Source organism: Sphingomonas sp. GW821-FHT10F09 (genome assembly GCF_058809195.1).
In genome coordinates this window covers 57672-111459 of the sequence record NZ_JBXASI010000002.1, presented here as the reverse complement: position 1 = coordinate 111459, position 53788 = coordinate 57672, and the positions used below count along the sequence as shown (strand labels likewise).

General features: G+C 66.8%; 64 protein-coding genes and 1 tRNA gene (2 of these 65 only partly in view). 31 read left to right on the top strand and 34 right to left on the bottom strand.

Annotated elements, in window-relative coordinates:
• The 4 genes from AC1RTO_RS08560 to AC1RTO_RS08545 all read right to left on the bottom strand — a co-directional run.
• Positions 1-237 carry the 5' portion of a hypothetical protein gene (locus AC1RTO_RS08560; protein WP_493160456.1) on the bottom strand. 66 nt of this gene lie to the left of the window's left edge, so 237 of the gene's 303 nt are visible here — the first part of the coding sequence; the start codon lies at positions 235-237; the stop codon falls past the left edge of the window.
• Between the two features lie 230 nt (positions 238-467).
• The gene (locus AC1RTO_RS08555; protein WP_493160455.1) at positions 468-2072 is read right to left on the bottom strand and encodes a methyl-accepting chemotaxis protein; all 1605 of its coding nucleotides are present in this window, start codon (positions 2070-2072) and stop codon (positions 468-470) included.
• Positions 2069-2419 (bottom strand): hypothetical protein, encoded by a 351-nt coding sequence (locus AC1RTO_RS08550; protein WP_493160454.1) that lies wholly within the window; start codon positions 2417-2419, stop codon positions 2069-2071. Before AC1RTO_RS08550 ends, AC1RTO_RS08555 begins: the two co-directional genes overlap by 4 nt.
• 80 nt (positions 2420-2499) lie before the next feature.
• Positions 2500-3144 carry a hypothetical protein gene (locus AC1RTO_RS08545; protein WP_493160453.1) on the bottom strand — a complete coding sequence of 215 codons (645 nt, stop codon included), beginning with the start codon at positions 3142-3144 and terminating at the stop codon, positions 2500-2502.
• Between the two features lie 119 nt (positions 3145-3263).
• On the opposite strand from AC1RTO_RS08545, the gene AC1RTO_RS08540 reads away from it, so the two are divergent.
• On the top strand, positions 3264-3518 hold the full coding sequence (locus AC1RTO_RS08540) for a hypothetical protein (protein ID WP_493160452.1): 255 nt from the start codon (positions 3264-3266) through the stop codon (positions 3516-3518).
• Between the two features lie 159 nt (positions 3519-3677).
• Positions 3678-3818, top strand: coding sequence for a hypothetical protein (locus tag AC1RTO_RS08535; RefSeq protein ID WP_493160451.1), 141 nt, complete (start codon positions 3678-3680; stop codon positions 3816-3818).
• 265 nt (positions 3819-4083) lie between these two features.
• Here the strand turns inward: AC1RTO_RS08535 and AC1RTO_RS08530 are convergent, their stop codons facing one another.
• Genes AC1RTO_RS08530 through AC1RTO_RS08515 form a run of 4 tightly spaced genes read right to left on the bottom strand, consistent with a single transcriptional unit; the run spans position 4084 to position 7842 of the window.
• The gene (locus AC1RTO_RS08530; protein ID WP_493160450.1) at positions 4084-4944 is read right to left on the bottom strand and encodes a hypothetical protein; all 861 of its coding nucleotides are present in this window, start codon (positions 4942-4944) and stop codon (positions 4084-4086) included.
• A complete protein-coding gene (locus AC1RTO_RS08525) occupies positions 4944-6371 on the bottom strand; it encodes a replicative DNA helicase (protein ID WP_493160449.1) in 1428 nt (475 codons plus the stop codon). The genes AC1RTO_RS08530 and AC1RTO_RS08525 overlap by 1 nt, the downstream gene beginning before the upstream one ends.
• A complete protein-coding gene (locus AC1RTO_RS08520) occupies positions 6368-7375 on the bottom strand; it encodes a DUF7146 domain-containing protein (RefSeq protein WP_493160448.1) in 1008 nt (335 codons plus the stop codon). The genes AC1RTO_RS08525 and AC1RTO_RS08520 overlap by 4 nt, the downstream gene beginning before the upstream one ends.
• Complete coding sequence (locus tag AC1RTO_RS08515) at positions 7372-7842, bottom strand: hypothetical protein (protein ID WP_493160447.1); 471 nt, start codon at positions 7840-7842, stop codon at positions 7372-7374. Before AC1RTO_RS08515 ends, AC1RTO_RS08520 begins: the two co-directional genes overlap by 4 nt.
• A 62-nt stretch (positions 7843-7904) precedes the next feature.
• On the opposite strand from AC1RTO_RS08515, the gene AC1RTO_RS08510 reads away from it, so the two are divergent.
• The 4 genes from AC1RTO_RS08510 (at position 7905) to AC1RTO_RS08495 (ending at position 11365) form a co-directional block, all read left to right on the top strand.
• Positions 7905-8093, top strand: coding sequence for a hypothetical protein (locus AC1RTO_RS08510; RefSeq protein WP_493160446.1), 189 nt, complete (start codon positions 7905-7907; stop codon positions 8091-8093).
• A 279-nt stretch (positions 8094-8372) separates the two neighbouring features.
• Positions 8373-8585: a hypothetical protein gene (locus AC1RTO_RS08505; protein WP_493160445.1), complete on the top strand. Its 213-nt coding sequence runs from the start codon at positions 8373-8375 to the stop codon at positions 8583-8585.
• Positions 8586-8941: 356 nt separating this feature from the next.
• On the top strand, positions 8942-9691 hold the full coding sequence (locus AC1RTO_RS08500) for a helix-turn-helix domain-containing protein (RefSeq protein WP_493160444.1): 750 nt from the start codon (positions 8942-8944) through the stop codon (positions 9689-9691).
• A gap of 186 nt (positions 9692-9877) precedes the next feature.
• Complete coding sequence (locus AC1RTO_RS08495) at positions 9878-11365, top strand: hypothetical protein (protein ID WP_493160443.1); 1488 nt, start codon at positions 9878-9880, stop codon at positions 11363-11365.
• Positions 11366-11388: 23 nt separating this feature from the next.
• On the opposite strand, the gene AC1RTO_RS08490 is transcribed toward AC1RTO_RS08495, so the two are convergent.
• Together AC1RTO_RS08490 and AC1RTO_RS08485 are read right to left on the bottom strand one after the other, a co-directional pair.
• Positions 11389-11610: a hypothetical protein gene (locus AC1RTO_RS08490; RefSeq protein ID WP_493160442.1), complete on the bottom strand. Its 222-nt coding sequence runs from the start codon at positions 11608-11610 to the stop codon at positions 11389-11391.
• Positions 11611-11613: 3 nt separating this feature from the next.
• Positions 11614-11838, bottom strand: a complete 225-nt coding sequence (locus AC1RTO_RS08485) for a hypothetical protein (RefSeq protein ID WP_493160441.1) — start codon at positions 11836-11838, stop codon at positions 11614-11616.
• A 68-nt stretch (positions 11839-11906) separates the two neighbouring features.
• Here AC1RTO_RS08485 and AC1RTO_RS08480 point away from each other — a divergent pair, with 68 nt between their 5' ends.
• From AC1RTO_RS08480 to AC1RTO_RS08465, 4 genes are all read left to right on the top strand, one after another.
• The gene (locus AC1RTO_RS08480) at positions 11907-12410 is read left to right on the top strand and encodes a hypothetical protein (RefSeq protein WP_493160440.1); all 504 of its coding nucleotides are present in this window, start codon (positions 11907-11909) and stop codon (positions 12408-12410) included.
• Positions 12407-12907 (top strand): hypothetical protein, encoded by a 501-nt coding sequence (locus tag AC1RTO_RS08475; protein WP_493160439.1) that lies wholly within the window; start codon positions 12407-12409, stop codon positions 12905-12907. The genes AC1RTO_RS08480 and AC1RTO_RS08475 overlap by 4 nt, the downstream gene beginning before the upstream one ends.
• Positions 12904-13116 carry a hypothetical protein gene (locus tag AC1RTO_RS08470; protein WP_493160438.1) on the top strand — a complete coding sequence of 71 codons (213 nt, stop codon included), beginning with the start codon at positions 12904-12906 and terminating at the stop codon, positions 13114-13116. The genes AC1RTO_RS08475 and AC1RTO_RS08470 overlap by 4 nt, the downstream gene beginning before the upstream one ends.
• A gap of 277 nt (positions 13117-13393) precedes the next feature.
• Positions 13394-13597, top strand: coding sequence for a helix-turn-helix transcriptional regulator (locus tag AC1RTO_RS08465; protein ID WP_493160437.1), 204 nt, complete (start codon positions 13394-13396; stop codon positions 13595-13597).
• A 328-nt stretch (positions 13598-13925) separates the two neighbouring features.
• Here the strand turns inward: AC1RTO_RS08465 and AC1RTO_RS08460 are convergent, their stop codons facing one another.
• The 3 genes from AC1RTO_RS08460 to AC1RTO_RS08450 all read right to left on the bottom strand — a co-directional run bounded on the left by AC1RTO_RS08460 (position 13926) and on the right by AC1RTO_RS08450 (position 14728).
• The gene (locus tag AC1RTO_RS08460; RefSeq protein ID WP_493160436.1) at positions 13926-14126 is read right to left on the bottom strand and encodes a hypothetical protein; all 201 of its coding nucleotides are present in this window, start codon (positions 14124-14126) and stop codon (positions 13926-13928) included.
• A gap of 35 nt (positions 14127-14161) precedes the next feature.
• Positions 14162-14413 carry a hypothetical protein gene (locus AC1RTO_RS08455; protein ID WP_493160435.1) on the bottom strand — a complete coding sequence of 84 codons (252 nt, stop codon included), beginning with the start codon at positions 14411-14413 and terminating at the stop codon, positions 14162-14164.
• Between the two features lie 108 nt (positions 14414-14521).
• The gene (locus tag AC1RTO_RS08450) at positions 14522-14728 is read right to left on the bottom strand and encodes a hypothetical protein (RefSeq protein WP_493160434.1); all 207 of its coding nucleotides are present in this window, start codon (positions 14726-14728) and stop codon (positions 14522-14524) included.
• A gap of 138 nt (positions 14729-14866) precedes the next feature.
• Here AC1RTO_RS08450 and AC1RTO_RS08445 point away from each other — a divergent pair, with 138 nt between their 5' ends.
• Genes AC1RTO_RS08445 through AC1RTO_RS08435 form a run of 3 tightly spaced genes read left to right on the top strand, consistent with a single transcriptional unit; the run spans position 14867 to position 16909 of the window.
• Positions 14867-15700: a hypothetical protein gene (locus tag AC1RTO_RS08445; protein WP_493160433.1), complete on the top strand. Its 834-nt coding sequence runs from the start codon at positions 14867-14869 to the stop codon at positions 15698-15700.
• The gene (locus tag AC1RTO_RS08440; RefSeq protein ID WP_493160432.1) at positions 15684-16136 is read left to right on the top strand and encodes a hypothetical protein; all 453 of its coding nucleotides are present in this window, start codon (positions 15684-15686) and stop codon (positions 16134-16136) included. The genes AC1RTO_RS08445 and AC1RTO_RS08440 overlap by 17 nt, the downstream gene beginning before the upstream one ends.
• A complete protein-coding gene (locus tag AC1RTO_RS08435) occupies positions 16133-16909 on the top strand; it encodes an HNH endonuclease (protein WP_493160431.1) in 777 nt (258 codons plus the stop codon). Before AC1RTO_RS08440 ends, AC1RTO_RS08435 begins: the two co-directional genes overlap by 4 nt.
• Positions 16910-16971: 62 nt before the next feature.
• Here the strand turns inward: AC1RTO_RS08435 and AC1RTO_RS08430 are convergent, their stop codons facing one another.
• The 3 genes from AC1RTO_RS08430 to folK all read right to left on the bottom strand — a co-directional run bounded on the left by AC1RTO_RS08430 (position 16972) and on the right by folK (position 18978).
• The gene (locus AC1RTO_RS08430; RefSeq protein WP_493160430.1) at positions 16972-18249 is read right to left on the bottom strand and encodes a tyrosine-type recombinase/integrase; all 1278 of its coding nucleotides are present in this window, start codon (positions 18247-18249) and stop codon (positions 16972-16974) included.
• A 156-nt stretch (positions 18250-18405) separates the two neighbouring features.
• Positions 18406-18481, bottom strand: a tRNA-Lys gene (locus AC1RTO_RS08425).
• Between the two features lie 20 nt (positions 18482-18501).
• Positions 18502-18978 carry a 2-amino-4-hydroxy-6-hydroxymethyldihydropteridine diphosphokinase gene (gene folK, locus AC1RTO_RS08420; protein WP_493160429.1) on the bottom strand — a complete coding sequence of 159 codons (477 nt, stop codon included), beginning with the start codon at positions 18976-18978 and terminating at the stop codon, positions 18502-18504.
• Between the two features lie 22 nt (positions 18979-19000).
• Between folK and AC1RTO_RS08415 the strand changes: the two genes are divergently transcribed.
• Positions 19001-19678, top strand: a complete 678-nt coding sequence (locus AC1RTO_RS08415) for a uracil-DNA glycosylase (protein WP_493160428.1) — start codon at positions 19001-19003, stop codon at positions 19676-19678.
• On the opposite strand, the gene aguB is transcribed toward AC1RTO_RS08415, so the two are convergent.
• The 4 genes from aguB to rpsD all read right to left on the bottom strand — a co-directional run bounded on the left by aguB (position 19666) and on the right by rpsD (position 24095).
• On the bottom strand, positions 19666-20526 hold the full coding sequence (aguB, locus tag AC1RTO_RS08410) for an N-carbamoylputrescine amidase (protein WP_493160427.1): 861 nt from the start codon (positions 20524-20526) through the stop codon (positions 19666-19668). The genes AC1RTO_RS08415 and aguB overlap by 13 nt on opposite strands.
• 31 nt (positions 20527-20557) lie before the next feature.
• Positions 20558-21535 carry an agmatine deiminase family protein gene (locus AC1RTO_RS08405; RefSeq protein ID WP_493160426.1) on the bottom strand — a complete coding sequence of 326 codons (978 nt, stop codon included), beginning with the start codon at positions 21533-21535 and terminating at the stop codon, positions 20558-20560.
• Positions 21532-23175, bottom strand: a complete 1644-nt coding sequence (locus AC1RTO_RS08400) for a M28 family metallopeptidase (RefSeq protein ID WP_493160425.1) — start codon at positions 23173-23175, stop codon at positions 21532-21534. The genes AC1RTO_RS08405 and AC1RTO_RS08400 overlap by 4 nt, the downstream gene beginning before the upstream one ends.
• A 305-nt stretch (positions 23176-23480) precedes the next feature.
• Complete coding sequence (gene rpsD, locus AC1RTO_RS08395) at positions 23481-24095, bottom strand: 30S ribosomal protein S4 (RefSeq protein WP_293874593.1); 615 nt, start codon at positions 24093-24095, stop codon at positions 23481-23483.
• Between the two features lie 209 nt (positions 24096-24304).
• Between rpsD and AC1RTO_RS08390 the strand changes: the two genes are divergently transcribed.
• Positions 24305-24619, top strand: coding sequence for a chorismate mutase (locus tag AC1RTO_RS08390; protein WP_493160424.1), 315 nt, complete (start codon positions 24305-24307; stop codon positions 24617-24619).
• Between the two features lie 40 nt (positions 24620-24659).
• Here AC1RTO_RS08390 and AC1RTO_RS08385 read toward each other — a convergent pair whose 3' ends face one another.
• From AC1RTO_RS08385 to rpiB, 5 genes are read right to left on the bottom strand one after another with little or no spacing between them, the layout of a single operon-like run.
• Complete coding sequence (locus AC1RTO_RS08385; protein WP_493160423.1) at positions 24660-25391, bottom strand: RNA methyltransferase; 732 nt, start codon at positions 25389-25391, stop codon at positions 24660-24662.
• Entirely contained in the window at positions 25388-25864 is a 477-nt protein-coding gene (nrdR, locus tag AC1RTO_RS08380) for a transcriptional regulator NrdR (RefSeq protein WP_493160422.1), read from the bottom strand. The genes AC1RTO_RS08385 and nrdR overlap by 4 nt, the downstream gene beginning before the upstream one ends.
• Before the next feature lie 8 nt (positions 25865-25872).
• Positions 25873-26046 carry a small multi-drug export protein gene (locus AC1RTO_RS08375; protein ID WP_166753199.1) on the bottom strand — a complete coding sequence of 58 codons (174 nt, stop codon included), beginning with the start codon at positions 26044-26046 and terminating at the stop codon, positions 25873-25875.
• Between the two features lie 3 nt (positions 26047-26049).
• On the bottom strand, positions 26050-27360 hold the full coding sequence (glyA, locus tag AC1RTO_RS08370) for a serine hydroxymethyltransferase (RefSeq protein WP_493160421.1): 1311 nt from the start codon (positions 27358-27360) through the stop codon (positions 26050-26052).
• A 4-nt stretch (positions 27361-27364) separates the two neighbouring features.
• Entirely contained in the window at positions 27365-27799 is a 435-nt protein-coding gene (gene rpiB / locus AC1RTO_RS08365) for a ribose 5-phosphate isomerase B (RefSeq protein ID WP_493160420.1), read from the bottom strand.
• Between the two features lie 176 nt (positions 27800-27975).
• On the opposite strand from rpiB, the gene AC1RTO_RS08360 reads away from it, so the two are divergent.
• On the top strand, positions 27976-28470 hold the full coding sequence (locus AC1RTO_RS08360) for a DUF3429 domain-containing protein (protein ID WP_493160419.1): 495 nt from the start codon (positions 27976-27978) through the stop codon (positions 28468-28470).
• Between the two features lie 31 nt (positions 28471-28501).
• Here AC1RTO_RS08360 and hemA read toward each other — a convergent pair whose 3' ends face one another.
• Together hemA and murI are read right to left on the bottom strand one after the other, a co-directional pair.
• A complete protein-coding gene (gene hemA, locus AC1RTO_RS08355) occupies positions 28502-29743 on the bottom strand; it encodes a 5-aminolevulinate synthase (protein ID WP_493160418.1) in 1242 nt (413 codons plus the stop codon).
• 116 nt (positions 29744-29859) lie between these two features.
• Positions 29860-30654 (bottom strand): glutamate racemase, encoded by a 795-nt coding sequence (gene murI, locus AC1RTO_RS08350; protein WP_493160417.1) that lies wholly within the window; start codon positions 30652-30654, stop codon positions 29860-29862.
• Positions 30655-30783: 129 nt separating this feature from the next.
• On the opposite strand from murI, the gene plsY reads away from it, so the two are divergent.
• Positions 30784-31428 (top strand): glycerol-3-phosphate 1-O-acyltransferase PlsY, encoded by a 645-nt coding sequence (plsY, locus tag AC1RTO_RS08345; RefSeq protein WP_493160416.1) that lies wholly within the window; start codon positions 30784-30786, stop codon positions 31426-31428.
• On the top strand, positions 31421-32503 hold the full coding sequence (gene dprA, locus AC1RTO_RS08340; RefSeq protein WP_493160415.1) for a DNA-processing protein DprA: 1083 nt from the start codon (positions 31421-31423) through the stop codon (positions 32501-32503). Before plsY ends, dprA begins: the two co-directional genes overlap by 8 nt.
• Before the next feature lie 6 nt (positions 32504-32509).
• Here the strand turns inward: dprA and AC1RTO_RS08335 are convergent, their stop codons facing one another.
• Positions 32510-33154: a TMEM175 family protein gene (locus tag AC1RTO_RS08335; protein WP_493160414.1), complete on the bottom strand. Its 645-nt coding sequence runs from the start codon at positions 33152-33154 to the stop codon at positions 32510-32512.
• A gap of 140 nt (positions 33155-33294) precedes the next feature.
• On the opposite strand from AC1RTO_RS08335, the gene topA reads away from it, so the two are divergent.
• Positions 33295-35889: a type I DNA topoisomerase gene (topA, locus tag AC1RTO_RS08330; protein ID WP_493160413.1), complete on the top strand. Its 2595-nt coding sequence runs from the start codon at positions 33295-33297 to the stop codon at positions 35887-35889.
• A 152-nt stretch (positions 35890-36041) separates the two neighbouring features.
• On the opposite strand, the gene AC1RTO_RS08325 is transcribed toward topA, so the two are convergent.
• The gene (locus AC1RTO_RS08325; RefSeq protein WP_493160412.1) at positions 36042-36338 is read right to left on the bottom strand and encodes a hypothetical protein; all 297 of its coding nucleotides are present in this window, start codon (positions 36336-36338) and stop codon (positions 36042-36044) included.
• Positions 36339-36417: 79 nt separating this feature from the next.
• Positions 36418-37263 carry a pantoate--beta-alanine ligase gene (gene panC, locus AC1RTO_RS08320; protein ID WP_493160411.1) on the bottom strand — a complete coding sequence of 282 codons (846 nt, stop codon included), beginning with the start codon at positions 37261-37263 and terminating at the stop codon, positions 36418-36420.
• Positions 37264-37349: 86 nt separating this feature from the next.
• Between panC and AC1RTO_RS08315 the strand changes: the two genes are divergently transcribed.
• The 8 genes from AC1RTO_RS08315 to AC1RTO_RS08280 all read left to right on the top strand — a co-directional run bounded on the left by AC1RTO_RS08315 (position 37350) and on the right by AC1RTO_RS08280 (position 44178).
• Positions 37350-38162 carry a division plane positioning ATPase MipZ gene (locus tag AC1RTO_RS08315; RefSeq protein ID WP_493160410.1) on the top strand — a complete coding sequence of 271 codons (813 nt, stop codon included), beginning with the start codon at positions 37350-37352 and terminating at the stop codon, positions 38160-38162.
• The gene (locus AC1RTO_RS08310) at positions 38159-38419 is read left to right on the top strand and encodes a J domain-containing protein (RefSeq protein ID WP_493160409.1); all 261 of its coding nucleotides are present in this window, start codon (positions 38159-38161) and stop codon (positions 38417-38419) included. Before AC1RTO_RS08315 ends, AC1RTO_RS08310 begins: the two co-directional genes overlap by 4 nt.
• Entirely contained in the window at positions 38419-39798 is a 1380-nt protein-coding gene (gene pgmG, locus AC1RTO_RS08305) for a phosphoglucomutase/phosphomannomutase PgmG (protein ID WP_493160408.1), read from the top strand. Before AC1RTO_RS08310 ends, pgmG begins: the two co-directional genes overlap by 1 nt.
• Positions 39791-40297 (top strand): PH domain-containing protein, encoded by a 507-nt coding sequence (locus AC1RTO_RS08300; protein WP_493160407.1) that lies wholly within the window; start codon positions 39791-39793, stop codon positions 40295-40297. Before pgmG ends, AC1RTO_RS08300 begins: the two co-directional genes overlap by 8 nt.
• A 58-nt stretch (positions 40298-40355) precedes the next feature.
• Positions 40356-41111, top strand: coding sequence for an exonuclease domain-containing protein (locus AC1RTO_RS08295; protein ID WP_493160406.1), 756 nt, complete (start codon positions 40356-40358; stop codon positions 41109-41111).
• A 135-nt stretch (positions 41112-41246) separates the two neighbouring features.
• The gene (locus AC1RTO_RS08290) at positions 41247-42689 is read left to right on the top strand and encodes a sensor histidine kinase (protein WP_493160827.1); all 1443 of its coding nucleotides are present in this window, start codon (positions 41247-41249) and stop codon (positions 42687-42689) included.
• Positions 42686-43132: a response regulator gene (locus tag AC1RTO_RS08285; RefSeq protein ID WP_293874565.1), complete on the top strand. Its 447-nt coding sequence runs from the start codon at positions 42686-42688 to the stop codon at positions 43130-43132. Before AC1RTO_RS08290 ends, AC1RTO_RS08285 begins: the two co-directional genes overlap by 4 nt.
• Positions 43133-43134: 2 nt before the next feature.
• Positions 43135-44178 carry a histidine kinase dimerization/phosphoacceptor domain -containing protein gene (locus AC1RTO_RS08280; RefSeq protein ID WP_493160826.1) on the top strand — a complete coding sequence of 348 codons (1044 nt, stop codon included), beginning with the start codon at positions 43135-43137 and terminating at the stop codon, positions 44176-44178.
• A gap of 4 nt (positions 44179-44182) precedes the next feature.
• On the opposite strand, the gene AC1RTO_RS08275 is transcribed toward AC1RTO_RS08280, so the two are convergent.
• Positions 44183-44659 (bottom strand): DUF1440 domain-containing protein, encoded by a 477-nt coding sequence (locus tag AC1RTO_RS08275; protein ID WP_493160405.1) that lies wholly within the window; start codon positions 44657-44659, stop codon positions 44183-44185.
• Positions 44660-44718: 59 nt separating this feature from the next.
• Positions 44719-45462 (bottom strand): class I SAM-dependent methyltransferase, encoded by a 744-nt coding sequence (locus AC1RTO_RS08270; RefSeq protein ID WP_493160404.1) that lies wholly within the window; start codon positions 45460-45462, stop codon positions 44719-44721.
• 50 nt (positions 45463-45512) lie between these two features.
• On the opposite strand from AC1RTO_RS08270, the gene AC1RTO_RS08265 reads away from it, so the two are divergent.
• From AC1RTO_RS08265 to AC1RTO_RS08250, 4 genes are all read left to right on the top strand, one after another.
• Positions 45513-46373, top strand: a complete 861-nt coding sequence (locus AC1RTO_RS08265) for an oxygenase MpaB family protein (RefSeq protein WP_493160403.1) — start codon at positions 45513-45515, stop codon at positions 46371-46373.
• Positions 46374-46505: 132 nt separating this feature from the next.
• Complete coding sequence (locus AC1RTO_RS08260) at positions 46506-48056, top strand: DUF4153 domain-containing protein (protein WP_493160402.1); 1551 nt, start codon at positions 46506-46508, stop codon at positions 48054-48056.
• Positions 48053-48778 carry a response regulator transcription factor gene (locus AC1RTO_RS08255; protein ID WP_493160401.1) on the top strand — a complete coding sequence of 242 codons (726 nt, stop codon included), beginning with the start codon at positions 48053-48055 and terminating at the stop codon, positions 48776-48778. Before AC1RTO_RS08260 ends, AC1RTO_RS08255 begins: the two co-directional genes overlap by 4 nt.
• Complete coding sequence (locus AC1RTO_RS08250) at positions 48763-50322, top strand: sensor histidine kinase (protein WP_493160400.1); 1560 nt, start codon at positions 48763-48765, stop codon at positions 50320-50322. The genes AC1RTO_RS08255 and AC1RTO_RS08250 overlap by 16 nt, the downstream gene beginning before the upstream one ends.
• Before the next feature lie 337 nt (positions 50323-50659).
• Here AC1RTO_RS08250 and AC1RTO_RS08245 read toward each other — a convergent pair whose 3' ends face one another.
• Both AC1RTO_RS08245 and AC1RTO_RS08240 read right to left on the bottom strand, forming a co-directional pair.
• Positions 50660-52573, bottom strand: a complete 1914-nt coding sequence (locus tag AC1RTO_RS08245; protein WP_493160399.1) for a CocE/NonD family hydrolase — start codon at positions 52571-52573, stop codon at positions 50660-50662.
• 143 nt (positions 52574-52716) lie between these two features.
• Positions 52717-53788 carry the 3' portion of an Hsp70 family protein gene (locus tag AC1RTO_RS08240; RefSeq protein WP_493160398.1) on the bottom strand. Its footprint extends 209 nt past the window's final position, so only the last 1072 of its 1281 coding nucleotides appear in the window; the start codon falls outside the window, past its right edge — the gene reads right to left on this strand; its stop codon occupies positions 52717-52719.

Below are 53788 nucleotides of genomic sequence, written 5' to 3'. Positions count from 1 at the left end.
AAGGTTGATGCGATCATACAGCTCGAGGAGAGCATTGACCTCTTCGACGACGGTTTCCTGCTCGCGTCGCCAACGGTCGCTTGCATCCGCTGTCGGCACACCGTGTTGCCCATCGTGGACAGTGTAGCCCTGATCGAGCAACCAGAGGGAATCCTGTGCTCGCGAGCGTTGTCGCCTGAGGTGGTACACCCACTGTTCTATGACCCCTGACGGGACCAGCCGCTCGATCTCACCCATAATCAGCGGCGTAAGCGGTGGATCAGCCGAACGCCAGCTTCATCAGGTAGAGGCGTTCCATACCGCAGGACAATCGCCCGAGACATGTGGTCTCTGCGTTGGGGACGAGGGCGGCTCGGAGCCTGTCCTATTAGCTCGTCACGGGCTGCTTGAGCAGCGATACCCGAAGGATCTGTTCACCGTTTACCCCATGCCGACCCTGTTGCCAAGGGGTCACCTGTTGCTCGACGTCACCGACGAACTGGGGCAGCGCGCAGCGCCGCAACAAACTTGTCCGACGATGCCCGCAATTCCCTCGCCCCGGCAAACAAAGCGCCGGTGTTTGCTCTGACTTCAGACGATAGATTGACCGCTGAAGCCATATGCTCTGCAAGATCGGTCATCCGGGATTGAATGTCGCGTCCCCGCTCAGCTGCCAGCCCGGCGCTCTCCTGAATCTTCTCTGCAATCTGACGCTGCCCTTCGACATCCTGGGCAATGACCTCGGCCGCGCTAGCGACCTGGTCCAGCACCAGGCCCGCTGACCTGACGTCCGCTGAGGTATCTACGACGGACTCCCGAATGTCGGAGAGGATTTCGATGATCCGGCCGCTCGCCTTATTGGTTTCGCCCGACAAGCTTTTGATCTCGGTAGCGACGACGCTGAACCCCCTGCCCGCCTCACCAGCGCGTGCGGCCTCAATCGTGGCATTCAGCGCCAGCAGATTGGTCTTGGCGGAGATGGCACGGATTTGGTCAATGAACCCCTCGATCTGATCTGCGCCATACACGAGACGAGCGATCGTCTCTGCGGTTCGTTGCCCCTTCTGGCGGCCGTCCGCCGTTAGTTGATGCTGCTGCTCTGCCCCGGCAGCGATAGACCCTATCGATGCGCCCAGTTTTGCGAGAGCCTGTGCGACAAGGCTTATTTCCGAGGTGGCATCGGTCGTGTTGGCGCTGACGTCGCTCGCCTGGTCTTCGACGTCACTCGCCAAGGTCTCAAGCTTGCAGGACATGGTTTCCAGCTGCCCGGCCGCCTCCTCTAGGGTGATCACGATCGCTGCGATGTGCCCGTCGAATTCTGTCGCCAACTGCGCCAGCTCCGCCTGACGCATTCGACCATGACGCTCCTCGGCCGCCGTCGTCTGCCGGCGTGCCTCCTCGACGAGAGCTGCCGATCGTTGGGCATGCTCAAGTGCGACCGTTGCGCGTTCGCGTTCGATCTCTGCTTCCCGAGTCAAGGCGGCGCTCGATCTCACTGCCGCAGCTTGTTGATGGAACAGGCTGGTGAGCCACGTCGTGAGTGCAGCGAGCACACCGAACTGCAGTATCACCGCAACCGCATGGAAGATGACGCGGCCCAGATTGTTCTCCCCGTTGAAGACCCAGTCCGGCGACGCCCATTCCAGCACGAGATGATGCACTGCGATCAACCCGGATGCGACCGCGATCGGGCGCCAGTCACAAAGGACAGCGAGGGAGGCCAGCGCCACGAAGAAGTACATGTGCGCGTCCATCTGCCAGCTGTGTCCGCGCAAAGCGAATACCAGCAGCGCAGGCATGGCTGCGGCCAGCGTGCCGACAATGACTCTGGCGAACGCATCGTGCCGGCGAGTCAGAGCCATTCTGGTCGGAAGGAGCAAGGCGATGACGCCGACCGGCAAAACCGGCATCAGCGATACGCCGGTGACCAGACACGCGATTGCTATCCCGATCAGCGCTGCCCAATTGAACAGGACGAGGAACTCGATCCCACGCTGACGAAGCTCGGTAAGGCTGCTCGCCGTTTGCAGGGCGTGGCGACGAAGCCATCTCAACGAGAAAGCCTTTGACGGATCGACGGCTAGCGCGCTCACGCGGCAACCCCGTTGCCAAGGGAGGACGAGCCGCAAAACACCGCCGGTACGCCAATGACCAGCGTACCCTGCCCCAACATCGGTCGCATCATGTGCCAACCGTCTCCGCTGACGATCACTCCCCCAACCGAAGGGACCGCTTCGATAAGGCGAGCTTCATGAGCCAATGCCAAATTCACCGTGGTGGCCAGCGTCCCACTAATCGGGATCAGGAGAACATCGCCTCCCTTACCAGGCATGGCCATCAAGGCCGCAATGCCGATCACCACGAGCGTTAGCTGAAGGCATAGTTCAGCGCTTCCGTTACGCCCGTTACGATGATTGATCCGATTCCGGTCCTTTTCCATCCGGCATCGGCTACGCTGCATTGGTTAACAGCTTATTTGGCCATGGCCGCGTGTGCGGAAGCGTACATTCTGACCTGATATCAAGCCGCTCGCTCGATCTGGAGTTCAAGAAGCCACGCCTCAATCGTGACACTGATTGAGCCGCCCAGGTTGACCACGACAGTCTTGCCCACGCCCCGTTCGACGAAACCCGTCATGCCGGCAAAAGCAGGCTGCAGAACCCGGACTTGGTCGCCGGGCGCATACGAGGGAGCCGAAGCCCTCAGATTTGCGCGCTTCCGTTGGCGTTCGGATCGCTCGGCTAAACGCTGTTCGCGATCCTTCACGGCCTGATGAGCCGCCGCCGCACGATCCTCCTCATCTCTAAGCGTGGCCATCTGGGCATCGGTGATCAGCGGCACGCGCCCGGCATGGGACAGCACCGAAAATTGAACCAGGGCGGACCCGGGCCGCATCGCCAAGCGCCGCAGGTCATCGAGCCGATCGGAACGCAGAAACACGAATGTCGGTAGGATAGCGGCCTGCAGTTCCACCATCGCCTTGCTGCGGGGACGCCGACGCCGAATGGTCAATTGCGGCGTCCAAGCGTCGAAACCGGCAGCGTTGAGTGATGCCGCCAACGGTAGCGTACGGGCACCTGCAGTCCGCAAAATGCACCAGCGAGCAGTAGCGCAACCCTGACCCGATCCTTGAAGCCCGGCCATCGCATGATCCTTGTTTTTCATCGTGATTGGGTATCAGCCAGCCTTGCGGGTGAGGCCGTCGCGCGGTTGGTCAGGAACGTTGTCGTGTCGGCTGCGTAATGCTCTCCGCGCTTCGATCCCGGAGCGCGAAAGGACATTTCATGAAAATCAGCACGATTCTCGCAGCGATCGGAATGATCACCGCGACCGTCGGTGGCGCCAGCGCTGCCGATGCGCAGCGACGCGACCATGACCGTGACCGCGGTCGTTACGAGCAGCGGGACCATCGTGATGACCGGGGCCGTCGTGGCTACCAGAACGCCCGTCACGACCGTGGCCGCCACTACGGCCGTGACCGCAACCAGCGCTGCCGCACCGTGATCCGCCACCAGCGCCGTGTTCGCGTCTGCCGCTAACCTTGCCGTGGGGAGGTGCGGCCACGCCGCCCTCCCCTCGATCCCTGCCACGCCACGCGCTGGCAGCTGAAACCTGAGACGATTGATCCCACTCCCCTGATCCCCGCTTACGATCTGGTCACACCTGCCCGGTACGACTCGATGGGAGGGAGAAGGTTCATGACCGTCTACATCGTGCTGGGCGCGTTCATCGCCGCCAACCTGGCCGTTATCGCCGGAGTGCTGATGACCCAACGGGGCATGACAGACCTCCGCGCCATGAACCGCGAGGGCGAGCGGAGACGACAACCTCGCGCTTGAACTGCCGCGGAGCGTATTGCCTGGCACCGTGATACCGATCGGACGACGGCTCGTGATTTGCCGAATGCCGGCTGCATCGCACCGCACGAAAAAGCCGGTCGTGCGCGATCGAGTGACCGCGACACGACCGTAGTTTGCGTCAGCGATGTGGCATGGGAGCGAGGGACGCCCTTGCCGCAACGTCGACGCGGGACCTATACGCTTAGTGTGTTGTTGCTGCAATACACCATGGCACGGCCAGTCGCTTGATTTCGGGCCGCTGAGGCTACGCAACGGCAGCCTCTCCAAGCCGAGCAGTCGCCGGTGGGCCGGGGATCGCCATTCTCCGATAGCGCTCTGCCGTCGCCCGGCTGACGGCGCGGGCTTCGTCCTCGATGCTGGCAGCCGACGCGATCCTCGCCTCGATCCACGACACGGGCTCAGCCTTGCCCTCAGCGCTGACCAGCGCCTCCCGCACCCACGGCTCGCCCTTCGCCTTCCGCCATCTGGCGATCAGCCCCCTGGCCTGCTTGTCCGACGAGCCCGCCTTGACCAGCAGGGCGACGCCAGCGTCGAACAGGACCTTGCTCGGATCTTCCAAAATCGGCGGCGAAGCGCCCGTAGCGTTAGCTACGGAACTTCTTCTCCCTCCTCCATCCTCCATCTGGCGGCACTTTTCCCCACCAGTGGGGAACTGGTTCCCCACCAGTTCCCCACTCGCGACACCTGAAGAGGGGGGCGGTGGGGAGCCGGGCGGCGTTGAAGCGGGTGTCGGTTCCGAACCGTCGCGCGTTGAACGAGCCTCGGTACCGACATAGTCCCGAACCGTTTCCGTCTGGGGGTAGGTCGAGTTCGGCTTTTTGGGCCGCTGATACTGGCAGAAATTACGCACGGCGCCGTAGCGCTTGCCGCCAATCTCATAGCTCATGATGCAGTCGGCGGCCTCGAGCTCGGCCAGCAGCTCACCAGCATCGATGTTGTCTGCCGGCAGCAGCCGCATCTTCAGCTTCAGCGGCGACCATTCGAACGAGCCCATGTCGTCGCATTCGGTCCAGATGCCCATGAAAAGGAGGCGGGCGTAGGGCGTCAGGCCGACGAAAGCCTCGTCCGTCCAGAGGCCGGGATGAATCGATCGTATGCGAGCCATTATCGCGCCTCCGGATTGCTGTAGAACTCGGCCCCGCGGACCGCTGAATTGGCGCCGAAGAACCAGCCGACAGCCTTGCCCGTGGGGCCGCTGCGACGCTTCGGGACGAGAAACTCGATCTTGTTGCGCACCGCTTCCATGTCGGTGCGCCACGCCTCGTACTTGCCGCCGAACTGGTCTTCCGGCTCGTTGCGGCGCAGGTATTCCTCCTCGCGGTAGACGAAGAGAATGACGTCGGCGTCCTGCTCGATCTGCCCGCTGTCGCGCAGATCGGATGGCATCGGCCGCTTGTCCGGACGCTTCTCCACGTCGCGGCTGAGCTGCGCTACCGCCATCACCGTCAGTCCTTCCGCCTTGGCGAACTGCTTCAGGCCGGTGCTGACCTCGCTGGCATGCTCATAGGGCGACATGCCCTTGCGGCTGTGTGCCATCAGCTGGAGGTAATCGACGACGACCAGCTCCAGCTTCTCGCCCTTGGCGGCAAGGCGACGCTTGTGCGTGCGCGCCTGGCGGATGAGCTTCGACAGCGTCAGCCCCGATGTCTCGTTGATCTCGAGCGGCAGGGCGTCGAAGCGCTGCTTGGCGTTGACGACCGCCGTCAGATCATGGCGGCGGACATTGCCATCGCGGATGTCTTCGTACGGCACCCCGCCCTGCGTCGTGAACGTCATGTCGGCGAGCATGCGACGCGTCAGTTCGTCGGCGCTCATCTCCAGCGAGAAGATGAGCACGCCGTGACCGCGCGACGCGGCGCCGATCGAATAGGAGGTGACGAGACTGGTCTTGCCCATGCCGGGACGACCACCGACGACGATCAGGTTCGATGGCCGCAGCACACCGATCGTGCTGTCCAGCGAGGCTATCATGCCGCAGCGGACGCCGATCACCGGCTGGCCGAAACTGTCGATTACAGCTTGGGCATAGATGCCGACGGGCGCCTGCGAAGTGACGACCTGATCCGCAAGCTCGGCCACGGCCTCGTCGGCATTGGCGAGCAGTTCCTCGCGCGCGACGCTGAGATCGCGGGCCGAGTGAACGACATCCTGTAGCCCTGCCACCATCCGCCGCCGGCTGGACAGCATCGTCAGCTGGTCGAAGTAGGCCTTGGTGCGCGCACGCGGGCCGGCGTTGAGCGATGCAGCCGACAGCACCGAGAAGACGCGCGGCCATTCCGGGTCATCGCGGAAGTGCGGCGTCAGGGTGACGGCATCGACGTTGGCGCCCGCTGCGGTCTGATCCAGCATCTGGTCGAACACGCGGCCGTGCAGCGGTACGGAGAAGTCGCGGCCGCGCAGGCGATCGGCAACCTGATCGATCAGCCGGTTGTCGTTGATGAGGTCGCCGAGCAGGCCGATCTCGGCCTCGACGTTCTGCAGCGCCGGTCCCTGTTCGGCCGCAGCGAATTGCTCCTGGAATGACCCGCTCATGCGCGAATGCCCCGCAGCTGGTCGTTCCAGTCCTTGAAGCCGTCGGCGGGCCACATCGTGCGCGTGGCAAAACCGCGCTCGGCCAGATCATCTTCGGCCTGCTCGACCGCGGCTCGGCCGGCTTTGTCGTTTTGCCCGGCGATGACGATCGATACGATGCGCGGGGGATAGTCGATGAATGGCATCATCGCGGTGCCGAGCGTCACCCACACCTCTGCCCCCAGCTCCTGCGCGAGGCTGAGGCCGTCCTCCGGTCCTTCGGTGAGGATCAGCTCGTGGCCATAGCTGTCTGCATCCGAATTGATGCGAAGCGCCCCGCCCTTCACGCGGCCAAGGCTGCGCTTGGGCTTCTCCATCCGCGCCTTGCTCCGGCCGCCGTCGGCGAGAAACACGCGCTGCAGGCCGATCAGCTGGTCATCGCCGTCGACGACTGCGCCCAGCAGAGCTGGCAGATCAGGACCGCATTGACCGGTGTCGTCGTCATACCATGCCGGCGTCCTGGCGAAGCGGATCGTGTGCGGGATCGGCATGACGATACCGCGGCGGCGCAGGTATACCTCCGCCGGGGTACCGGGTGCCGGCCGGGCGCGCTCCCATACGTCGCGAGCACGATCGATGGCGCGCTGGCGATCAGCATCGTCTTCTGCCGCTGCCCTCGCGCGCTGGGCCGGATCGACACCGGGCAGGCTGGCGGCCCCGAGCCAGCGTAGCGCGTCCATGAAGCCGATGTTCTCGGTCTTCATGACGTAGCTGACGATGTCGCCCGACGCGCTGCAGCCGAAGCAATGATACGTGCCCTTGGCGTCGTTCAGCTGCATCGAGGGCGTACGTTCGCTGTGGAAGGCGCACAGCGCCCTCTTTTCGTTCTTGCCGGCGCGGGTGACCTTGCGGGTCCGCGCCACCACGTCGCTGATATTGTAGCGCTGCTTCGCCTCGTCGACGGCGCGACGGAAAGCGGCGTCCCGTTCGGCACGGGCGACGCGATCGATCGGACGGTGGCTCATTGGCCCCTACCCTTCTCGGCCGCGATCATCTCCAGCCAGACGCAGGTCAGCGTGTGGACGCGGCGGATCAGGGCCTCGTGTGGCAGCAGTTCCTGTGGCTCGGTCAGGCGATCAGCTTCGATGGCGATCACCGCCGGCAGCAGGTTGGCGAGGGTCAGCGCTGCGCTTTCATCGCCAGTGCAATATGCACCGGCCTCAGCCCACCGTCCGCCCACGAGCGCCAGCAGCGGATCCGCGAACCGCCCGCCCCACTCCCGGCAGCCCGCAAGGAAGGTCGGCAGATCGAGAGGCGACGCCGTATTGGCGTACGCTGCAGCCCGATCGTCAGACTTGCCGAGCACCCGACCCATGTCCGCCCAGGTCGCGCTGTCGTCCGTCTTGATGCTGGTGAGGATGGCGTTCTGCGCATCGACCGCGGCAGACGCGGAGAACGTACGACGGCGTCCGTGGATGTACGGTGCGTTCATGCGGCAATCCCCGCGGCATGGTGAAGGACAGGAAAGCGCGCGCGCAGTCGCGGATCACGGTGATGGCGCTGGCCAACATGACCGCGGCGATCGTCGACGCGATGCGAGACGCGGACGTGCCGAACCATGTGGTTCACACTTTCCTCGACGCGTTTGATCGGCTGAACGGCATCGTACTCAGCGGTCCCGCCGCAATCATGCTGGACGAGATCGTCGAGATCATCCGCGCGACGGTGCCGGACAATGACTGACGGTGGGGTGATCGCGCCTTTAGCGGGAGGGAACGCGACCACCCCTGTACCCGCCCCACGAAGGGAGTTGCGGAAGAGCCTCGGCACCGGGGAGATGCGAGCCGACGGGCACGAAGGATCTTCTGCAGCCTGCGCTGTTCGCGCGCCAACGCGGAATGCAGGACAGTCTGATCGGCTGCACCGATCAGCGTCGCTGTCCGCACACACGGGCATTGGGGTAGGCTGGCGCGTCGGGCGGCTGCTAAGGTCGTCAGAACGTGTACTGACGAGAGGCTTTCGATGCTCGACCCTGACATGCCCCTGCGCGCCGCCGCCGGCAGTGACACCGCCGTTGCGTTCGCGCTGTTCGAGCACATCGCTGCAAAGGACCCCGGCTCCGTGGCAACCAAGGACGACGCTATCGCCGTCTTCCGCGAATGCATGGAGGCCGTCGGGCACCGGGCGGAGGGCGCTAGTCATGAGCCGCGGCCGATTCGGTTGGGAGCAGATTAACTTCTTTCGGTGTGATCGGTCGCCCAAGTTGTCGCAGATACACTTCAGCCTCCGCTGGAATCACTGCGTCGGGCCAATGTTTACGCTGTTCAAAGTAGCGAAGGATCCTCTCATAGTTTCGCACCGAACAGGTCTGCCCCTTCTTCAGCGACGTAAAAAATGAGCCTCGGTTCACAACGATTGTTGCTACCCGCGACAGTGACTTCCCCTTGCCGAACGCGACCGCCGCGTACGTGTCAGCGATCGCCAGTAGGGTTTGCTCCATGATCATAATCACGTCGTACGGCATCGGATGCCGCACATCAACGGCATTTATGCCGCATGATATTTACCGCTAGATCGGGCAGTGAGGACACATGACAGACAGACCCACCATCGAGATCCTAGCGAACCGCATTGGTGAGCGTCTTGAGGCGTTGGGCCTCACTGAACGGCAGGCATCGATACTGGCCACAGGCCAACCAGATGCCATCCGGTACATACGCACGCGCAAATCTATGCCGTCGACCGAAAGGCTCTTCAAAATTGCAAAGGTCTTGCAGGTAGACCCGTCCTACCTTTGGGGAAACACAGACGAAAATGACTGGGAAGGTGTCAAAGACGCGCTCGACATAGCGACGGCTATGGCACCTGACGCCTTTAAGGACTTGTCCTTTGTTGATGATGAGGACAAGACCACGCCCTGTCTAAAGAGTGCACGTGGAAGCCATCGCCTTTTCCCCACCCTAGATTCGGCCAGTAACGTAAAAGTAGATTTGACGACAACCACATCGGACATTGTTCACCTGCTACTGGTGCCACCCCCTCTGCAGAACCGGAACGTCATAGGTTACCAAGTAGTAGGTGAGGCAATGGCGCCACTCTACAACGATGCGGATTTCGTTCTTGTCGAAACTGACCGGCACCCATCTGTGAAGGAGGTAGCCTTGGTTGACCTCGGCCCATCCCGAGAAGGACGAGATTCTTTCCTAGCGATTGTGCTAGGCAGAACAAAGCACGCCATCAGCTTCCGGCAGCTTTCTACCGACATCGCCTTTCAAGTGCCCGCGAAAGCGATTCGGGACCTACATCGCGTCATTCCCTACGGTGAACTCGTAACGATCTAAAATGCGGCATAAATGCCGTTGCAGATTGACGCGGTATAAATGCCGCACTAAAGATCCTGCATCAGCCGATCGCCCCCGGGCCGTGAAACTGATCGCAGGCCGGTAAAGCACGCTCTCCTCGGAAGCCTCTGCCGCACTCCTGCGCTGCAAAGCGTGAGTTTCTGCAGACCTTTCAGGAGACAGCACATGGCCAGTCAGCCGACCTTTGCCCCTTATACGCCTGCTCAGGCGCCGATTCCGTTGCCGGCGCGCGAGCTCTACAAAGGCTTCGCACCCAAGCCGAACATCCGCATCGCCTACATCGCTGGTGATGCCGCGACCGCCATTCACCGCGGCATGGCGTCTTTCACCGAAGCCAAGCGCGAGAGCACGCTAGAAGAGCTAGCGATCGCCGGGCTCACTGATGAGTTGATCGCCGCCGGCCGGGAGCTGCTGTCGCCCGCGATGTACGCTGCATTCCTCCGCTGGGGTGAGGCGGCGTCGCACCTGAGCACGCGCTATGAAACGGATAGAGACGGCAACGCACGTTGCGATGCGTTTTTCGAAGCCTGTGCGGCGATCAATGACGTCGCTGCCACGAACATCCATGATCTGGCTCTTAAAACCCACCTCATCAGTACCGAGCTTAGCGGTTGCCCGGACTTCTACTCGATGCGCCGGATCGCCTTTAATGGCAGGACACTGCTTCCTATGGTCCGCTCCGTCGGGGATGACACCTGCACCCTGTCGCCGATGCTGGCCGTTCTGGACAACCTCGCTGATCTCGCCTGGGATCAATCGCCAGCCGATCTACTTGCCCTCGCCCCCTCGATCGGCACCCTCATCACCAGTGCGTTCAGCGCAGCCCGCGGCGAACCCGACCTCGCCATTCCGGCACCTGCCCCACTCCCCGCAGTGCTGGAGGGCTACAGCCCGTACATGCGGGGACCGCTCGTCGCATGGCGAAAGGCATATGCGCTATATGAGGCCGCCGCGGCTGAACTGTCGACGTATGAGCGCACCGTCTACAAGCCGACCGCCCGTCAGTATACCGAGCTAAGGGGTGACATCGCGCAGCCGCTGACGCCCGAGCTCGAGGCGCGGCTTGATACCATCCCGATGGACGAGGTTCAGGATCGGTTCGACGAACTGGTCATGGCGGAGCATGAGGCGTGCGAACGCTTGTGGGCGGTGCCCGCACCGAGCATGGCCGAATTGGCGACCAAGCTCAAGATCTTCCATAAAGCCGAAGGCTGGGATCTGAGTTGCGCACGTTCGGTGATCGATCGGATCACCACCGACGCCCGCCGGTTCGGTCGGCACGGCGCTTTCCTACAAACCGACGAACCGCTGCTCGCCGCTTACGCCGGCTGCCGGACCGAAATGGAGGGTGCGCAGGCCACCTCCGAACTTAGTGACGATGAGGAGGACGCCTACTGGCAGCGTCTTGGCAATCATGAGCAGGTGCTGGTGAAGACGTCAGCAACCACGATTGAAGGCGCGATCGCCAAGCTGAGGGTCGCCTTCAGCCGGAACAACTCGGACGCCTGGTCCGACCACGCCATCCTGGACCCCAGCTCTCCTGCATTCCGCCAGGGATTGCACAACAGTGATATGTTCAAACGGATGGCGTGGGGCGCGATCGAAGACCTCGCTCGTATCGGCGGGATCAGCCTTGCGGAGCATGGCGCATGATCAGCATGCACCCCGCCCCCCGGTCATTCCGGCACGACCCAGTTCCGTTCGTCTGCGGCCTCCTCGGCTACCGTTGCCAGATGCCGGACGTAATTCTGGAAGATCGGCACAGTGAAGGTGACGATCACCGGATCGGCGTTCGGCTCCTTGAAGGTCAAGACGACGAACCGAGTCCCGGTTTCATCGATCATGAGCCCGGTTTCCATCGCACCGGGTCCGCTGGGGCTTATGACAACTTCGGCCATCGATCAGCTCGGGTGGGCTTCGCTCTCAGCGACGGCGGCGTCTCGGACTGGCAAGGTCGCATCGGCTACGGCCGCAGCAGGTACGCCGCCGGTGGTGCCTTCGGCTTCGTCGGCCAGGCGCATCTGCTCGTACGCGACCTCGAGATCGGCCGGCCCCGATCCGGTCGGCTGCATCGGAAGGTCGTTGTAGCTCTCGGGTTCCTGGGTCGGATCGTTCACGTCGGCCATGTCGCTCTCCTGAGGGTGTTCGAGCAGGCACAACGTCCGACACTGACTTCCGCCCAATGGAGGCTCGCATGATCGGCATGTTTGACCGCGACTGGCGTACGTCACTCCCGCTGTCCAAAATCGAGCGGATCGTCGACGCAGGAACCGAAACGGATGGGAGCGCCAAGCGCCGCCTGTACATCGAGGGCGAGGAATGCGGGTTCGATTTGAGCGGCTATGCGTATGAGCGGATCGCGTCGACGCCGATGCAGCTCGTTCCTGCGAACCCGGGCATTGAAGCCTTGATGGTCGATGCCACCGAAGGCGAGCCCTACGTGAACCGGTCACCTGTCATCGCATGGGCGAGGTGCTTCGATGGTTCAGTCCGCATCGTCACCCCAGCCGGCGTCGACGATGGCCACATGTGGAAAGAGGGCCAAGGCTACATTCTGATGCCCGACGGCTCGGTGCACTCCGTCGGCGAGTATCTCGACGTCGTCCGCTTCGACAACCTCGACGCCTACATCGCATACGAGGTCGATCAACATCGCGTGCGTGCCGAAGCACGGACGCTCACGGAGCAGCAGGCATGAACGGTCTATTTGAAGCGGCCGATCAAGTCGGCGGCTATACGACGGGCCAGTTCCCGCTCGCGGACATCCAGTCGATTAGCGTGTGCGCCCCGCGCAAGGGTGTGCCGGGTGAATGGTGGGTGGTGCGTCGGCGAGGCGATCTTGACAGCGTCTATCTGTCGGAAACGATGTGGCAGGCTCTTATGCGGCGCCCCGTGCAGATCATGCCGATCGATCCAACTTACTCGATCGTTCGGTTCGGCTGCGATGGCGACGGTGCTTGGACGACGAGCGAGCAAATCCTCGCGTGGGCGCTTTGCTACGACGGCGAGATGCGGCCTGTCACTCGCGATGGCGTAGATGCGGGCCTGCCGTTCTGGGACCCCGTGTACATACGCATGCCGGATGGGACACTCGATGCCGGTCCACACTGCGATCGGATCGATACTCTTGACGAGGCAATGGCTTTGGCTCGTCGGGAGTGGGAAGGCAAGCAAGCGTCGGAGGCACAGGCATGACCTGCTCGTCCTGCGTCCACTTCAGTGCCCGCGCCGCGTCCGACGCCACGATCGAGCCGGTAAAGCGCGACCTGAGCACCATCGGTGTCTGCCGCCGCTACCCCCCACAGATGGCAAAGCGCGGGGATGCATTTCTCGTGTCCGCCTTCCCCAACGTCCACCGCGAAAACGACTGCGGTGAGTTTCAGGATCGGATGCCGCTATGTTGATGGGCTGTGTCGGCCGGAACTGTGGCTCATGCGCCTGGTGGGAGCGGCAGGGTCCGCAACTGTCGAAGGCTACGCGGGATCCGTCGGCTGCGGCGGACACCGGGACATGCCAGGTGCATGCGCCCGTCGTCGTGCAAGGCGACAGCCCCTTCCCGGTCTCCATGTTCCCGGTGACGCACGAAACGCGAAGCTGCGGTGAGTGGCAGGGCATCGGAAGCAACGGGCCTGACGGTGGGAAAACCGTTGTGCCGTTCCCGGGTGTGACGAGGATTGCGGCATGACGGGCGAGCAACGCAACCGCCTCGTCCGGCTGCCGGAGGTGAAGGATCGCACCGGTCTGTCGCGTACGTCGATCTATCGAAAGATGGACGCTGGCGAGTTTCCTTTGGCGATCAAGCTCAGCACGAACGCGGTGGCTTGGCGGGAGACCGAATTGGAGCGGTGGATCGCAGCGCCAACGGATTGGCAGGCGGCCGCATGACCTCGCGGCAATTAAAGGCGTTGCGCCGCCGACAAGCGAGAGAGGCCGTCGACCAATGCGCGTACTGGCTTCACCAACACGAGGTGGCCGCAATGGCGGCCGATCAAGCAGGACTGTTGAACGAAGCCATATTCCACGCGGGGAAGGCTACATACTGGCGACTGCGCAGCGCCACCGTCGCGGATCCGCAGTTCCACGCGCCGAAAAGAAGGCGCGGCGCTAATCAAGGAGCTCCGAACGTCACCCGGGGATGATGGAAGATAATCCTGTCTTCCCGACGCGAATCTCAACCCGTTCGTGCTCTCCGCTATCGACAATTTCCTCGGCGTTAGTTCGCATTTCGTCTGGCGAATAGCAGCTGTCCGGCTTCCTCTTTTGTGGCCGCACAGATTGCGGGCGCTGCCATGCTCCATTCGTCGGCATACCACTGGCCAGCGTCCTGCCAGACGTTCCCGATAGACTCGCCCGCCATCACGACATCAAACATCTCAGTCACGCCGTCTACGCGCAGAAATACCAAGTCGCTCATAGCGGACCAATAGCGGACCAAAAATTACGGTATCATTACCTAGGCTTCGCCGTCGGCGCCTCGCCTAGCATAAAGAAAGTGCGCGGGCCGGCGCGGTCGCGCTCACCGAGCGCGGCATATTGCGCCGCCATATCCAAATGCGATCGTTGCTTCTCCTTAGACGTTGAGCCTGCCGCCGCGTCGAGTTCCGCCAATACCAATTTATCGTAATCGACAACGCCTGCTTGCACCCGAGATTCCTTCAATCGTGCCAGCCTGAATGGCCGGAACGAGAGGTACGAAACCATGATTTAAAAGATGCAGCATTGCTTACGTTTAGCGATGAAGGGAATCGTTGGTCAGCCGGTCAAACAAAGACATAGCCCCTTTGCGCCGAACGACGCCACGCATCCGGATCAAACGGGCACTGCAGCTTTTGAGCCAGTCCAACGCGCCAGTCTGGCAAGCTCGCCCGCGGTGAAGGGGTCGCCAGCATCCCCGCACGAATACGATGCAGCCGCGAGTGACCGGCCGATTGCCTCGACGAGATCGCCGCCCTCCGCTTGGGCTTCAGCGAGCCCATTGATGATCGCCTTCAACGCCTCTTCGGTGCCGCGGTCCATGTCATTTCCTGTCAATAGTTTCGGTATCGCGCCGCCATCGCACGCGTCTCTAAGACAGCAGATGAACCAGGCCCTCCAATTGCGGCAGGTCGAGCAATGGTGGCGCCATAGCGCCCTGCGCTTCACTTTCGATGCAGGATGAGCAAATCGGCGCGGTTAACCTTGTCGCTTCTCGCGTCCTCAAGGCAAATGATGTACGCGATGAGACAACGCGAGCAGGAGAAGCATGTGAGCTGGTGTGACAGTCTAGCGTCGACGCCCATCATAGGCGTTCGATACGAACCGTCGTTCCGCCCCTCTGAAGAGTATCTGGCAGCCATGTCGCCAGTGCTCAACCGCGAGCTCGATAAGGATCGCCCGGCATTCTCTGTCGAATCGATGGACCCGTTTCAGTTGGTATTCAACACCGAGTCAGGGTTCAGGTACACCTTCGATCAAAGCAACGTCTCTGTTGCCTTCAACCACAGGATACGAGCAAAGGCAGCAAGCGCTGGCCCGCCCACTATGGAGTTGATCTCACAGGCCGAGCCGTTCACCGAACTACTTGAGACGGTAACTAATCGGTTGCTTGAGGCGGTCGATATCCTATCTGGTGTGTCGCCAAGACGGGTGAAGCGTATCGGGATCGTCTCCCTGACGCAGGTCGTTCTAGAGGACGCCCCCCCTGGCATTGTAGACTTGTTCGATCAAGTTGCTCGGCCACTTGGAGGAGGAGCCGAGACATTTAATATTTCTATGACGACGCGTCTGAAGGAAGACGCAAAGACCATCGAAAAGTGCACTCATACGCTGACGTTGCCGGAACCGCCTGAAACGCTTGTGACGCTGCAATTGGATTGGCAGCGCACCTTTTTGAAAACCTTCGGCTCAAACAAGTCGGCGGTGGCTGACGCTCTCAGTAGTGGAAAGCGTGAGGCGCTCGCCTATTTCGAAAGGGTGGCTGAGGGAGGTTTGTATGATCGGGGCGACTAACACCGCCAACATCGCTCCGCTTGGGAGCGATCTAAGCATCGATTCTCAGCGGGCGGGCGCCAGCCTTGGGGGCACCGCTGGTGACAGCGTTGCATTCCTCAAGCCATTCCGTGGGGGCGATGGCAGTCTGAACGCGATAGCCGCGAGGCGGGCGGGGCGTTTGAACGCGGCCAGTGTGAAGGAGAGAGAAGTGGAGAGCCTTCTCACCGAACGGCAGTCGCTGATCAAAAAAAAGTTCGCTGGCGGTCTGAGCAGAGGTGAAGATCGTCGTCTCGCGCTGGTGCGGTGGAATTTAGACAGAATCCAAGATGCTAGGCATGGCGAAACGTTGGACGCCTTAGAGGCTGCCGTCTCTCTGTATGAGAGCATCGGAAACGACATAGCTCACCTTATGCGCGAACTCGAGGTTCATGCGCCGAAGGGGCGGCGTCGGTGAGTTTGGGAACGGGCAGCCATGGCGCAGTAGCTGCCAACGACGATGTTCGCCCAACACCGCTGGTTGTTCGCTCGATAGTTCAGGAAGGTTTGCCCTACTCAAGCTATCGTCAGTCCCTACGAAGAGATTTCATTTATTCCTGCGGCTATTGCTCGCTCTCCGAGTATGAAGCGCAAGGATTGTCTTTTCAGATTGACCACTATGAGCCTCAATCTGCTCGGCCCGATCTTGAAGATACATATGTAAATTTAATGTACGCTTGCGACGAATGTAATCGGTTAAAGACCGACCTAACGCCGCCTCCCGATGCGTTCGCCAACGGCTATCGTTTTTATCGTCCCGATGCCGACATCTGGGATGAGCACTTTACTGCCAGTGGCCACCGTATCGACCCTACCTCGAATGTGGGCGAATTCTCCGTCGAGGCTTTGGATTTGAACCGACAATCGCTCCGTCGGCTGCGTGACATAAGGACGCGCCTCAGCGATTGTAGCGAGCAAATAGCGAAGGGTGTCTTAGGCCTACGACGCTTTAAGTTAGACCAACTACCCGTCAGCATCCGCGGCCGAGCATTACAAGCGATCAATCGCGTAGCGAACGGCGCCGACGAGATGGCGAACAACGTTGATGCGGTACTAGAAGCCGCTGCCCAATCGCCACTTCTCGATCCAGATCCGGAGAAGGCCGAGCGGAGGGCGGACTGGCAGAAAAACTTCAGAGCTGTGCAAGGGTTATATCCCGGCGTTTGGCGCGGGCGTCAGGCAAAGGGTTAATGCCCGCCGCGTCATCATTTGACCGGCCTATCGACTGACTAAGGTGCGCCGCTGATGGAGTGTCATGCCGGCACCCCATCGTGTTGGACGCCGTCGAACAGCAAATCCGCCCAATCCTGCGCGATCTCCCGACGCCGCGGCATATAGGCAGCGCGGTTGTACGCCATCTCCGACCCGGACTCGCCCTTCGGCCTGTGAGCCAGCATCGCATCGATGATTGCGCGATCGTCCGGCCGGCGCTGCTCGACAGCTCGCTCGTTCATGATGGTGGAGAAGGTCGACCGCCAGCCATGCGGGACGTGCCGGCCGCTGTAACCGTTGCGCGAGTACATATAGCCCAGCGTGTTCTCGCTCATCGGCTGGTGCGTCGATCGCACGCTGTGGAAGACATAAGGGAAGCGGCCGGTGAGCCGGCGAGCCTCGTGCAGAACCTCCACCGCCTGCCAGGACAGCGGCACGACGTGCTCGAACGCCTCGTCGGCCTTGTTCTCCAGCGCCAGCTTCATCCGCTCGGCCGGGACGCGCCACAATGCCCCCGGCGCGGGGGCATCGGGATCGGTCCAGTCGATGCCCTCGAATTCCTTCCACGGCACCGCGCGCAGGATGCCCGGCCGGACGGCAGTCAACGCCAGCAGCTTTGAGGCGAGCTTGGTCAGGGGGCCGGACGTCGACGCCTCCATATCGGCGAGGAGCTTTCGCGCCGCCGCCAGATCCTTCAACGCCGGCTGCTTGCCACCCGTCGGCGTCGGCTTCAGCGCCTTCTTGATCCCGACGGCCGGATCGCCCGGCACCAGTCCCTCGGCCATACCGAACTGGAAGATGCCCGAGACGTGCTGGCGCAGCCGCTTGGCGGTGTCGATCGCGCCGCGGGCCTCGACCTTGCGGAGCATGCGCAGGATCATTGGCCCATCCACGTCCAGAAGCGGCAGAGAGCCGATCTCAGGGTAGATGTCCCTCTCCAGCGCCTGGATGACCTTCTTGCGCTGTACCGGCGACCAGCGGGGGCATTGCGCCTCGTACCAGCGCTGCCCGACAGCCTTGAAGGTCGCACCCGCCGAGGCATGCGCTCGCATCTCGCGCTTGCGATCCTCGACGCCGGGATCCTTGTTACCCCGCAGCTCGGCCCGTGCCTGATCCCGACGCTCGCGCGCTTCCTTCAGCGACACCTCCGGGTACGGGCCAAACGTCAGGCGCTTTTCTTTTCCTGCAAATCGATACTTCCAACGCCAGGATTTGAAGCCGTTTTTCGTGACGAACAGGTAGAGGCCGCCCGAATCGGCCAGCTTGTAGTCCCGATCGGAGGCCACAGCCTTACGCGCCTGGGTATCGGTCAGTGCCACGATGCCCCCACTCTTCCCGAAAATGCCCCCACGCATGCCCCCCGATGTCGGTTGATTGCATGATAGCCGATGGGACACCCGACCACAAGGAAATGGCGGATTTCTGCGGTTCTTGGGATGTTTTGGGACCGGGTAGATGCCCCCGGAAAGCGTCGATGGTGGGTCCGCCGGGGCTCGAACCCGGGACCTCTCGATTAAAAGTCGCTTGCTCTACCGACTGAGCTACGGACCCCCGCCATCGCGTCCGCGCACCTAGGGGCGGGGGCGCGGTCGGTCAACACTATGGGACAATTGTCGTATCGTTCTTCGGCTCGCCGGATCGCGCCAGTCCGGCGCGATGTCGACTAGCGGGCGCAGGACGAAGGTGCGCTGCGCCAGCCCGACATGCGGCACCGTCAGCCGCGGATCGCGCCAGACGCCGCCCGACCAGAGCAGGATGTCGAGATCGATCACCCGCGCGCCCCAGCGCCGCCCGCGCCGCCGCCCGAACGCCGCCTCGATCCGCTTCAGCCGCGCGAGCAGCATCGGCGGTGATTCGTCGCTGGCGATCAGCACCGCGGTGTTGGCAAAGCGGCGGATCGACGGGCCGAGCGGTGCCGAATCCATGATTCGCGCGCAGGCGACGACGGCGCCGAGCGCCGCGATCGCCGCGCGCACCTCGCGATGCGGGCCGCCGTGTCGTCCCCGCCGGTTCGACCCGATCCCGATCGCATAGATTGCCGTCGCCATCCGCCCGCTTTAGGCGAGCGCGATGACCTTAGCACCCAGTTCGCTCGTCCCCGGCCCGATCGCGCCGGTCGAACCGCCGCACGATTGCCCGCGCTGCCCCCGCCTCGTCGCAGCGCGCGACGCGCTGCGGCAGGACAATCCGACCTGGTGGAACGCGCCCGTCCCCCCCTTCGGCGATCCCGAAGCGTGGCTGGCGATTGTCGGCCTCGCGCCGGGGCTGCACGGCGCGAACCGGACGGGGCGGCCGTTCACCGGCGACCATTCGGGCGCATTGCTGTTCGCGACGCTCGGCCGCTTCGGCCTGTGCACGGGCACCTATGCCAATCGCGCCAACGACGACGTCGCGCTGACCGGCGCGATGATCCTCAACGCGGTCAAATGCCTGCCGCCCGCCAACAAGCCGACGCCGGAAGAAATCCGCACTTGCCGCCCGTTCCTCGACGGCGAGGTCGCCGCCCTGCCCAACGTCCGCGTCGTCGTCGCGCTCGGCCAGATCGCGCACCAGTCGGCGGTGAAGGTGATGGGCGGCCGGCTGCCCAAGGCGACCTTCGCGCATCTCGCTGAGCATCGCATGCCCGACGGGCGGATCCTGATCGATAGCTACCACCCGTCGCGCTACAACCAGAACACCGGCCGCCTGACCGAAGAGATGTTCGACGCGGTGTTCGCGCGCGCGGTGGCGCTCAATCAGATGTCCTGAACCAGCCGACCATACAGCTCCGGCCGGCGATCGCGGAAGAAGCCGAAGGCCGCGCGGTGCCGCCGGATCCGCTGCAGGTCGAGCGTCGCGACGATCACGCCCTCCTCCTCCCGACCAAGCTCGGCGAGGATGTCGCCGCGCTCGTCGGTGATGAAGCTGGTGCCGTAGAAGGTCTGGCCGTGTTCGACGCCGATGCGGTTGGCGGCGATCACCGGCACGACGTTCGACACCGCATGGCCGACCATCGCGCGCCGCCACAGCCGGGCGGTGTCGAGGCTGGTGTCATGCGGCTCGCTGCCGATCGCGGTGGGGTAGAAGAGCAGTTCCGCGCCCATCAGCATCATCGCGCGCGCGGTTTCCGGATACCATTGGTCCCAGCACACGCCGACGCCCAGCGTCCAGCCGGGTGCGGTCGGCGGCGCCGGCCAGACCTTGAACCCGGTGTTGCCGGGGCGGAAATAGAATTTCTCTTCATATCCGGGGCCGTCCGGAATGTGGCTCTTGCGATAGACGCCCTGCACCTCGCCATCGGGACCGATCATCGCTAGGCTGTTATAGTGATGCGGGCCGTCCGCCTCGAAGAAGCTGGTCGGGATCGTCACCTTCAGCGCCTCGGCCAGCGCCTGCATCGCGAGCACCGCCTTGTGTTCGCCGACGGGCGCGGCGTTGGCGAACAGCCCCTCGTCCTCGACGCGGCAGAAATATTCGCCCTCGAACAATTCAGGCGGCAGGATCACCTGCGCGCCCTGCGCCGCCGCCTCGCGGACCAGCCGCGAGACGTTGGCGATACTGGCATCGATGTCGTTCGAGAAACCGAGTTGCAGCGCGGCGACGGTGATCTGGGTCATGCGCGCCACATAGGGCCGCAGACCCGGCGCGTCACCCCTGCGCCGGGATCTGCTGGCTGATGCAGTGGAAGCTGCCGCCGCCGGTGAGGATATGGTCGGCGCGCAGGCCCACCGCCTCGCGATCCGGGAACAGCGCCTGGATCGCCGCCACCGCGGCAGCGTCGTTCTCGCTGCCGTAGAGCGGCACCACCACCGCGGCGTTGCCGATGTAGAAGTTCATGTAGCTCGCCGGCACGACCTCCTCGTCGCGCAGCACGCGGCCCGGCGACGGGATCGTCACCACTTCCAGCCCCGCCGCATAGGCGTCGCGCGCGGCATATTGGTAGACCTGCCAGTTCGGGTCGTTTTCCGCCGCCTCCGGCAGCGCGAGCCGCCCCGGCGCGACGAAGCGCGCGAGGTTGTCGACATGGCCGTCGGTATGGTCGTTGAGCAGCCCGTCGCCGAGCCACACCACCCGCGTCAGGCCGAGGTCGTCGCGCAGTCGCGCCTCGATCTGCGCCTTGTCCAGCGTGGGGTTGCGATTGGGGTTGAGCAGGCATTGTTCGGTCGTGACGACGACGCCGGTGCCGTCGCCGTCGATCGCGCCGCCTTCGAGCACCCAGTTGCAATAGCCGACCGGCTTGCCGCGCTGTTTCGCCAGCCGCAGCCCGATCGTGTCGTCGCCGGGCAGGTCGTATTTGCCGCCCCAGCCGTTGAAGCCGAAATCGCGCGCCTCGCCGGTGCCGAGCACGATCGGGCCGGTGTCGCGCAGCCAGATGTCGCCGAACGGTTCGACCACCACCTCGGCGAACGGCGCCATCGCGGTCGCCGCGGCGCCGGCCTCGGCATCGGCGGCGACGAGGATCACGGTTTCGCCGCGACCCTCCGCATGCACGGCACGGGCGAAGGTGACCACCTCCGCGCGCGCGGGGTCGAGGTCGTCCTCCCACAATTCGGGATGGCTCGGGAAACCGATCCATACCGCCTTGTGCGGTGCCCATTCGGCGGGCGGAGCGATCGTCGACTTCACTTGGCGGCTCCCGTCACGGTGGCGCGACTCCGGTCGCGGATGGCGCGGAATTCGTCGCCCGGCATCCAGTTTGGCCAGGCGCGGCTCTCCGCCAGATCGCGGCTCAGCATATAATAAAGCGCGACGTCCTGCTGCACCCCGCTCCAGTCCCAGTTGGGATCATATTCGTCGGAGGGCGCGTGATAGCGATTCTCCTCGTAATCCTTCGCCGCCGCCCGTCCGGCGGCGAGGCCGCCGTTGACGAGATTCTGTCCGGTTTCGAAATAGACCATCGGCACGCCGTGCTTCGCCAGGCTGAAATGGTCGGAGCGGTAGTAAAAGCCCTTTTCCGGGGTTGGCTCCGGCGTCGCGGTGCGGCCCTGCCGCTTGAGCGCGGCGGTCAGATAGTCGTCGAGCTGCGACTTGCCGGGGCCGATGACGATCACGTCCTTCGACGGGCCGTACATGGCTAACGCATCCATATTGGCTCCGCCGACGGTCTTGGCCAGCGGATAGACCGGGTTCTCGCCATAATAGGCCGAACCGAGCAAGCCCGATTCCTCGGCGGTGAGCGCGACGAACACCATCGACCGGCGCGCGGGGCCGGCCTTGGCATTCGCCTCCGCCAGCGCGACCAGCGCCGCGGTGCCGTCGGCATTGTCGACCGCGCCGTTGCAGATGTCGTCGCCATTGACCGGCGTGCAGCGGCCGAGGTGATCCCAGTGCGCCGACAGCAGGACATATTCGTCGGGTGCGGCGCGGCCCGGCAGGATGCCGACGACGTTGTGCGAGATCTGCTTCTTTATCTGGTTGTCGAAGCTGACCGACGCCTTCACCCCGAGCGGCACGGGTTTGAAGCCCTTGACCTTCGCCGCAGCGGCGAGCGCGTCAAAGTCCTTGCCGGCGCTGGCGAACAAGGCGCGCGCCTTGTCGAGCTGGATCCAGCCATGCGCGGCGGTGTCGTCCATATGGCCGTTGGCGGCATCGGCGACATGTGCCGCGCCGGTGTTGCTCGACTGAACGACGTTCCAGCCATAGGCGGCCGGTTCGGTCTGGTGGACGATCAGGACCGCCGCCGCGCCCTGCCGCGCCGCTTCCTCATATTTATAGGTCCAGCGCCCGTAATAGGTCATCGCGCGGCCGTTGAACGGGCCGGTCAGTCCCTGCGTCTGCCAGTCGGGATCGTTGATGAGGACGACGACCGTCTTTCCCTTCACGTCGAGGCCGGCATAATCGTTCCAGCCCTTTTCCGGCGCGACGATGCCATAGCCGGCGAAGACGACGTCGCTGTTCTTCACGTCGATATGCGGGGTGACGCGATAGGTGCCGACGACCATGTCGGGGCCGTAGGCGAGGCTGAGCGGGGTCTTGCCGCCGGTGATCGTCAGCGGCGTGACGGCCTGCGCGGTGATCTCGACCAGCGGCACGTCCTGCAGCCATCGGCCCTTGTTGCCGGGCTTCAACCCCGCCTTCTCGAACTGCTGCTGGAGATAGGCTAGTGTCTTCTCCTCGCCGGCACTGCCGGGCGCGCGCCCTTCGAACGCGTCTGAGGAGAGCGTCTTGGTGACCGCCTTCAGCGTGTCGACCGAAATCTGCGGGGCGGTCTGGGCAGCCACCATTGCCGGCGTGGCGAGCAGGGCGGCAAGGACGAAACGACGCATCGGATACTCCGCATGGACTGGGCAGCGTTGCGCGCCTTTTGCCGCCGGGGCGGCGGCTTGTCCACGGTTGTGGGAGACGGGGTTTTTGCGCGCAGAGGCGCGGAGGACGCGGAGAAAGACGCGCGCCACGCCGGAGGCACTTCACGCAACATCGGGAGCCGCCCGGATCGTCCGAGCGGGCCACCCTCCGCGTCCTCTGCGCCTCTGCGCGCATCACATTGGATCACGCGCAGCACCGGCACGCGAATCAAAAAGGGCGGCCCCGCAGGACCGCCCTTTCCAAATCCGAAACCGGATAACCCGGATCAGCGCGAGTAGAACTCGACGACCAGATTCGGCTCCATCTTCACCGGGTAAGGCACCTCGTCGAGCGTCGGCACGCGGACGAAGGTGATCTTGGCGTTTCCGTCCGGCGCGACGTAATCGGGGATCTCGCGCTCGGCGAGGTTCTGCGCTTCGAGCACCAGCGCCATTTCCTTGGCCTTGTTGCCCAACGTGATCTCATCGCCGACGAAGCAGCGGCGCGATGCGATGTTGCACTTCACACCGTTAACGCGGATGTGGCCGTGGCTGACGATCTGGCGGGCAGCGAAAATCGTCGGCGCGAACTTGGCGCGATAGACGATCATGTCGAGGCGCTGTTCAAGCAGGCCGATCAGGTTCTGGCTGGTATCGCCCTTCATGCGGGCGGCCTCGTGATAGCAGGCGCGGAACTGCTTCTCGGTGACGTCGCCGTAATAGCCCTTGAGCTTCTGCTTGGCGCGCAGCTGGATGCCGAAGTCCGACACCTTACCCTTGCGGCGCTGGCCGTGCTGGCCCGGGCCGTATTCGCGCTTGTTGACCGGCGACTTCGGCCGGCCCCAGATGTTCTCGCCGAGACGACGGTCGAGCTTGTGCTTGGCGCTATGGCGCTTCGACATAATTATTCCTTGGCAACTGTAACGACGTGGTCCCACCCCATGGCAAGCCATGCGGCAGGGCTGATCCCGGTATCGCTCTGCTGATCCCGAAGGAGGCAGGCCATCCGCTTCACCGGGGTGCGGGGGCTGTTGCGAAGGCGGGCGCCTAGCCGGAGCACCCAAGCAAGTCAAGCTGGACAGGCGCGCGACGGATCGCCACACGGCGGACCATGACGACCGTTCTCCCCAGCACCCTTCCCGGCCCCGACTGCACCACGATGACCGAGGTCCGTGCCGGCGTCGATGCGCTCGATCGCGAGCTGGTCGCGCTGCTCGCGCGACGCTTCGCCTATATGGATGCCGCGGCCAGGATCAAACCCGAGCGCGGCCATGTTCGTGATGAACCCCGGAAAGCCGCGGTGATCGCCAATGCGCGCGCCGAGGCGGAGCGGCTGGGATTGCCGGGCGATATCGTCGCGGACTTGTGGGAACGGCTGGTCGAGGCGTCGATCGCCTACGAACTAGCGGCCTTCGACGCGCGCTGAGCGTCCCGATGCGTCGCTGCGTTCGCCGTGACGGTCGGCCTCAGGGCTGCTGCGCCTGGACACGCCGCGCCTTCGCGCCATCGAGGGCGGACAGGACGCCGCGCATCGTCCGCACCTCCTGCGACGACCAGCCCGGCTTGGTGAGCAACGTGCGCAGCGTCCGGCGCGTGGTGACGACGCGTTCGGGGGGGAAGAAGAAGTTGGCGCGCTCCAGCATCGCGTCGAGCTGGCGGATCATGCCCTCCAGTTCCTCGTGCGGCGCGGCCGGTTCGATCGGGTTGATCGAGGGTTGCGCGAGGGACTGCCCCTTCGACCATTCGTAGGCGACGAGGATCACCGCCTGCGCGAGGTTGAGGCTGCCGAATTCGGGATTGATCGGCACGGTGATGATCGTGCGCGCCAGCGCGACGTCGTCGGTTTCCAGCCCCGAGCGTTCCGGACCGAACAGGATTGCCGAGCGCTCCGGCGCGGCATGCACGTCGCGCGCGGCGACCTCGGGCGTCACCACCGGCTTGGTGACGCCGCGCTTGCGCACCGTGGTGGCGTAGACATGGGCGCAGTCAGCGACCGCATCGGCGACGCTGTCGAAGACCTGCGCGCGTTCCAGCACGACGTCGGCGCCGCTGGCGGCGGGGCCTGACATCGGGTTGGGCCAGCCGTCGCGCGGGCTGACCAAGCGCATGTCGGTGAGGCCGAAATTGAGCATGGCGCGCGCGGCCTTGCCGATATTCTCGCCGAGCTGCGGGCGGACCAGTACGATAACGGGATTCATTCGACGCGCCCTGCCTGTTCGACGGTGCCGGCGAACTCCTCGAAATCGCGCGCCTCGCTGAAATCGCGATAGACGCTGGCGAAGCGGATATAGGCGACCGAGTCGAGGCCCTTAAGCCCGTCCATCACCATTTCGCCGATCCGCTTCGACGACACTTCGCTCTCGCCCTGCGTCTCGAGCTGGCGCTGGATGCCGCTGACCAGCTTCTCGATCCGGACCGGTTCGATCGGACGTTTGCGCGTCGCGATCGATACCGAACGCAGCAGCTTCTCGCGATCGAACGCCTCGCGCCGGACGCCACCCGCGGCGTTGCTCTTGAGCACCCACAGGTCGCGCAGCTGGATGCGTTCGAACGTGGTGAAGCGCGCCGCGCAGCCCTCGCACTGGCGCCGCCGTCGGATCGCCGCCCCATCTTCCGTGGGGCGGCTGTCCTTCACCTGGCTGTCTTCATGGCCGCAGAACGGGCAACGCATTCAGATCGTCAATCCTTGCGCTTGGCGTAGGCGACGCCCGCACCGACCAGCGCACCGAGCACCGGGCCGACGAAGGGGATCGGAATCGCCACGACCGCACCGATCGCACCATATTTGGCCATCTTCTTGCCGAGCCCCGGGGTGTTCTTGACGGTGGCCTGAACCTCTTCGATCTTCGACATGGCTTATCCTTGGTAGATGGGGAAGCGCGCGCACAAGGCACGCACGCGGGTCCGAACGTTCGCCTCGACCTCCGGGTCCCCGTGTTCGCCCTTCTTCGCCAGACCGTCGAGCACGTCGGCGACCATATGGCCGATCTCGCGGAACTCGGCGGGGCCGAAGCCGCGGGTGGTGCCGGCGGGCGAGCCGACGCGAATGCCGCTGGTCTTGACCGGCGGCAGCGGATCGTTGGGGATGCCGTTCTTGTTGCAGGTGATGCCGGCGCGCTCCAGCGCCTCGTCCGCGTCGCGGCCGGTGATGCCCAGCGGCGTGAGGTCGATCAGCGCCAGATGCGTGTCGGTACCGCCCGACACGACGTCGGAGCCGCGCTCCTTGAGCGTCGCGGCGAGCACCTTGGCGTTCTCCACCACCGCGGCGATGTAGCTCTTGTAGCCGGGCTGCAGCGCCTCGCCGAACGCGACCGCCTTGGCGGCGATGACGTGCATGAGCGGACCGCCCTGCAGGCCGGGGAAGACCGCCGAGTTAATCTTCTTGGCCAGCGCCTCGTCATCGGTCAGGATCATGCCGCCGCGCGGGCCGCGCAGCGTCTTGTGCGTGGTGGTGGTGACGACATGCGCATGGCCGAACGGTGTCGGGTGCAGGCCGGCGGCGACGATGCCGGCGAAATGCGCCATGTCGACCATGAAATAGGCGCCGACCTTGTCGGCGATGGCGCGGAAGCGGGCGAAGTCGATGACGCGCGGATAGGCGCTGCCGCCGGCGATGATGAGTTTCGGGTTATGCTCGACCGCGAGCCGCTCGACCTCGTCATAGTCGATCAGGTGGGTGGTCGCATCGACGCCATATTGGATCGCGTTGAACCACTTGCCCGACATCGCCGCGCGCGCGCCATGGGTCAGGTGGCCACCGGCATCGAGGCTCATGCCGAGGATCGTCTCGCCCGGCTTAACCAGCGCCAGCATCACCGCGCCGTTCGCCTGCGCGCCCGAATGCGGCTGGACGTTGACGAAACCGCAGCCGAAGATCTGCTTGGCGCGCTCGATCGCCAGCGTCTCGACCTCGTCGGACGGGGCGCAGCCCTGGTAATAGCGCTTGCCCGGATAGCCTTCGGCATATTTGTTGGTGAAGACCGAGCCCTGCGCCTCCAGCACCGCTTTGGACACGATATTTTCCGACGCGATCAGTTCGATCTGCGTCTGTTCGCGCTCCAGTTCGTGAGCAATCCCGGCGAAGATCGCGGGATCCGCGTCGGCGAGGGTCTGGCTGAAGAAGCCATCGGGGCGGATGTCGCTGAAATCGTTGGGCTGGGTGCTCATGGGGTCAGTCCTTATCCGACAGTTTGTCGACGCGGTTCTGGTGACGGCCGCCCTCGAACGGGGCGGCGAGGAAGGCTTCGAGACAGGCCTTGGCGAGATCGGGCCCGATCACGCGCGCACCCATCGCGACGACGTTGGCGTCGTTGTGGTTGCGGGCCAGCGTGGCGGACAGGGGCTCGGACACGAGCGCGCAGCGGCACGCGGGGTTGCGGTTGACCGCGATCGAGATGCCGATGCCCGATCCGCAGAGCGCGACGCCGACGTCGGCCGCGCCCGCGGCGATCGCGTCGGCGAGCTTGTAGCCGAAATCGGGATAATCGACGCGCGCATCCGTTTCCGGCCCCAGATCGATCGTCTCGTGCCCCAGACCGGCGGCATGGTCGAACAGCAGCGCCTTCAGCGCGACGGCGGCGTGATCGGAGGCAAAGGCGATGCGCAAGCGGGCGTCCCAACGGGCAGGAGGAGGGGATGCAGCGCGCCTTAGCGATCCGCGACCGCAATTGCCACACTTTCGGGCGGAACGCTCCGGGTCGCTCGCGCGCTTGGACCGGCACGCGAGTAAACCTAGGATAAGCCCATGCCGCCCCCTTCCCCGCACCGATGCGGCCCGCGTCCATGACCGATCCCGCGCTTCGCAAGACCGCCGGCAGCGTCGGCGAATCGCCCCTGATCCTCGGTTATGCCGGGCTGCTGCCGCAGATCGCGGCGGTCGCCACCTGCTTCTTCGGCGGCACCAGCGACGTCGGCCCGTTCTTCGCCTTCGGCTATGCGACGCTGATCCTCAGCTTTCTGGGCGGCATCTGGTGGGGGTTCGCGATGCGGACGACCGAGCATGCCGCCTGGGGCCAGGGCCATATCGCCAGCTGGGCGGTGGTGCCGTCGCTGTTCGGCGCCGGCCTGATCCTGCTGTCGATCGGCCATATCGTCGCGATGCACTGGGCGCTGGTGCTGCTGGGATCGGCGGTCGTCATGACCCTGCTGATCGATCGCCGCCTGACCGATGGCGGCATCGCGCCGGACGGCTGGATGGCGATGCGCATCCCGCTGTCGATCGGTCTCGGCGGCCTGACGATCCTGTCGGGCATCCTCTGCGGCCTCGCCGCAGGTTGATGGCCCCGCCGCCGCCGGGGGCCTGATCCGGTCAGGCGGCCTTGCGCAGTTCCAGCCGGCTCCAGATCTCGACCAGCGCATCGGTCAGCTCTCGCATCATCGCGGGCGTATGGCTCGGCCCCGGCGTGAAGCGCAGCCGTTCGGTGCCGCGCGGCACCGTGGGATAGTTGATCGGCTGGACGTAGACGCCGTATTCGGCGAGCAGGATGTCGCTGATCCGCTTAGCCTTCACCGGATCGCCGACCAGGATCGGGACGATATGCGTGTCGCCCAGCATCACCGGCAGGCCGGCTTCGTCGAGCATCGTCTTGAGCAAGGTCGCCGACGCCTGCTGCCCCTCGCGTTCGATGCTGGACGCCTTCAGGTGGCGGACGCTCGCCAGCACGCCCGCGACCAGCACCGGCGACAGGCTGGTGGTGAAGATGAAGCCCGGCGCATAGCTGCGGATGACGTCGACGATCGTCTGGTCGGCGGCGATATAGCCCCCCATCACGCCGAACGCCTTGCCGAGAGTGCCCTCGATGATCGTCAGCCGGTGCGCGACGCCTTCCTGTTCGGAAATGCCGCCGCCGCGCGCGCCGTACATGCCGACCGCATGGACTTCGTCGAGATAGGTCAGCGCATTGTATTTGTCGGCGAGGTCGCAGATCGCTACGATCGGCGCGACGTCGGCCTCCATCGAATAAACGCTCTCGAACGCGATCAGCTTCGGCACCGACGGGTCCTCGGCGGCGAGCAGTTCCTCGAGGTGCGCGAGGTCGTTGTGGCGGAAGATGCGCTTCTCGCAGCCCGCGTTGCGGATCCCCGCGATCATCGAGGCATGGTTGAGTTCGTCGGAAAAGATCACACAGCCGGGCAGGATCTTGGCGAGCGTCGACAGCGTCGCCTCGTTCGAGACATAGCCGCTGGTGAACAGCAACGCCGATTCCTTGCCGTGCAGGTCGGCGAGCTCATGCTCCAGATCGATATGGTAATGCGTGTTGCCGCCGATGTTGCGGGTGCCGCCGGAGCCGGCGCCGACATCGTGCAGCGCCTCTTCCATCGCCTCGATCACCTTGGGATGCTGGCCCATCGCGAGGTAATCGTTGGAACACCAGACGGTGATCGGCTTGGGCCCGTTATGCCCGGCGAAGCAGCGCGCGTTGGGAAACATCCCCTTGTTGCGGAGGATGTCGATGAAGACCCGGTACCGGCCTTCGGCATGGAGGCGATCGATCGCCTGGGTGAAGACACGCGTATAATCCACGCGCACGTCCGTGCCGTCGCTGCTCATGGAAACGCCATGTAACTGCGCGGGCGACGGCTTGCCAGTGGATAAAAGTCCTCAGGGTGATCGATCGGCTTGGGCATTTTGTCCCACCCCGCCCGCATCGCCCGCAGGCCAAACGCTTACAGCGCCTCCAGCGTGTCGATTCCGTAGCGTGCCAGCGCCGGGGCGAGCGCACGCTCTGCATCCCCCAGCCGGGTGAACACCGCGCGATGGCGTGGCACACCCGTCGGCCAGTCCTGCCCTTGCGTCAGAAAGGCGATTCGGCGGGCAATTCCCGGGCCGCCGTCGACGAAGCGCATGCGCGGCGGCGCCGCGGCGGTGAGTTCCGCCCCGACCAGCGGGAAATGCGTGCAGGCGTTGACGATGACGTCGATCCGGTCGCCGCCCGGCTGGTCGAACAACCCCGCCAGCACCGCACGGTAGCGGGCGGGATCGGCGGGGCGCCCCGCGAGCGTCGCCTCCGCCATCTGCACCAGCTCGGCCGAGCCGTGGCGCAGCACGGTGCAATCGCCCGCGAAGCGCTGCGCGAGATCGTCGACATAGGACTGGCGCACCGTCGCCTCCGTCCCCAGCACGCCGATCACGCGGGTGCGGCTGGCCAGCGCGGCGGGCTTGATCGCGGGCACCGTGCCGACCACCGGCACGTCGAGCGCGGCGCGCACCGCCGGCAGCGCGATGGTGGAGGCGGTATTGCACGCGATCACCACGAGGCGCGGGGCGAAACGTTCGACCAGCCGGCCGAGCAGCGCCGGCACCCGGGCGGCGATCTCCGCCTCGCTCCTGGTCCCGTAGGGAAAGCCGGCGGAATCGGCCACATAGACGATCGGCGCGGCGGGCATCAGCGCCTGTGTCGGCGCGACGACCGACAGGCCGCCGACACCCGAATCGAAGAACAGGATCGGGCTCGCTTCCATCGTTCCGGCTCTAGCCGCCGCGCGTGCCTTGTCCACCATCGGCGATGCGCCGATCTTGACCGAAGTTGCTGCACGGGCATTGGCGAAGCCGCATCGAACCCGCTATGGTGTCCTGCGGAAGGGGCAGGCTTGCATACCGAGGTTCTCTGGATCGCACCGACGTGCGCGCTGCTGCTCGGCTATCTGCTGGGCTCGATCCCGTTCGGGGTGATCCTGACGCGCGTCGCCGGTGCGGGCGACCTGCGCAGCATCGGCTCGGGCAATATCGGCGCGACCAACGTGCTGCGCACCGGGCGCAAGGGGCTGGCGGCGGCGACGCTGCTGCTCGACCTGCTGAAAGGGGCCGCGGCGGTGTGGCTGGCGGACTGGCTGTTCCCCGGCGACGGCATGATCGCGGCGGCGGCGGCGTTCGTCGGCCATTGCTATCCGGTCTGGCTGCGCTTCCGGGGCGGCAAGGGCGTCGCGACCATGATGGGCATCGTGCTCGCGCTGCACTGGCCGATGGGCCTCGTCTATGCGCTGGTCTGGATCGGATTGCTCGCCGGCGTGCGCATCTCCTCGGTCGCGGGCATGGCGGCGGCGATCAGCGCCCCGGTCAGCGGCGCGCTGTTCGGGCGGTTCGACCTCGTCATGCTGGTGCTCGCACTGGCCGCGATCGTGCTGTGGAAGCATCGCGACAATATCGAGCGGCTGGCGAACGGCACCGAACCGCGCATCGGCGGCGCGAAGGACAGCGGGGATTCCGCCGACGCGGACGCCCTACCGGATGGCTGACCGCGACGCGACGCGCCTGCGCCTGATCCGCACCGGCGGGATCGGCCCCGTCACCTATCGCCAGTTGATCGCACGCTTCGGCAGCGCGGAGGCGGCGCTCGACATGCTGCCGACGCTGGCGCGGCGCGGGGGCGGTGCGGCGCCCCGGCTGGCCGACGCGGGCGCGGTGGCGCGCGAGATGGCGGCGACGCACCGGCTCGGCGCGCGCTACCTGTTCATCGACGATCCCGATTACCCGCCGCTGCTCGCCGAGATCGATACCGCGCCGCCGGCCTTGATCGTACGCGGCGACCTGTCGCTCACCCGGGCGATGACCGTCGCCATCGTCGGCGCGCGCAATGCGTCGGCGGCGGCCTGCCGCTTTGCGCGGACGCTGGCCCATGCGCTGGCGGCCGAGGGGGTGACGATCGTTTCCGGCCTTGCCCGCGGCATCGACACTGCGGCGCATGTCGGCGCCCTGCCCCGTACGATCGGCGTCATCGCCAGCGGCGTCGACGTCGTCTTCCCGCCCGAGAACGCCGCCTTGCAGGAACAGGTCGCCGCCGAGGGGCTGCTGGTCGCCGAACAGCCGCCGGGCACGCAGCCGCTCGCCCGTCATTTTCCTTCGCGCAACCGCATCATCGCAGGGCTGGCGCTGGGCACGGTGGTGGTCGAGGCGGCGCCGCGATCGGGCTCGCTCATCACCGCACGGCTGGCGACCGAGGCGGGGCGCGAGGTGATGGCGGTGCCGGGCAGTCCGCTGGATCCGCGCGCGCAGGGGTGCAACCTGCTGATCCGCGAGGGTGCGACGCTGATCCAGAATGCCGCCGACGTGCTCGAACAGCTCCGCCCGATCGACCCGCGCAGCGTCCGTACGCCCGCGCCGGCCTATGGCGGTCCGCCGCCCGCCGCCGATGCGAGCGATGCCGACCGGACGCGGATCACCGGGTTGCTGGGGCCGGTGCCGGTCGGCGTCGACGAACTGATCCGCCAGAGCCATGCCGCCCCCGCGATCCTCCAGACCGTGCTGCTGGAACTGGAGCTGGCCGGCCGGCTGGAACGCCACGCCGGCGGCCGGGTCAGCCTGACGCTCTGAACCGCCCTATGCCGCCGCATCCCTGCGGGCGGCACGACGCCCGACCAGCGTCGCGATGATCGGGCTGCCGATGGTCAGCACCACCAGCGCCGCGACCCACGTCACCATGCCGGCGGCGAATGCGCAGACCCCGATCGCGATCGAGATCCAGCTGCGCCGCAGGATCGGGCGCATGTCGTCGACGCTCACCCCGTCATCGAGCAGTTCCGGCGATGCGACGATGCTATGGATCAGCTGCCGGTTGACGAGGCCGAGCACGATCAGCCAGCCGGTATAGAAGCCGATCCCGACGCGCAGCTGGACATATTCGCTGATGACCGCGGTCGGGAACGGCATGAAGGCGACGGCGAGCAACAGGAGCAGGTTGACCGTCGTCAGCCGCCGGTTGGCGGCGCGCAGCAGGCCCATCACCTCATGGTGCACCAGCCAGAACCGGCCGAGCACCAGAAAGCTGACGAGAAATCCGATATAGTTCGGCAGCAGTCCCCATAGCGCCTGCCCCAGTTCGGGGCCGGTGGCGTGATGCAGGTGCGGCAGCTTCACCTCGACGACTAGCAACGTCATCGCGATCGCGAAGACCGCATCGGAAAAGAACGTCAGCCGTTCCAGCTGTTGCCGGTCGCGCCCGGCATCGTGCGATCCAGCGATCATCGCACCCCGGTCCCGCATGCCTTGCGCACCCGGCTCGTCGAACCCCACATCATTGGCCAGCCCCCGTTGGCATCATTCTTGACAGCCGCCCGTCAGGCTTTCCACCCTCGCGCGTACACGTAAGGACCCTAACCGCCGCCATGCAGCTCGTCATCGTCGAATCGCCCGCCAAGGCGAAAACCATCGAAAAGTACCTCGGCTCGGACTTCCGCGTCCTCGCCTCCTACGGTCACGTCCGCGATCTGCCGGCGCGGGACGGGTCGGTGAATCCCGACGAGGGCTTCGCGATGGAGTGGGAGAATTACGCGGACAAGTCCAAGCAGCTGAAGGCGATCGCCGACCTGTCGAAGACCGCCGACCGGCTGATCCTGGCGACCGATCCGGATCGCGAGGGCGAGGCGATCAGCTGGCACGTGCAGGAGGTGCTGCGCAACCGCAAGGCGCTGCCCAAGGACGTGCAGCGGGTGACCTTCAACGCGATCACCAAGGCGGCGGTGACGACGGCGATGCAGAACCCGCGCGAGCTGGATACCGACCTGATCGACGCCTATCGCGCACGGCGGGCGCTAGATTATCTGGTCGGCTTCACGCTCTCGCCGGTGCTGTGGCGCAAGCTGCCCGGCGCCAAGTCGGCCGGGCGCGTCCAGTCGGTGGCGCTGCGTCTGATCGTCCAGCGCGAACGCGAGATCGACGTCTTCCGCCCGCAGGAATATTGGTCGGTCACCGCGGCGATGGAGCAGGACGGCACGCCCTTCGTCGCGCGACTGGTGCAGTGGGACGGCAGAAAGCTCGACCGCCTGTCGATCGGCAATGAGGGCGACGCGCTGAAGGCGAAGACCGCGGTCGAGGAAGGGCGGTTCTCGGTCCAGACGGTCGAGACCAAGCCGGCGACGCGCAACCCGCCGCCGCCCTTCACCACCTCGACGCTGCAGCAGGAGGCGGCGCGTAAGCTCGGCTTCTCCGCGGATCACACGATGCGGATCGCGCAGGGCCTCTATGAAGACGGCGCGATCACCTATATGCGGACCGACGGCGTGCAGATGGACGGCAGCGCCATTTCCGCCGCCCGGCTGGCGGTCGCCAATCGCTACGACGCGAGCTACGTCCCCGATACGCCGCGCCAGTACCAGACCAAGGCGAAGAACGCTCAGGAAGCGCACGAGGCGATCCGCCCGACCGATTTCAGCAAGGACCGCGCCGGATCGGGCGACCACGGCCGGCTGTACGAGCTGATCTGGAAGCGCGCGCTCGCCAGCCAGATGGCCTCGGCGCGGATGGAGCGCACGACGATCGAGATGGCGGACGGCACCGGGCGCAACATACTGCGCGCGACGGGGCAGGTCGTGCTCTTCCCCGGCTTCCTCGCTTTGTACGAGGAAGGGTCGGACGATTCGCAGGACGAGGAGGCGCGCCGCCTGCCCCGCCTGCGCGAGGGCGATGCGCCGGCCAAGAAGAGCGTCGATGCCGAACAGCATTTCACCCAGCCGCCGCCGCGCTTTTCCGAAGCGTCGCTGGTCAAGCGGATGGAAGAGCTCGGCATCGGCCGCCCGTCGACCTATGCCTCGATCATCAAGACGCTGAAGGACCGCAATTACGTCCGCGTCGAGAAGAACCGCTTCTTCGCCGAGGAAAGCGGCCGGCTGGTCACCGCCTTCCTCGAACGCTTCTTCGAAAAGTACGTCGGATTTGACTATACCGCCGAACTGGAGGAGGAACTGGACGACGTCTCCGGTGGCCGCGCGCAATGGCAGGCGGTACTCGAGGCTTTCTGGCGCGACTTCAAGCCGCGCACGTCCGAGGTGATGGAACAGCAGCCTTCCGCGATCACGGCGGAGCTCGACCAGTTCCTCGCGCCCTATCTGTTCCCCGACAAGGGCGACGGCACCGACCCGCGGCTGTGCCCAAAGTGCGAGGCGGGCAAGCTCGCGCTGCGCGGCGGCAAGTTCGGTGCGTTCATCGCCTGCTCCAACTATCCCGAATGCAAATACACCCGCCGCTTCGCGCAGCCGGGTGGCGAAGAGGGTGAGGACAGCGGCCCCGAAGGACTCGGCAAGGACCCGGCGACCGGCCTCGAGGTCGAGCGCAAGTCGGGGCGGTTCGGCCCGTACATCCAGCTCGGCGAGGGCAAGGAGGCGAAGCGCGCCTCGATCCCCAAGGACCTGCCGGGCGACCTCGACCTCGCATGGGCGCTCAAGCTGTTGAGCCTGCCGCGGACGATCGGGACGCATCCGGAGACGGGCGAGCCGATCACCGCGTCGATCGGGCGCTATGGGCCCTATCTGGCACATGCGGGCAAATATGCGCGGCTGCAATCGACCGCGGACGTGTTCGAGACGGGGATGAACGCCGCCGTCGTCAAGCTCGCAGAGACGGCGGCGGGCGGCGGACGCCCGGCGCGCGGGGCGGCACGCGCGCCGCTGAAGGAGCTCGGCAAGCATCCGCGCACCGAGCTTGAGATCAAACTGATGGAGGGGCGCTATGGCCCGTACGTCACCGACGGCGAGACCAATGCGACCCTGCCCAAGTCGATCACGCCCGACGCACTGACGCTGGAAGAGGCGGCGCAGCTGATCGACGATCGCGCCGCCGCGGCACCGGCGAAGGGGAAGAAGAAGGCACCCGCCAGGAAGGCCGCGGCGAAGAAGCCGGCGGCGAAGACGACAGTCGCGAAGGCGGCGCCTGCCAAGAAGCCGGCAGCGAAAAAGGCGCCGGCGAAAGCCAAGACGGCGGAATAGCGGCCACCTTCCCCCTGATCGTCATCCCCGCGGAGGCGGGAATCCAGACGCGCAGCGGTCGCGATGGAGCCGGAACGTCAGCGCGTCCGGGCTCCCGCCTCCGCAGGGATGACGGGCTTGGTTACCCGCCGGCGCGCTTCACATGGACGAGGTTACGCCGCGCGGCGCTGCGTCATGCCGAGCCAGGCACGCGCGGCGCGCTGCGCTTCGGCGATCTCGCGGGCGGTCATGTCCTCGGCGACCTCGGCCCGGGCATCGGCAGCTTCGGAAAGCCCGGCCACGGCGGCGAGGTTGAACCATTTGTGCGCTTCGATCAGATCGATCCCCGCCCCCGCGGTCCCGGTCTGATAGCAGACGCCCAGATCGAACAGCGCTTCGGGTCGCCCCCGCATCGCGTCCTCGATCCGGCTGTCTAAAAGAAACTGCGCACTCTTGAAACTGTTCGCCATCGTCCGCCCCCAATATGCATTGGGTCACAGTGGGACGATTCGCACTACAAAATGGTTAACGGCGCCAAAGTCTCGTTAATCAAAGGTTTGGCTCGATCGCGATATTGTCGATCAGCCGCGTCGACCCCATCCGTGCCGCCGCGAGCAGCCGGCGCGGCCGGTCTGCCGAGGGATGTTCCGCCAGCGTCTCCGCATCGGCGAGCGCGACGTAATCCACCACGAATCCCGCCGCATGGAGCGTCGCGCGCGCCTCCGCCAGCGCCGCGTCGGAATCGTCCCCGCGCCAGATCGCCCGCGCCGCGACGCCGAGCGCCCGCGGCAGGGCCACCGCCTTCGCCCGCTGCTCCGCGTCGAGGTAGATGTTGCGCGACGACAGCGCGAGGCCGTCGTCGTCGCGCTGCGTCGGCACGCCGACGATCTCGATATCAAGGTCGAGGTCGGCGACGAAGCGGCGGATGACGGCGAGCTGCTGGAAATCCTTCTCGCCGAAATAGGCGATGTCTGCGCCGGTCTGGCCGAACAACTTGGTGACGACGGTCGCGACCCCGTCGAAATGCCCCGGCCGGGCGGCGCCGTCGAAGCCGTCGCTGACGCCGGAGACGCTGATATTGGTCGCGAAACCGGCGGGATACATGACCTCGACCGACGGCAGCCACAGCAGGTCGCAGCCATGTTCGGCGAGCAATCGCGCGTCCGCCGCCTCTCGCCGCGGATAGCGGCCGAGATCCTCGTTGGGGCCGAATTGCTTCGGGTTGACGAAGATCGAGGCGATCACCTTCGTCCCCGGCCGGCGTGCCGCCTCGACCAGCGCCATATGGCCGGCATGCAGTGCGCCCATCGTCGGGACGAGCGCGATCGCCGCGCCCTCCGCCCGGAACGCGGCCACGGCGTCGCGCAAGCCCTGCAAGTCCCGAACCGTCTGCACGTTTAACCCCTCGAACATTGAGCGCGCGGCTTCTATGGAGAGGGACGAGAGCGGGCAAGCCGCAACCCATCGATAAGGAACGAACCGTGCCCGAAGGGCCACATGTCCTCCGGCCCGCTGGGCCACACGTTATCGTCTTCGCCAATGAAAAGGGCGGCACCGGCAAGTCGACGACCGCGGTGCACGTCGCGATCGCGCTTGCCGCCAAGGGGGCGAAGGTCGCCTGTTTCGACCTCGACCACCGCCAGCGCACCGTCGGCCGCTATCTCGACAACCGCGCCGCGACGATCAAGCGCACCGGCAGCGTGCTGCCGATGCCGGTCCACGAAACCCACGACGGCGTCAGCGAAGAGGTGTTCGAGGAAAAATGGTCGCGGCTGAGCGAGGGCGCCGACTTCCTGATCGTCGACACCCCCGGCCGCGACGACCATTTCGCCCGCACTGCGGCGGCGCTGTCGAACACGCTGGTCACGCCGATGAACGACAGCTTCGTCGATTTCGACCTGATCGGGCAGGTCGATCCGGAGACGTTCAACGTCACCCGCCCCAGTTTCTATTCGGAGCTGATCTGGGACGCGCGCAAGCAGCGCGCCCGCGCCGACGGCACGCAGATCGACTGGGTCGTGCTGCGCAACCGCCTGCAGCATATCGAGGCGCGCAACATGCGCCGCGTGTCGGATGCGCTGGGGCAGCTCGCCAAGCGGGTCGGCTTTCGCATCATTCCGGGCCTCGGCGAGCGCGTGATCTATCGCGAGCTGTTCCCCGCCGGGCTGACGATGATCGATTCGAAGGAATTCGGCGCGATGGGCCTCGGCCATGTCGCCTCGCGGCAGGAATTGCGCGAGATGATGAGCGCGCTGCAACTGCCCGAATCCCCCGCCCCGCAAGTCGCCGCATGAAGTGGATCATCGCCATCGGGCTGATCTGGCTCGCGTGGCGTTACCTGAAGCCCGCCCCCAAACGGCTGAAGCCGGATGCGGCGCAGCGCGCGCGGCAGGTGCTGGGCGTCGGCGCCGGTGCGGACGAAGGCGAGATCCGCAGCGCGCACCGCCGTCTGCTCGCCGACGTCCATCCCGATCGCGGCGGATCGGCGGAGCGCAGCACCGAGATCAACGCGGCGCGCGACCTGTTGCTCGGGACGCTGCGGCGGAACTGATGGTGCACGCCCTCTCCCCTGCGATCCTGCGGGAATATGACATCCGCGGCACGACCGGCCGCAATCTTGGTGCCGCCGACGCCGTCGCGATCGGGCGCAGCTTCGCCACCCGCATACGGCAGGCGGGCGGCACCCGCGTCGCCGTCGGCCGCGACGGGCGGCTGTCGTCGCCCGAACTGGAGGCGGCGCTGGTCGCGGGGCTGACGGCCGGCGGCGTCGACGTGGTGCGGATCGGCATCGGCCCCACCCCGATGCTCTATTATGCCGAGGCGACGCTGGAGGTGGACGCGGGCGTTCATGTCACCGGCAGCCACAATCCGCGCGACGACAACGGCTTCAAGATGGTGCTCGGCCACCGCTCCTTCTACGGCGCCGACGTGCAGGACCTCGCCCGCATCGCCGCGGCGGGCGCGTGGAGCGAGGGCGCGGGCAGCGTCACCGACGCCGCGGTCTGCGACGCCTATGTCGGGCGGCTGCTGGCGGGCTATGCCGGCGGCACGTTCCGGATCGGTTGGGATTGCGGCAACGGCGCCGCTGGCCCCGCGGTCGAACGGCTGGTCGCGCAGCTGCCCGGCGAGCATCACCTGCTGCACAGCGAGGTCGACGGCCGCTTCCCCAACCATCACCCCGATCCCACCGAGGAGGCGAACCTCGCCGACCTCAAGGCGCTGGTGCGCGATCGCGGCCTCGATTTCGGCATCGCCTTCGACGGCGACGGAGACCGGATCGGCGCGGTCGACGGCGAGGGGCGCGTGCTGTGGGGCGACCAGCTGCTCAGCTTGCTGATCGTGCCGGTGCTGGCCGAGTTGCGTGGCGCAACCGTCGTCGCCGACGTAAAGACGTCGCAATTCGTCTTTGACCGCATCGCTGAACTGGGCGGCACGCCGGTGATGGGCGCGACCGGCCACAGCCTGATGAAGGAAGCAATGCTGGCGCACGACGCGCCGATCGCGGGCGAGCTGAGCGGTCACATCTTCTTTGGCGCGGGCGCGAACGGCGGCTGGTACGGATTCGACGATGCGCTCTACGCGGCGGTGCAGCTGATCCGCGCGGTGCATCTGTCGGGGCAATCGCTGACGCAGCTGCGATCGGCGATGCCGCCGCTGGTCAACACGCCGGACCTGCGCTTTCCGGTCGATCCGGCGCGCAAGTTCGTGGTGATCAACGAGGTGCGCGGGCGGCTGGAGGCGCGCGGCGTCGCGGTGGTGGCGATCGACGGCGTGCGGGTGACGACGCCGTCGGGCTGGTGGCTGCTACGCGCATCGAACACGCAGGACGTGCTGACCGCGCGCGCCGAGGCGGGCGACCAGGCGGCGCTCGACGCTCTGCTCGCGGCGATCGACGCGGAGCTCGCCGCATCAGGTGTTGCACGTGATTGACACGCTCCGCCGGCCGGATAGGGTCGGTGCCATGGTGGGCAGCTACACTACGGAACGGCCGGTCGACAGCTTCCGGTCCAGCACCAATCGCTGGCTGCTCGGCAGCTTCCTCGGCTGGATGACGATCCTGTCCTGCGTCATCGGCGTCGGGCTGGTCATCATCGCGATCCGATGGCTGCAGAACATGAGCGCCGCCTATGAGATCACCGACCAGCGGCTGATCGTGCGGCGCGGCCTCGTGATGAAGTCGATCGACGAGATCGAGCTGTACCGGATCAAGGACGTGCGCGTCGATTTCTCGCTGCTCAACCAGATGGCGGATATCGGCACGATCACGATCACCTCGTCCGATCGCACCACCGGCAACGCCAGCTTTGTGCTGCGCGACGTCCCCGCCGCGCGCGAACGGCGCGAAGGCATCCGCAAGCTGGTCGATCGCGCCCGCCAGCGCCGTGGCGTGCGCGAGCTGGACGTCGACGCGGAGGACGGCCTGCGCTGACCCGCACCGGCCGACTCTGTGCTGGCGGAATCGCCCGCCAGCCCCCATTTACCCGTCAATGCGTCCCCTCCCCCAGATCATCCGCGTCATCGACCTCGAAACCACCGGCAGCGCGCCGCCCGCGCACGGGGTGTGCGAGATCGGCTGGCAGGACGTCGCGCTGAAGGGCGACCGCTGGGAGCTGGAGGGCGAGGGCGGATCGATTCTGGTCAATCCCGGCCGTGCGATCCCGCCGATCACCCAGGCGATCCACCATATCCTCGACAAGGATGTCGCCGACGCGCCGTGGTGGCACGACGTCGCGCGGCGCGTGCTCGATCCCTATCCGCGCCGGGTCGCGCTTGCCGCGCATCGGGCGGATTTCGAACAGCAATTCTGCACCGCCAACCTGACCCATGGCGCGGACTGGATCTGCACGTGGAAATGCGCGCTGCGACTGTGGCCGGACAGCCCGAGCTTCTCCAACCAGGTGCTGCGCTACTGGCGCAAGCCCGAGGGGCTGGAGCAGAGCCGCGGCCTGCCCGTCCATCGCGCCTTTCCCGACGCCTATGTCACCGCGCACCACCTGCGCGACCAGCTGAACGAGGCGGGCGTCGCGCAATTGCTCGAATGGTCGCGCGACCCCGGGCTGATCCCGCGCGTGCGCTACGGCCCGCATCGCGGCAAGGCGTGGAGCGAGCTCGATCACGAAAGCCTGATGGCGTTCCTGACCGACCGTGATCCCGACATCCGCTTCACCGCCAATGCCGAGATGGACCGGCGCAGCGGCGGCGGCGCGGTCGGGCGGAGCAATCCGCAGGAACTGCTGCTGTAGGACCGGTCCTCGCGCTGCCGCGCGGCATCGCTGGCATAACGCCACGCCCTGCCGTAAGGCCACGCCGTGCTCACCACCGTCACCAATCCGCTGGTCGTATCGGAAGGCCGCTTCGGCCGCGTGCTGGTGGCGTTTATGGCGCTCGGCTTCCTCGCACTGGTCGCGACCGGCATCGCCGCGGGCTGGGCGACGGGACGCAACGCGGACCACACCCGCTGGGTCAACCACACTTATGAGGTGGAGCTGTCGGTCAGCAACGCCCGCCGGCTGATCGAACAGGGCGAGGCGTCGCGGCGCGGCTATCTGCTGACCGGCAACACCGAATATCGCGACGCCTATCGTCGCTGGGCGGCGGCGCTGCCGGGGGCGCTGGGGCGGTTGCAGCGGTTGACGCGCGACAATCCGCAGCAGGTCGCGACGCTGCGCATCCTCCGCGGCGAGATCACAGATCTGCTGGTCCAGCGCGCGCGCACGATCGCGCTGATCGACGCCGGGCGGATCGAGACCGCGGCCGCGCTGTTCCGCGCCGAGGCGAGCGTGCGCCGGCTGATGACGATCCGCGACGCGTTCGAGCGAATGGCGACCGAGGAGCGCCGGCTGCTCGCCGAGCGCGATGCGGCGCAGCAGGCGAGCGTGCGCGTCTTCTACGTCATCCTGGCGGTCGCCGCGGTGCTGCTGGTGCTGGTCGCGCTCGCCTCGCTGCTGACCGTGATGCGCTACACCCGCGACCTTGCCGGATCGCGCGACTCGCTGCGCGACTTCAACGAGCGGCTGGAGGAAACGGTGCACGAGCGTACCGCCGACCTCAGCCGCGCCAACGAGGAAATCCAGCGCTTCGCCTATATCGTCAGCCACGACCTGCGCTCGCCGCTGGTCAACGTGATGGGCTTCACCGCCGAACTCGCCGCCGCCACCGCGCCCCTCGGCGAGCTGCTCGACCGGGCGGAGGCGGAATGCCCGCATATCGTCAGCGAGGATGCGCGGCTGGCGGTGCGCGAGGACCTGCCCGAGGCGGTCGGCTTCATCCGCACCTCGGCACAGAAGATGGACCGGCTCATCAACGCCATCCTCAAGCTGTCGCGCGAGGGCCGTCGCATCATCACGCCCGAGGCGATCGACCCCGCCACCGTCGCGGACACGATCGCCGGGTCGATCCGGCACCTGCTCGACGACCGCGGCGTGACGCTGACCATCGGCCGGCCGATCCCGGGCGTGGTCACCGACCGGGTGGCGCTCGAACAGATCCTGTCGAACCTGATCGAGAATGCGACCAAATACCTGCAACCCGGCCGCCCCGGCACGATCCACGTGTCCGGCGAGGAACGGCGCGGCCGCGTGATCCTGTCGGTCGCCGACAACGGCCGCGGCATCGATCCGCGCGATCACCAGCGCATCTTCGACCTGTTCCGCCGGTCTGGCCAGCAGGACCAGCCGGGCGAGGGCATCGGGCTGGCGCACGTCCGGGCGCTCGCCTATCGTCTCGGCGGCACGATCGACGTCGACAGCGAACCGGGGCGCGGATCGACCTTCCGCCTCAACCTTCCCAAGACCTACGAGAATCAGGACAGCACCGCATGAACGCCCATCAATCCGTCGGCATCGTCATGATCGAGGACGACGAGGGCCATGCGCGGCTGATCGAGAAGAACATCCGCCGTGCCGGCATCCTCAACGACATCCGGCACTTCACCGACGGCACGCAGGCGCTGCACCATCTGTTCGAGGCGTCGGACGGCCCGGCGAAAAACGGCCCGGCGCTGGTGCTGCTCGACCTCAACCTGCCCGACATGAGCGGCACCGACATCCTCGCGCAGATCAAGGCTGAGGGCAGCCCGCTGAAGCGCACGCCGGTCGTCGTGCTGACCACCACCGACGACAAGATCGAGATCCAGCGCTGCTACGATCTCGGCTGCAACGTCTACATCACCAAGCCGGTGAACTACGAAAGCTTCGCGCAGGCGATCCGCCAGCTCGGCCTGTTCCTGTCGGTGATCCAGGTGCCGGAAGTCGAGGAACACTGATCCTGACCGATCCAGCCCTCCCCAGCGTACTCTACATCGACGACGACGACGGCATCCGCCGGCTGGCGGCGCGCGCGCTCGCCCGCCGCGGCTATCGCGTGACGACCGCGGAGGGCGGCAGCGAGGGCGTCTTGCTCGCCGCGTCGCAGCCGTTCGACCTCGTCGCGGTCGACCATTACATGCCGGGGATGGACGGGCTGGAGACGCTGGAGCAGCTTGGCGCGCTGCCCGCGCCGCCGCCCGTCGTCTACGTCACCGGGTCGGACGAGGGCCGGATCGCGGTGGCGGCGCTGAAGGCGGGCGCGGCGGATTACGTCGTGAAGACGGTCGGCGATGATTTCTTCGACCTGCTCACCGCGAGTTTCGAGCAGGTGCTCGATCGCAGCCGTCTGGCGCGCGAGAAGGCGCGGGCGGAGGAAGACCTGCGCGCCAGCAATGCGCGGCTCGAGGCGCTGCTGGGCGAGGTGAACCACCGCGTCGCCAATTCGCTGCAGCTGGTGTCGGCGATGGTGCGGTTGCAGGCGGGTGCGCTCGCCGACCCGACCGCGCGCGCCGCGCTGGACGACACGCAGCGGCGGATCGGCGCGATCGCGCAGGTGCATCGCCGGCTTTATTCGGCGAACGACGTCGAGAGCGTCGACATGCGCGACTATCTCGGCTCGCTGATCGAGGAGCTGACCGAAACGCTGTCGTGCGATTCCGCGCCGCACAGCCTGCGGCTCGCCGCCGAGCCAATCCGGCTGCCGACCGACAAGGCGGTGTCGCTCGGCGTGATCGTCACCGAGCTCGTCACCAACGCCTGCAAATACGCCTATCCCACGGGCGCGGGCGGCGAGATCCGGGTGATGCTGGCGCTGGAGGGCGAGGACGTGTTCCTGCTAGCAGTCGAGGATGACGGCTGCGGCATGGCGGCCGAGGCGGCGCCCAAGGGAACCGGCCTCGGCACCAAGCTGATCCGGGCGATGGCGCAGAGCCTGCAGTCGATGATCGAATACGAACCGCGCGAGCGCGGCGTGCGGGCGACCCTGCGCGCGTCGCTGACCTGACAGATCAGTCCAGCGCGGCCTCGATCGCGCGCCGCGCGCCTTCCAGCGCCAGTCCGAACACCGCGTGGCTCACCAGCCCATAAGCGTGCGTCGCCGGCGGCGTATCGGTCGGCGCCGGTCCCCAGCCGAACGCCGGCACCGCCGCATCGTCGAGCAGGGTCGCGATCGCCACGCCATAGGCGAGGCCGAACCCGGCGGTGGTCTGCGGCCAGCGCCGCGCCGCCAGCGCATAGCCGGCCCCCAGCGCCGCGCCGGTCGCGTAATGGACGAGGCTGCCCGCGGTTTCGCGATGTTTCTGGGTAACCGCCTCGCCGGTGACGAGCCGCTTGGCGCTGTCCGCCGCCTTCACCGTGGCGGGATCGTCGTTGCTGCCCCCCTGTCCGAATGCCGGCGCCGCGACGCGCTGAAAGAGGTTCATGGCGAGGCTGGCGACGAGCCCGCCGGCGACGCCGGCGGCGAGGGTCGTGGTCAATGACGGCACTGGCATGTCTCCCGATCGAAACCGGGTAACGCATTGCACGGGCGAGAGGTTCGCCGCTCTTACGGCTTGCGGAATTTGAGGACGAACTGGTCGGTCTTGCCGCGGATGGCGGGGTCGAACACGGCCTTGCTATGGTCGTCGGCGGGATTGGCGAGCACCGTGCTCGCGCCGACGAAGCGGAAGCCGGCCGCCTCGACCTGGCGGCGGACCGCGGCGGGATCGATGCGGTGCGTGGTGTCGGTGCCGGACAGGCCGGACCCGGCCCTGTCGGCGTGATCGATCACCACATAAGTGCCGCCCCTCTTCAACAGTTTGAACACCGCCGCGTCGAACGCCCGCAACGCCGGCTCGCCCGCGCCCTTGTTGGGAATGTCGTGATAATTCTGCACGGTCCAGAACAGGTCGGCCGGCTGCGGCGCCGTCGGCAGGTCGGTCGCCTGCACCTCCGCCGTCACGTTGGCGAGGCCGCGGGCCTTCAGCGCCGGCAGGCTTTTTCCGGCATATTTCGCGCCCGCCGCCGGCCACAGCGCATAGACCCTACCCTTCGGCCCGACGATGCCGGTGAGGATGCGCGTCCAATAGCCGCTGCCCGGCAGGTAATCGACGACGGTGTCGCCCGGTCGCACGCCGGCGAAGGCGAGCACGGCCGCCGCCTGGCGCCGGGCGTCGTCGCCGGCCTGATCGGCGCGGGCGCGGTCGGCGAGCGCGCGGGTGATCGCGGGACCGGCCAGCGCCGCCTTGTCCTGCGCCAGCACGCCGGTGGTCATCACGGCCGCCGCGACCATCGATACAAGCAGGCGCATCCTTCGTCTCCTGTACTGGTTTCGCCGTGAGGCTATATGAGACCGGCAGCATGGGCGACATTCGCGATACGATCCAGGGACAAGTGCATCGGCTGGTCGGCTTCGGCGACGGCGCCGTCGATCTGCGGCGACCACCGGGCGACGACGGCCTGTTCGGGCCGGGATCGGCGGCATGGGTCGTCCACGGCGACTTCACCGCGATGATGGCGGGCGGCGTCGCCGCGCTGTTGCTTCAGATGCTGCATCCGGGCGCGCTGGCGGGGGTGTGGGACCACAGCAATTTCCGCCGTGACATGCTGGGGCGGCTGCGCCGGACGGCGCAGTTCATCTCCGGCACCACCTATGGCGCGACCGCGACCGCCGAGACGCTGATCGCCAAGGTGCGCGGCATCCACGACCGCGTCGCCGGTACCCTGCCCGACGGCACGCCGTACAGCGCCAACGATCCCGACCTGCTGACCTGGGTCCATGTCGCCGAGGTGGCGAGCTTCCTCGCCGCGCACCGCCGCTATCGCGACCCGGCCTATCCGGCGGCGGAGCAGGACCGCTATCTGGCCGAATATGCCGTCGTCGCGGAGAAACTGGGCGCGACCGGCGTGCCGAGGACGCGCGCCGCGGTCGATGCCTATTTCGCCGCGGTCCGGCCGCAGCTGCGCGCCGATCACCGCACGCGCGAGGTCGCCCGCGCGCTGTTGCACCAGCAGCCCGCCAGCCGCGCGATGGCGCCCGCGCAGAAATTGCTGATGGAGGGCGGCATCGACCTGCTGCCCGACTGGGCGGCGCTCATGCATGGGCTGGAACGCCCCGCAGTCCACCGGCCGGCGGTGCGCGCGGGCATGGCCGGGATCGGATCGGTCCTGCGCTGGGCGCTGCGCGACGGATCGGCGAAGCGCGCGACGACGCCGGACTGACGTCGCGCGGCACGCAGGCCGCGGCCTGCACGGAATCTGCACCGAAGCTTGCCGGAGCGGACACCGGCCCCGCGCTTCTCCCCGCACCGGGGGCGTGCATCCATCGTCCCCGGACACCGGAGGATGGATGCGATGACGACGACGAACGGGCCACGCCCGGCCATGCCGCTGGCCGCCAAATTGGCCGCGGCGATCGCGGTGACGCTGGTGGCGGAGGGGATCTTTTCGACCGGCAGCGAGATCGGCGGCACGATCGGCGTGCTGGCGCTGATTTGGGTGGCGGTGCTCGCGATCACGCGGCCGGTCGTACGGCGGACGCCGGCGGCGCGGATTGCACTGGTCGCGGCGGCGGGGTTCGCGCTGGTGCTGATCGACGATCCCAATCCGCTCGCGCTGCTGCTTGGCTGGATCGCGATCTCACTCGCCGCGCTGCTGCCCGGGCGGCGGTTCGACGATGCGCTGCGATGGGCGCAGCGGCTCGGCTGGCATGCGGTGGTCGGGCTGGGGTTGCCGTGGCGCGATCTGGCGTGGAGCGCGGCGGCGCGGCGGCGGACGCGGCACGGCGGCGTACGCGCCGGCGCGGCGATGCTGGTCGTGCCCGTGGTCGGCGGCGCATTGTTCCTGACGTTGTTCGCCAATGCCAATCCGCTGATCGGCGACGCCTTCGGCCGCATCGCGCTGCCCGACCTGACCGACGTGATCTGGCGGACCATGCTGGCGGCGGTGATGCTGACCGCAGTCTGGGCGACGCTGCGGCCGCGGCTGTCGCCCCGGATCGGCGAACGGTTCGCGACGCCGGGGGCCATCGCGCGCTTCGACCTGGGCGTCGCGACGCTGGTGCTGTCGCTGGCGACGTTCAATGCGATCTTCGCCGTGCAGAACCTGCTCGACATCCTGTTCCTTTGGAGCGGCGCGCCGCTGCCCGCTGGCGTCACGATGGCCGATTACGCGCATCGCGGCGCCTATGCGCTGATCGTCACCGCCCTGCTGGCGGCGCTGTTCGTGCTGGTGACCCTGCGCCCCGGCGGCAGCGGCGCGGCGAGCCCGACGGTGCGGCGGCTGGTGACGCTGTGGATCGCGCAGAACCTGCTGCTCGTCGCCTCCAGCGCGTTGCGGCTGGTCGATTATATCGCGGCCTATGCGATGACCGGGCTTCGGCTGGCGGCGCTGGCGTGGATGGCGCTGGTCGCGACCGGGCTGGCGCTGATCCTGTGGCGGCTGCTGCGCGGCCGGTCAGCGGCGTGGCTGGTCAACGCCAATGCCCTCGCCGCGGCGCTGGTGCTGGGCGGGGCGAGCGTGGTCGATCTCGGGGCGACCGCCGCAGCGTGGAATGCGGACGTCGCGCTCGACAAGGGTCGCGCCGGGCCGCCACTCGACCTGTGCTATCTGGCGCGGCTCGGCCCGTCGGGACTGGTCGCCCTGGCCCGGCTGGAACGCCATGCCAAGGATGCGGGACTGCGCGACCGGTTGACCTATCTGCGCTGGCAGGCGCAGGCAGAGACGACTGCATTGCAGGCCGACTGGCGCAGCTGGTCGGGGCGCAACGCGCGTCGCCTCGCGGCGGTCGAGGGCATGACGGGACGCCGCCCGCCACAGGTGCGCCGCGCCGACAACGGGCGGGGATGCGACGGCAGCATCGTGCCGCCGCCGGTATGGCCATTGACTAAGGCGGCGCAACGATGATCCTGTGCCCGATGCCGCGCACCGTCCTCGTCGTCGACGACGATCCCCATATCCGCCAGCTGCTGGTGTTCGCGCTCGGCAAGGCGGGGCTCGACACGCTCGAGGCGGAGGATGGCGAGGCGGGGCTGGCGCTCGCCGAACGGCACGGCCCCAATCTGGTCATCCTCGACATCAACATGCCGCGGATGGACGGACTGGAGGTCTGCCGCCGGCTCCGCGCGGCCAAGGGCGCAGAGGGCGACGTGCCGATCCTGTTCCTGTCGAGCCGCGACGACGAGATCGACCGCGTGCTCGGCATCGAGCTGGGCGCGGACGATTATGTGGTGAAGCCCTTCTCGCCGCGCGAGGTGGTGGCGCGGGTGATGGCGATCCTGCGCCGCACCGCCGCGCGGCCGCCGGTGGTCGAGGACGGGCGCGGGCTGGAGCATGGCCGGCTGCGGCTGGACCTTGAGGGCTGGCGCGCGCTGTGGGAGGGCCGGGAGGTGACGCTGACCGTCACCGAATTCTCGATCCTCCGGCTGCTCGCCTCGATGCCTGCCAAGGTGTTCAGCCGCGATGCGATCATCGACCGGCTGCACGGGCCGGGCTTCGCGATCACCGACCGAACGATCGACAGCCATATCCGCAACCTGCGCCACAAATTCGCCACCGCCGGCGCCGCCGACCTGATCGAGACGCGGCCGGGGATCGGCTATCGGCTGGGGGCATGTACGGGCGCGTGAAGGATTGGGCCAAGCGCCACTGGCCGCGGCTGCGGCTGCGCACGATCCTGTTCGCGACGCTGTTCCTCGTCGCGGCGCTGCCGGGGTTCGGCGCGGTGTTCCTGCGCGTCTACGAGAACACGCTGGTGCGCCAGACCGAGGCGGAGCTGGTCGCGCAGGGCGCGGCGCTGGCGGCGGCGGCGGCGGCGGACTGGCCGGGGGCGACCGGGGGCGCGCTCTATCCGCAGCGGATCGTGCCGCCCGGCGACGGCGTCGACCTGAGCCTGACGCCGATCCTGCCGGAACGCCCCGCCGCGACCCCCGCCGCGCTGATCGCCGCCGATGCCGCGGCGGCGGCGCCGCGGCTGGCGCCGGTACTGCGCGCGACGCAGATGACGACGCTCGCCAGCATCCTGCTGCTCGACCGGCGGGGCCGGATCGTCGCGGGCAACGGCCGGCGCGGCGGCTATGCGACGCTGCCCGAGGTGGCGGCGGCGCTGCGCGGGGCGCCGGCGACGGTGCTGCGCCGCAACCGCGCCTATCGCGCCGTCTACAGCTTCGAATGGCTGTCGCGCGCGGCGGCGATCCGCGTCCATCATGCGCGGCCGATCGTGGTCGACGGGCGCGTCGTCGGCGTGCTGCTGCTGTCGCGATCGGCGCGGGCGCTGTTCCGCGGATTGTACGCCGACCGCGGCAAGATCGCGATCGGCATCGCCGCGATCTTCGCGTTGCTGGTGCTGCTGAGCGGTGTGATCTCGCGCGGGATCACCCGGCCGATCGAGCGGCTGGGGCAGGCGACGCGCGCGGTCGCGAGTGGGCGCGGCAGCGTGCCGGAGGTGCCGACCACCGCGGCGATCGAGATCCAGGGGCTCTATGCCGATTTCGCGGTGATGACCGCGGCGATCGAGCACCGGTCGCGCTACCTGCGCGATTTCGCCTATGCGGTCAGCCACGAATTCAAGACGCCGCTCGCCGGCATCCGCGGCGCGATCGAGCTGTTGCAAGATCATCCCGACATGGCGGCGGGCGACCGCCACCGCTTCCTCGCCAATGCCGATGCGGATGCGGACCGGCTGGCGTTGCTGGTGACGCGGCTGCTCGAACTGGCGCGCGCCGACATGGCGGCGCCGGTGGACGATGCGGTCGATCCGGTGCCGGTGGTGGCGCGGATCGCGGATGCCTGTCGCGGCGAGGCCTTCGGCATCGCGGTCGGATGGAATGCGCCGCCGCCGCGCGTCGCGCTGCCCGCCGCGACGATCGAGAATGCGCTGGCGACGCTGTTCGACAATGCGCGGCAAGCGGGCGCGCGGCAGGTCTGCATCCGGGGCGAGACGACGGCGGGGGGCGTGGTGATCCACGTCACCGACGACGGGCCGGGCGTGGCACCGGGGGATCGCGACCGGGTGTTCGAACCCTTCTTCACGACGCGGCGCGCGGTGGGAGGATCGGGGCTGGGGCTGGGCATCGCACGGTCGTTGCTGGAAGCCGGCGGCGGGCGGATCGCGCTGGCCGATGCCGAGCGCGGCGCGCATGTCGTCGTGACGCTGCCGGTGGCGCGTGCGTGACGGCCGGGTCCGACATGGACAACATGGGCAACATGAACACCTAAACGGAAACAATTCAGCTCGATCGTTTCAGTATCTGCATCGAACGCCTGGAGGACTCACCCTCGCATGACCGGCGTTTCGCGCCCGCCCCCCCCCTCTGCCGTCCAGAGAGGGATAGACGGCGGCGCAGGGTGGGGAGGGCCGGGGCGGTCGAGGACCACGTCTGAGAAAGAGCCTGTATCGGCTGCCGTGGTACCGGCGGCGGACCTTGTAGGACAGCCCGCCGTGATCCGCGTGCAATATCGGCACGTTGCGGCGGCTGCGATCCACAGCCGCCGGGCGCGCCCTACCGCGCCTACGGCTGCTCCACCGGCACCACCGGCAACAGCACCGCGCTCGGGGTGGCGCCGCCGCGCTTCAGCGTCACCGTCGCCTTCCGGTAATCCCCCGGCTTGGCGAAGAAGATGTTCGGCACATAGGTCTGCGGATTGCGGTCGTAGAGCGGGAACAGGCTCGACTGGACCTGCACCATGACGCGATGGCCGGGCTGGAAGACGTGGTTCACCGTCGGCAGGCGGAATTTGTAATGCTGGACCTTATTCGCGGGGATCGCGCGCGGCGTCGCGAAGCTGTCGCGGTAACGGCCGCGGAAGATGTCGAGGCTGATCGGCAGCTGGTAGCCGCCCATCTTGGGATCGCTCGCATTCTCGGCCGGATAGACGTCGATCACCTTGACGACGAAATCACCGTCGGTGCCGGTCGTCGTCGCATAAAGATCGGCGATCGGCGCGCCGGAGACGCGCATCGCCTGCGTCAGCACCGGCGTGGTGTAGGTCATCACGTCGGGGCGGCCATCGGCATGGCGCTGGTCGCTGACCAGCCAGTCGCCCCAGCGGCCGTCGCCGAAGTTCACCGGGCGCGGCAGGTGCGGGACGGGCTTGGCGGGATCGGCGACATAGCTGTCGCCGCCGGCACCGCCCTTGGCGAAGCCGAGGCCGCCGTCGGCCTGCAGGTAGATCGGCTTCAGCGGCGCCGCGCAGCCGCTTTCGCAGGCGAGCGGCCAGTTCGCCAGCCGGTCCCAATGGTTCTCGCCGGTGTTGTAGATCGCCGCCTGCGGCAGGTTCGCGGCCGGGCCGTCCTTGAGATACTGGTCGAACAGCGGCAGCACCATCTGTTCGCGGAACTGCGCGGCGGTGTCGCCGTCCCACTGGAACGGGCCGAGGCTGCGGCCGTCGCGGTTGATCTGGCTGTGCCGCCACGGGCCCATGACGAGGAAGTTGTTGCCGGTCTTGCCCTTGGCCTTCAGCGCCTCCCATGCGGTGATCGCGCCGTACATGTCCTCCTGATCCCACAATCCCTGTTCCCAGATCGTGGGAACGTTGGACGGGTTCGCCGCAAGCAGCTTGTCGAGCGCCTGCCCCGACCAGAAGCCGTCATAGGCGGGATGCTGCGACATGCGGGTCCAGTAGGGCAATTGGTCGTAGCCCGACTTCTTCGCCCAGTCGCCGGCCGAGCCGACCTCGCGGAAATTGTCGTAATCGTCCCAGCCGCCGGTCGGCGGCACGGTGCCGCCGCCCTTGTAGCCGGTCTGCCCGCCGAGCCAGGCGATGTTGGCGAGGCGGAAGGCGCCGTAATGGAACCAGTCGTCGCCCATCCAGCCGTCGATCATCGGCGATTCGGGCGCGGCGACCTTGAGCGCGGGATGCGGATTCAGCAGCGCCATGACGACGGTGAAGCCCTCGTAGCTCGACCCGATCATGCCGACGCGACCGTTCGACTGCGGCAGGTTCGCCTTGTTCACCAGCCAGTCGATCGTGTCATAGGCATCGGTGACGTGATCGACCTTGGTCGGATTGAGCGGCCCAATCACCGGGCGGGTGACGACATAGTCCCCTTCCGACCCGTATTTGCCGCGGACGTCCTGATAGACGCGGATATAGCCGCCCTTGACGAACGCCTCGTCGGCGAGCGGCAGCGTCGCGAGCATCGACGCGCTGGTGCTGCGGCTGGCGCGGCCCTTGGCGTTATAGGGCGTGCGGGTCAGCACGATCGGCGCGTTGGTCGCCGCCTTGGGAATGACGATGACGGTGTAGAGTTTGGTCCCGTCGCGCATCGGGATCATGACTTCGCGCTTGATGTAATCGTTGGCGGTGTCGACCAGCGTGAACTTCGCCGGGATGTCGCCGCCCGCCGGCGCGGTCTGCTGCTGCGCATGGACCCCGACCGAGAGCAGGGCGAGCAGGGGCAACAGCATCAAGGAACGGCGCATGACGATCTCCGGCAGAGAGGATGACCGATGCTAGGCCCGAGTGCGGACGCACTCAATCCTTCGCCGGCGTGCGGACGCACGCAATTCTTAGCCGGCGTGCGGGCGCAAGCAATGCCCACACGGCGTGCGGGCGCACACGCGTTTCAGCTCGCCCAGGCGGCGACGTCGTCCTGCGTGCCGATCAGCGCGAGGCCGTGCGCGATCGAGGTCAGCTCGCCGCCGGTCGCGATCCGGTCCGCGCCGAAGCGGTCGTCGAACAGGCGGCGGATGCGCGGGGTGAGCGAGGTGCCGCCGGTCAGGAAGACGCGGTCGATCTCCGCCGCCGCGACGCCCGCCGCCGCCAGCGCCTGATCGACCGCGGCCTCAATACGGACGATATCGGGGGCGATCCACGCCTCGAACTCGGCGCGCGTCACCTCCGCCGCGATCGACAGGCCGGCGCCGTCGAAGCGGAACTGCGCGACCTCCGCCTGCGACAGCGCGCGCTTCAGCCGGCCGACCGCGTCGTACAGGCTGTAGCCCGCCTCCTGCTCGATCACCGCGATCATCCGCCCGATCGCATCGGGATCGAGCGCGGACCGGCGCAGCTTGTCGAGCGCGGCCAGCGTCTTGCGGTTGCGCATCAGCGCGAGGCGCGACCAGTCGGCGAAATCGGTGAAATAGCCGCCGGGGATCTCCAGCACCTTGTCGAACGAACGGTAGGAGCCGCCCTTGCCGAGCAGCGGCATGACCAGCCGGTCGACGATACGCTGGTCGAACCGGTCGCCGGCGATGCCCACGCCGGCATGCCCCAGCGGCGTGCAGCGCTGGCCTGCGCCCGGCACGTCGACGCGCACCACGGAGAAATCGCTGGTGCCGCCGCCGAAATCGGCGACGAGGATCGTCGCGGCGTCGGTCAGCCGCGCGGCATAGCTGAACGCGGCGCCGACGGGTTCGTAGACGTAATGGACCTCCGCCCCCAGCGCGCCGAACACCGCGTCGTAGCGGGTGCGGGCGAGCGCCTCGTCCGGGTGGGCGCCGGCATAGGCGACCGGGCGGCCGACGATCACCCGGCGGGCGCGGCCGTCGAGCGCGCCGCCGGCGCGGGCGGCCATCTTCGCGACGAACAGCCGCCCGATATCCTCGAACCGCATCCGCCGGTCGAACACGGTGGCATGTTCGAAGCTGGCGCTGGCGGCGACCGACTTGAACGACTGGATGAAGCGGCTGCCCTCC

Coding starts and splice junctions, on each gene's coding strand:
- AC1RTO_RS08385 (WP_493160423.1), bottom strand. CDS start 25,391: ATGAATCCCGTTATCGTACTGGTCCGCCCGCAGCTCGGCGAGAATATC.
- AC1RTO_RS08490 (WP_493160442.1), bottom strand. CDS start 11,610: ATGGCCGAAGTTGTCATAAGCCCCAGCGGACCCGGTGCGATGGAAACC.
- glyA (WP_493160421.1), bottom strand. CDS start 27,360: ATGAGCACCCAGCCCAACGATTTCAGCGACATCCGCCCCGATGGCTTC.
- AC1RTO_RS08495 (WP_493160443.1), top strand. CDS start 9,878: ATGGCCAGTCAGCCGACCTTTGCCCCTTATACGCCTGCTCAGGCGCCG.
- AC1RTO_RS08455 (WP_493160435.1), bottom strand. CDS start 14,413: ATGGTTTCGTACCTCTCGTTCCGGCCATTCAGGCTGGCACGATTGAAG.
- AC1RTO_RS08390 (WP_493160424.1), top strand. CDS start 24,305: ATGACGACCGTTCTCCCCAGCACCCTTCCCGGCCCCGACTGCACCACG.
- AC1RTO_RS08265 (WP_493160403.1), top strand. CDS start 45,513: ATGGGCGACATTCGCGATACGATCCAGGGACAAGTGCATCGGCTGGTC.
- AC1RTO_RS08460 (WP_493160436.1), bottom strand. CDS start 14,126: ATGAGCGACTTGGTATTTCTGCGCGTAGACGGCGTGACTGAGATGTTT.
- AC1RTO_RS08440 (WP_493160432.1), top strand. CDS start 15,684: ATGATCGGGGCGACTAACACCGCCAACATCGCTCCGCTTGGGAGCGAT.
- topA (WP_493160413.1), top strand. CDS start 33,295: ATGCAGCTCGTCATCGTCGAATCGCCCGCCAAGGCGAAAACCATCGAA.
- murI (WP_493160417.1), bottom strand. CDS start 30,654: ATGGAAGCGAGCCCGATCCTGTTCTTCGATTCGGGTGTCGGCGGCCTG.
- dprA (WP_493160415.1), top strand. CDS start 31,421: ATGGCTGACCGCGACGCGACGCGCCTGCGCCTGATCCGCACCGGCGGG.
- AC1RTO_RS08255 (WP_493160401.1), top strand. CDS start 48,053: ATGATCCTGTGCCCGATGCCGCGCACCGTCCTCGTCGTCGACGACGAT.
- AC1RTO_RS08400 (WP_493160425.1), bottom strand. CDS start 23,175: ATGCGTCGTTTCGTCCTTGCCGCCCTGCTCGCCACGCCGGCAATGGTG.
- AC1RTO_RS08270 (WP_493160404.1), bottom strand. CDS start 45,462: ATGCGCCTGCTTGTATCGATGGTCGCGGCGGCCGTGATGACCACCGGC.
- AC1RTO_RS08470 (WP_493160438.1), top strand. CDS start 12,904: ATGACCTGCTCGTCCTGCGTCCACTTCAGTGCCCGCGCCGCGTCCGAC.
- AC1RTO_RS08505 (WP_493160445.1), top strand. CDS start 8,373: ATGCTCGACCCTGACATGCCCCTGCGCGCCGCCGCCGGCAGTGACACC.
- AC1RTO_RS08250 (WP_493160400.1), top strand. CDS start 48,763: ATGTACGGGCGCGTGAAGGATTGGGCCAAGCGCCACTGGCCGCGGCTG.
- folK (WP_493160429.1), bottom strand. CDS start 18,978: ATGGCGACGGCAATCTATGCGATCGGGATCGGGTCGAACCGGCGGGGA.
- AC1RTO_RS08520 (WP_493160448.1), bottom strand. CDS start 7,375: ATGAGCCACCGTCCGATCGATCGCGTCGCCCGTGCCGAACGGGACGCC.
- AC1RTO_RS08335 (WP_493160414.1), bottom strand. CDS start 33,154: ATGATCGCTGGATCGCACGATGCCGGGCGCGACCGGCAACAGCTGGAA.
- AC1RTO_RS08465 (WP_493160437.1), top strand. CDS start 13,394: ATGACGGGCGAGCAACGCAACCGCCTCGTCCGGCTGCCGGAGGTGAAG.
- AC1RTO_RS08480 (WP_493160440.1), top strand. CDS start 11,907: ATGATCGGCATGTTTGACCGCGACTGGCGTACGTCACTCCCGCTGTCC.
- AC1RTO_RS08545 (WP_493160453.1), bottom strand. CDS start 3,144: ATGAAAAACAAGGATCATGCGATGGCCGGGCTTCAAGGATCGGGTCAG.
- AC1RTO_RS08375 (WP_166753199.1), bottom strand. CDS start 26,046: ATGTCGAAGATCGAAGAGGTTCAGGCCACCGTCAAGAACACCCCGGGG.
- AC1RTO_RS08475 (WP_493160439.1), top strand. CDS start 12,407: ATGAACGGTCTATTTGAAGCGGCCGATCAAGTCGGCGGCTATACGACG.
- rpsD (WP_293874593.1), bottom strand. CDS start 24,095: ATGTCGAAGCGCCATAGCGCCAAGCACAAGCTCGACCGTCGTCTCGGC.
- AC1RTO_RS08260 (WP_493160402.1), top strand. CDS start 46,506: ATGACGACGACGAACGGGCCACGCCCGGCCATGCCGCTGGCCGCCAAA.
- AC1RTO_RS08515 (WP_493160447.1), bottom strand. CDS start 7,842: ATGAACGCACCGTACATCCACGGACGCCGTCGTACGTTCTCCGCGTCT.
- nrdR (WP_493160422.1), bottom strand. CDS start 25,864: ATGCGTTGCCCGTTCTGCGGCCATGAAGACAGCCAGGTGAAGGACAGC.
- AC1RTO_RS08530 (WP_493160450.1), bottom strand. CDS start 4,944: ATGGCTCGCATACGATCGATTCATCCCGGCCTCTGGACGGACGAGGCT.
- AC1RTO_RS08500 (WP_493160444.1), top strand. CDS start 8,942: ATGACAGACAGACCCACCATCGAGATCCTAGCGAACCGCATTGGTGAG.
- pgmG (WP_493160408.1), top strand. CDS start 38,419: ATGGTGCACGCCCTCTCCCCTGCGATCCTGCGGGAATATGACATCCGC.
- aguB (WP_493160427.1), bottom strand. CDS start 20,526: ATGACCCAGATCACCGTCGCCGCGCTGCAACTCGGTTTCTCGAACGAC.
- AC1RTO_RS08540 (WP_493160452.1), top strand. CDS start 3,264: ATGAAAATCAGCACGATTCTCGCAGCGATCGGAATGATCACCGCGACC.
- AC1RTO_RS08535 (WP_493160451.1), top strand. CDS start 3,678: ATGACCGTCTACATCGTGCTGGGCGCGTTCATCGCCGCCAACCTGGCC.
- AC1RTO_RS08325 (WP_493160412.1), bottom strand. CDS start 36,338: ATGGCGAACAGTTTCAAGAGTGCGCAGTTTCTTTTAGACAGCCGGATC.
- AC1RTO_RS08310 (WP_493160409.1), top strand. CDS start 38,159: ATGAAGTGGATCATCGCCATCGGGCTGATCTGGCTCGCGTGGCGTTAC.
- AC1RTO_RS08290 (WP_493160827.1), top strand. CDS start 41,247: ATGGCGCTCGGCTTCCTCGCACTGGTCGCGACCGGCATCGCCGCGGGC.
- AC1RTO_RS08485 (WP_493160441.1), bottom strand. CDS start 11,838: ATGGCCGACGTGAACGATCCGACCCAGGAACCCGAGAGCTACAACGAC.
- AC1RTO_RS08550 (WP_493160454.1), bottom strand. CDS start 2,419: ATGGAAAAGGACCGGAATCGGATCAATCATCGTAACGGGCGTAACGGA.
- AC1RTO_RS08510 (WP_493160446.1), top strand. CDS start 7,905: ATGGCGCTGGCCAACATGACCGCGGCGATCGTCGACGCGATGCGAGAC.
- AC1RTO_RS08415 (WP_493160428.1), top strand. CDS start 19,001: ATGACCTTAGCACCCAGTTCGCTCGTCCCCGGCCCGATCGCGCCGGTC.
- AC1RTO_RS08295 (WP_493160406.1), top strand. CDS start 40,356: ATGCGTCCCCTCCCCCAGATCATCCGCGTCATCGACCTCGAAACCACC.
- AC1RTO_RS08445 (WP_493160433.1), top strand. CDS start 14,867: ATGAGCAAATCGGCGCGGTTAACCTTGTCGCTTCTCGCGTCCTCAAGG.
- AC1RTO_RS08245 (WP_493160399.1), bottom strand. CDS start 52,573: ATGCGCCGTTCCTTGATGCTGTTGCCCCTGCTCGCCCTGCTCTCGGTC.
- hemA (WP_493160418.1), bottom strand. CDS start 29,743: ATGAGCAGCGACGGCACGGACGTGCGCGTGGATTATACGCGTGTCTTC.
- AC1RTO_RS08285 (WP_293874565.1), top strand. CDS start 42,686: ATGAACGCCCATCAATCCGTCGGCATCGTCATGATCGAGGACGACGAG.
- AC1RTO_RS08360 (WP_493160419.1), top strand. CDS start 27,976: ATGACCGATCCCGCGCTTCGCAAGACCGCCGGCAGCGTCGGCGAATCG.
- AC1RTO_RS08450 (WP_493160434.1), bottom strand. CDS start 14,728: ATGGACCGCGGCACCGAAGAGGCGTTGAAGGCGATCATCAATGGGCTC.
- AC1RTO_RS08525 (WP_493160449.1), bottom strand. CDS start 6,371: ATGAGCGGGTCATTCCAGGAGCAATTCGCTGCGGCCGAACAGGGACCG.